52 protein-coding genes and 1 pseudogene (1 of these 53 running past the window's edge) are annotated in these 56,528 nt (G+C 65.5%); 19 read left to right on the top strand and 34 right to left on the bottom strand.

The window, feature by feature from the left end; all coding sequences use genetic code 11:
• The 3 genes from ASC83_RS02320 to ASC83_RS02310 form a co-directional block, all read left to right on the top strand.
• Positions 1-1,910, top strand: partial view of an ATP-dependent helicase gene (locus ASC83_RS02320; protein WP_056057334.1) — the 3' portion only. It extends 1,537 nt beyond the left edge of the window; only the last 1,910 of its 3,447 coding nucleotides appear in the window; its start codon lies beyond the left edge, outside the window; it ends in the stop codon at positions 1,908-1,910.
• A gap of 601 nt (positions 1,911-2,511) precedes the next feature.
• Positions 2,512-3,150 carry an MBL fold metallo-hydrolase gene (locus ASC83_RS02315; RefSeq protein WP_056057330.1) on the top strand — a complete coding sequence of 213 codons (639 nt, stop codon included), beginning with the start codon at positions 2,512-2,514 and terminating at the stop codon, positions 3,148-3,150.
• A 244-nt stretch (positions 3,151-3,394) separates the two neighbouring features.
• The gene (locus ASC83_RS02310) at positions 3,395-4,498 is read left to right on the top strand and encodes a GGDEF domain-containing protein (protein ID WP_056057327.1); all 1,104 of its coding nucleotides are present in this window, start codon (positions 3,395-3,397) and stop codon (positions 4,496-4,498) included.
• A 28-nt stretch (positions 4,499-4,526) separates the two neighbouring features.
• On the opposite strand, the gene ASC83_RS02305 is transcribed toward ASC83_RS02310, so the two are convergent.
• On the bottom strand, positions 4,527-5,378 hold the full coding sequence (locus ASC83_RS02305; protein WP_056057324.1) for a M48 family metallopeptidase: 852 nt from the start codon (positions 5,376-5,378) through the stop codon (positions 4,527-4,529).
• 130 nt (positions 5,379-5,508) lie between these two features.
• On the opposite strand from ASC83_RS02305, the gene ASC83_RS02300 reads away from it, so the two are divergent.
• The 3 genes from ASC83_RS02300 (at position 5,509) to ASC83_RS02290 (ending at position 9,074) form a co-directional block, all read left to right on the top strand.
• Positions 5,509-6,903, top strand: a complete 1,395-nt coding sequence (locus tag ASC83_RS02300) for an AmpG family muropeptide MFS transporter (protein WP_056057321.1) — start codon at positions 5,509-5,511, stop codon at positions 6,901-6,903.
• Positions 6,904-7,053: 150 nt separating this feature from the next.
• Positions 7,054-7,776, top strand: a complete 723-nt coding sequence (locus ASC83_RS02295; protein WP_056057318.1) for a response regulator — start codon at positions 7,054-7,056, stop codon at positions 7,774-7,776.
• A gap of 41 nt (positions 7,777-7,817) precedes the next feature.
• A complete protein-coding gene (locus ASC83_RS02290; RefSeq protein WP_056057315.1) occupies positions 7,818-9,074 on the top strand; it encodes an ATP-binding protein in 1,257 nt (418 codons plus the stop codon).
• Positions 9,075-9,097: 23 nt separating this feature from the next.
• On the opposite strand, the gene ASC83_RS02285 is transcribed toward ASC83_RS02290, so the two are convergent.
• On the bottom strand, positions 9,098-10,342 hold the full coding sequence (locus ASC83_RS02285; RefSeq protein WP_056057312.1) for a YbfB/YjiJ family MFS transporter: 1,245 nt from the start codon (positions 10,340-10,342) through the stop codon (positions 9,098-9,100).
• A gap of 72 nt (positions 10,343-10,414) precedes the next feature.
• On the opposite strand from ASC83_RS02285, the gene ASC83_RS02280 reads away from it, so the two are divergent.
• Together ASC83_RS02280 and ASC83_RS02275 are read left to right on the top strand one after the other, a co-directional pair.
• Positions 10,415-11,299, top strand: a complete 885-nt coding sequence (locus ASC83_RS02280) for a LysR substrate-binding domain-containing protein (protein WP_056057308.1) — start codon at positions 10,415-10,417, stop codon at positions 11,297-11,299.
• Positions 11,300-11,331: 32 nt separating this feature from the next.
• The gene (locus ASC83_RS02275; RefSeq protein ID WP_056057305.1) at positions 11,332-12,453 is read left to right on the top strand and encodes a nitronate monooxygenase family protein; all 1,122 of its coding nucleotides are present in this window, start codon (positions 11,332-11,334) and stop codon (positions 12,451-12,453) included.
• 150 nt (positions 12,454-12,603) lie between these two features.
• Here the strand turns inward: ASC83_RS02275 and ASC83_RS02270 are convergent, their stop codons facing one another.
• Genes ASC83_RS02270 through radA form a run of 7 tightly spaced genes read right to left on the bottom strand, consistent with a single transcriptional unit; the run spans position 12,604 to position 18,743 of the window.
• On the bottom strand, positions 12,604-13,578 hold the full coding sequence (locus ASC83_RS02270) for a glycosyltransferase (protein WP_056057302.1): 975 nt from the start codon (positions 13,576-13,578) through the stop codon (positions 12,604-12,606).
• A gap of 12 nt (positions 13,579-13,590) precedes the next feature.
• A complete protein-coding gene (locus ASC83_RS02265) occupies positions 13,591-14,874 on the bottom strand; it encodes an O-antigen ligase (RefSeq protein ID WP_082522299.1) in 1,284 nt (427 codons plus the stop codon).
• Positions 14,871-15,686 (bottom strand): glycosyltransferase family 2 protein, encoded by an 816-nt coding sequence (locus tag ASC83_RS02260; protein ID WP_056057743.1) that lies wholly within the window; start codon positions 15,684-15,686, stop codon positions 14,871-14,873. The genes ASC83_RS02265 and ASC83_RS02260 overlap by 4 nt, the downstream gene beginning before the upstream one ends.
• A 3-nt stretch (positions 15,687-15,689) precedes the next feature.
• On the bottom strand, positions 15,690-15,896 hold the full coding sequence (locus ASC83_RS02255; protein WP_056057299.1) for a zinc-finger domain-containing protein: 207 nt from the start codon (positions 15,894-15,896) through the stop codon (positions 15,690-15,692).
• 5 nt (positions 15,897-15,901) lie between these two features.
• Positions 15,902-16,840 carry a branched-chain amino acid transaminase gene (locus ASC83_RS02250; RefSeq protein ID WP_056057294.1) on the bottom strand — a complete coding sequence of 313 codons (939 nt, stop codon included), beginning with the start codon at positions 16,838-16,840 and terminating at the stop codon, positions 15,902-15,904.
• Positions 16,841-16,879: 39 nt separating this feature from the next.
• Entirely contained in the window at positions 16,880-17,314 is a 435-nt protein-coding gene (locus tag ASC83_RS02245) for a hypothetical protein (RefSeq protein WP_056057291.1), read from the bottom strand.
• A gap of 49 nt (positions 17,315-17,363) precedes the next feature.
• Positions 17,364-18,743 (bottom strand): DNA repair protein RadA, encoded by a 1,380-nt coding sequence (gene radA, locus ASC83_RS02240; protein ID WP_056057287.1) that lies wholly within the window; start codon positions 18,741-18,743, stop codon positions 17,364-17,366.
• Between the two features lie 113 nt (positions 18,744-18,856).
• Between radA and hpaI the strand changes: the two genes are divergently transcribed.
• From hpaI to ASC83_RS02225, 3 genes are all read left to right on the top strand, one after another.
• Complete coding sequence (gene hpaI, locus ASC83_RS02235; protein ID WP_056057284.1) at positions 18,857-19,687, top strand: 4-hydroxy-2-oxoheptanedioate aldolase; 831 nt, start codon at positions 18,857-18,859, stop codon at positions 19,685-19,687.
• 34 nt (positions 19,688-19,721) lie between these two features.
• The gene (locus tag ASC83_RS02230; RefSeq protein WP_056057281.1) at positions 19,722-20,699 is read left to right on the top strand and encodes a 2-dehydropantoate 2-reductase; all 978 of its coding nucleotides are present in this window, start codon (positions 19,722-19,724) and stop codon (positions 20,697-20,699) included.
• Positions 20,700-20,775: 76 nt separating this feature from the next.
• Positions 20,776-21,399 carry a glutathione S-transferase family protein gene (locus ASC83_RS02225; protein WP_056057279.1) on the top strand — a complete coding sequence of 208 codons (624 nt, stop codon included), beginning with the start codon at positions 20,776-20,778 and terminating at the stop codon, positions 21,397-21,399.
• A 75-nt stretch (positions 21,400-21,474) separates the two neighbouring features.
• Here ASC83_RS02225 and ASC83_RS02220 read toward each other — a convergent pair whose 3' ends face one another.
• A complete protein-coding gene (locus ASC83_RS02220; RefSeq protein WP_056057275.1) occupies positions 21,475-23,055 on the bottom strand; it encodes an ABC transporter substrate-binding protein in 1,581 nt (526 codons plus the stop codon).
• A gap of 88 nt (positions 23,056-23,143) precedes the next feature.
• A complete protein-coding gene (locus ASC83_RS02215; protein WP_056057272.1) occupies positions 23,144-23,752 on the bottom strand; it encodes a LysE/ArgO family amino acid transporter in 609 nt (202 codons plus the stop codon).
• Positions 23,753-23,829: 77 nt separating this feature from the next.
• Here ASC83_RS02215 and ASC83_RS02210 point away from each other — a divergent pair, with 77 nt between their 5' ends.
• On the top strand, positions 23,830-24,717 hold the full coding sequence (locus ASC83_RS02210; RefSeq protein WP_056057270.1) for a LysR family transcriptional regulator ArgP: 888 nt from the start codon (positions 23,830-23,832) through the stop codon (positions 24,715-24,717).
• A 37-nt stretch (positions 24,718-24,754) separates the two neighbouring features.
• Here ASC83_RS02210 and ASC83_RS02205 read toward each other — a convergent pair whose 3' ends face one another.
• On the bottom strand, positions 24,755-25,564 hold the full coding sequence (locus ASC83_RS02205) for a siderophore-interacting protein (protein WP_056057268.1): 810 nt from the start codon (positions 25,562-25,564) through the stop codon (positions 24,755-24,757).
• A gap of 71 nt (positions 25,565-25,635) precedes the next feature.
• Here ASC83_RS02205 and ASC83_RS24465 point away from each other — a divergent pair, with 71 nt between their 5' ends.
• Complete coding sequence (locus ASC83_RS24465; RefSeq protein ID WP_056057266.1) at positions 25,636-26,127, top strand: MarR family winged helix-turn-helix transcriptional regulator; 492 nt, start codon at positions 25,636-25,638, stop codon at positions 26,125-26,127.
• Between the two features lie 92 nt (positions 26,128-26,219).
• On the opposite strand, the gene ASC83_RS02195 is transcribed toward ASC83_RS24465, so the two are convergent.
• Positions 26,220-27,089: a hypothetical protein gene (locus tag ASC83_RS02195; protein ID WP_056057740.1), complete on the bottom strand. Its 870-nt coding sequence runs from the start codon at positions 27,087-27,089 to the stop codon at positions 26,220-26,222.
• A gap of 136 nt (positions 27,090-27,225) precedes the next feature.
• Positions 27,226-28,341, bottom strand: coding sequence for an alanine racemase (gene alr / locus ASC83_RS02190; RefSeq protein WP_056057263.1), 1,116 nt, complete (start codon positions 28,339-28,341; stop codon positions 27,226-27,228).
• 156 nt (positions 28,342-28,497) lie between these two features.
• On the opposite strand from alr, the gene lplT reads away from it, so the two are divergent.
• The 4 genes from lplT to ASC83_RS02165 all read left to right on the top strand — a co-directional run bounded on the left by lplT (position 28,498) and on the right by ASC83_RS02165 (position 32,958).
• On the top strand, positions 28,498-29,802 hold the full coding sequence (gene lplT / locus ASC83_RS02185; RefSeq protein WP_056057261.1) for a lysophospholipid transporter LplT: 1,305 nt from the start codon (positions 28,498-28,500) through the stop codon (positions 29,800-29,802).
• Positions 29,803-30,089: 287 nt separating this feature from the next.
• Positions 30,090-30,989 carry a DMT family transporter gene (locus ASC83_RS02180; RefSeq protein WP_056057260.1) on the top strand — a complete coding sequence of 300 codons (900 nt, stop codon included), beginning with the start codon at positions 30,090-30,092 and terminating at the stop codon, positions 30,987-30,989.
• A gap of 75 nt (positions 30,990-31,064) precedes the next feature.
• Positions 31,065-31,556, top strand: coding sequence for a glutathione peroxidase (locus tag ASC83_RS02175; RefSeq protein ID WP_056057259.1), 492 nt, complete (start codon positions 31,065-31,067; stop codon positions 31,554-31,556).
• 727 nt (positions 31,557-32,283) lie between these two features.
• Positions 32,284-32,958 carry an OmpA family protein gene (locus ASC83_RS02165; RefSeq protein WP_082522298.1) on the top strand — a complete coding sequence of 225 codons (675 nt, stop codon included), beginning with the start codon at positions 32,284-32,286 and terminating at the stop codon, positions 32,956-32,958.
• Between the two features lie 392 nt (positions 32,959-33,350).
• Here the strand turns inward: ASC83_RS02165 and ASC83_RS24240 are convergent, their stop codons facing one another.
• The 4 genes from ASC83_RS24240 to ASC83_RS23300 form a co-directional block, all read right to left on the bottom strand.
• Positions 33,351-33,545, bottom strand: a complete 195-nt coding sequence (locus tag ASC83_RS24240) for a hypothetical protein (RefSeq protein ID WP_235509289.1) — start codon at positions 33,543-33,545, stop codon at positions 33,351-33,353.
• 46 nt (positions 33,546-33,591) lie between these two features.
• A complete protein-coding gene (locus ASC83_RS23775) occupies positions 33,592-33,753 on the bottom strand; it encodes a hypothetical protein (protein ID WP_156379396.1) in 162 nt (53 codons plus the stop codon).
• Positions 33,754-33,827: 74 nt separating this feature from the next.
• Positions 33,828-34,139, bottom strand: a complete 312-nt coding sequence (locus ASC83_RS02160; RefSeq protein WP_156379395.1) for a hypothetical protein — start codon at positions 34,137-34,139, stop codon at positions 33,828-33,830.
• 12 nt (positions 34,140-34,151) lie between these two features.
• On the bottom strand, positions 34,152-34,862 hold the full coding sequence (locus ASC83_RS23300) for an RHS repeat-associated core domain-containing protein (RefSeq protein ID WP_082522296.1): 711 nt from the start codon (positions 34,860-34,862) through the stop codon (positions 34,152-34,154).
• 253 nt (positions 34,863-35,115) lie between these two features.
• Between ASC83_RS23300 and ASC83_RS24230 the strand changes: the two are divergent.
• A pseudogene (locus tag ASC83_RS24230) lies at positions 35,116-35,247 on the top strand (IS481 family transposase); the annotation flags it as partial.
• Between the two features lie 17 nt (positions 35,248-35,264).
• Here ASC83_RS24230 and ASC83_RS23770 read toward each other — a convergent pair.
• The 16 genes from ASC83_RS23770 to ASC83_RS02080 all read right to left on the bottom strand — a co-directional run bounded on the left by ASC83_RS23770 (position 35,265) and on the right by ASC83_RS02080 (position 54,648).
• Entirely contained in the window at positions 35,265-35,690 is a 426-nt protein-coding gene (locus tag ASC83_RS23770; protein WP_156379394.1) for a hypothetical protein, read from the bottom strand.
• Positions 35,671-35,877, bottom strand: a complete 207-nt coding sequence (locus ASC83_RS24495) for an HNH/endonuclease VII fold putative polymorphic toxin (RefSeq protein WP_369816930.1) — start codon at positions 35,875-35,877, stop codon at positions 35,671-35,673. The genes ASC83_RS23770 and ASC83_RS24495 overlap by 20 nt, the downstream gene beginning before the upstream one ends.
• A gap of 196 nt (positions 35,878-36,073) precedes the next feature.
• Positions 36,074-36,349, bottom strand: coding sequence for an RHS domain-containing protein (locus ASC83_RS24225; RefSeq protein WP_056057247.1), 276 nt, complete (start codon positions 36,347-36,349; stop codon positions 36,074-36,076).
• Positions 36,350-36,968: 619 nt separating this feature from the next.
• Positions 36,969-41,618, bottom strand: a complete 4,650-nt coding sequence (locus ASC83_RS02140; RefSeq protein ID WP_056057244.1) for a DUF6531 domain-containing protein — start codon at positions 41,616-41,618, stop codon at positions 36,969-36,971.
• Between the two features lie 143 nt (positions 41,619-41,761).
• Positions 41,762-42,193 (bottom strand): DcrB-related protein, encoded by a 432-nt coding sequence (locus tag ASC83_RS02135; RefSeq protein WP_056057242.1) that lies wholly within the window; start codon positions 42,191-42,193, stop codon positions 41,762-41,764.
• Positions 42,194-42,258: 65 nt separating this feature from the next.
• Positions 42,259-44,808: a type VI secretion system tip protein TssI/VgrG gene (gene tssI / locus ASC83_RS02130; RefSeq protein ID WP_056057241.1), complete on the bottom strand. Its 2,550-nt coding sequence runs from the start codon at positions 44,806-44,808 to the stop codon at positions 42,259-42,261.
• 328 nt (positions 44,809-45,136) lie between these two features.
• Positions 45,137-45,874, bottom strand: coding sequence for a YafY family protein (locus ASC83_RS02125; protein ID WP_056057237.1), 738 nt, complete (start codon positions 45,872-45,874; stop codon positions 45,137-45,139).
• A gap of 59 nt (positions 45,875-45,933) precedes the next feature.
• Positions 45,934-46,578 (bottom strand): glutathione S-transferase family protein, encoded by a 645-nt coding sequence (locus ASC83_RS02120; RefSeq protein ID WP_056057236.1) that lies wholly within the window; start codon positions 46,576-46,578, stop codon positions 45,934-45,936.
• A 22-nt stretch (positions 46,579-46,600) separates the two neighbouring features.
• Entirely contained in the window at positions 46,601-47,092 is a 492-nt protein-coding gene (locus ASC83_RS02115; RefSeq protein WP_056057233.1) for a GyrI-like domain-containing protein, read from the bottom strand.
• Between the two features lie 239 nt (positions 47,093-47,331).
• Positions 47,332-48,294, bottom strand: coding sequence for a ProQ/FINO family protein (locus ASC83_RS02110; RefSeq protein ID WP_056057231.1), 963 nt, complete (start codon positions 48,292-48,294; stop codon positions 47,332-47,334).
• A 129-nt stretch (positions 48,295-48,423) separates the two neighbouring features.
• On the bottom strand, positions 48,424-49,677 hold the full coding sequence (gene glcF, locus ASC83_RS02105; protein ID WP_056057230.1) for a glycolate oxidase subunit GlcF: 1,254 nt from the start codon (positions 49,675-49,677) through the stop codon (positions 48,424-48,426).
• 45 nt (positions 49,678-49,722) lie between these two features.
• Complete coding sequence (locus ASC83_RS02100) at positions 49,723-50,544, bottom strand: YoaK family protein (RefSeq protein ID WP_056057227.1); 822 nt, start codon at positions 50,542-50,544, stop codon at positions 49,723-49,725.
• A 42-nt stretch (positions 50,545-50,586) separates the two neighbouring features.
• Complete coding sequence (gene glcE, locus ASC83_RS02095) at positions 50,587-51,714, bottom strand: glycolate oxidase subunit GlcE (RefSeq protein WP_056057225.1); 1,128 nt, start codon at positions 51,712-51,714, stop codon at positions 50,587-50,589.
• 257 nt (positions 51,715-51,971) lie between these two features.
• A complete protein-coding gene (amt, locus tag ASC83_RS02090; protein ID WP_056057224.1) occupies positions 51,972-53,519 on the bottom strand; it encodes an ammonium transporter in 1,548 nt (515 codons plus the stop codon).
• Between the two features lie 36 nt (positions 53,520-53,555).
• Complete coding sequence (gene glnK, locus ASC83_RS02085; RefSeq protein WP_015012094.1) at positions 53,556-53,894, bottom strand: P-II family nitrogen regulator; 339 nt, start codon at positions 53,892-53,894, stop codon at positions 53,556-53,558.
• 43 nt (positions 53,895-53,937) lie between these two features.
• Complete coding sequence (locus ASC83_RS02080) at positions 53,938-54,648, bottom strand: TorF family putative porin (protein WP_056057222.1); 711 nt, start codon at positions 54,646-54,648, stop codon at positions 53,938-53,940.
• A 214-nt stretch (positions 54,649-54,862) separates the two neighbouring features.
• On the opposite strand from ASC83_RS02080, the gene ASC83_RS02075 reads away from it, so the two are divergent.
• Positions 54,863-56,407, top strand: coding sequence for a YifB family Mg chelatase-like AAA ATPase (locus tag ASC83_RS02075; protein ID WP_056057220.1), 1,545 nt, complete (start codon positions 54,863-54,865; stop codon positions 56,405-56,407).
• Positions 56,408-56,528 lie beyond the last annotated feature (121 nt).

Below are 56,528 nucleotides of genomic sequence, written 5' to 3'. Positions count from 1 at the left end.
CCGACAGTGCGCTGGAGCCTTTTCGAACCGATGGGGATGCCCATCCTGAACTCAGAATCGCGCCCGACGCTGATGCGCAAACGGTGGCGATTGCCGATGCGATCGAACAGCTGAAGAGCTCGGGGATCGCCTATCGCGACCAAGCCATCCTTTCCACGGGCAACGAAAAGCTGGCGAATCTGGGGCGTGAGCTTGAAAGCCTCGGCATCCCCGTGCTGTTCTTGGGGAGCCTCTTCGAAAGGCCCGAAGTCAAGGACCTATTGTCGCTGGCCTCTCTGCTGGTCGATCCTCGGGCGATGGGACTGGTGCGCGTCGCTTGCATGCCTGGACTTCAGATGTCACTCGAAGACGTGGCGTTGATCCAAAGCACGTTACGCACTGAGCGAATTCAGCCCCTGGGTTTCGTGCAGGCGCAGATTCCCGGGCTGTCGAGCAGCGCGCAGGCGGCGATGAAGACTCTTGGCGCGCTGTTCGCAGTGCTGCAGCCGACCGATTCGGCATGGCGTGTGCTAGTTGCCATCGTCTTAGATCGCACACGCATGGCTGCGGACATTGCAGCTGCACCTACTATTGCGGATCGCGCGCGCGGGATCGCTATTTGGCAGTTCCTGAATTTTGTCCGCGTCCAGCCCGCGGCCGCCGGACTGCCGGTGTCCCGCCTTCTTGAGCGCGTGCGACGGCTGCTGCGACTGGGCGACGATCGCGACCTTCGGCAGCTTCCGGCGGCAGCGCGGGGAATTGACGCGGTGCGGCTGATGACGATCCACGGTGCCAAGGGCCTGGAGTTTCGCGCGGTGCATGTCCCCGGTTTGAACCAGGACACGCTGCCGGGTAACCGCCAGCGCGCACCTACATGTCCGCCACCAGACGGGATGGTGGATGGCACGAGCAGCAGCTACGAGGAGTACCGCGAAAGCAGCCGCCTCGAAGAGCGGGAATGCTTGTTCTACGTGGCCCTTTCACGCGCGGAGGATCGACTTGTCCTCTATGCGGTCGCCGCGAAGAAAGGGGGGACCGCGAGAAAGCTCTCCGAGGAGTACCTTAACCGGCTGGGGCCAGGATTGGATCGCGTTACCGTGACGCCGGCGCGACAGCTACCACTCGCAGCCGAGGACGCGCCGCTTACGCTTCGCGTGCATGGACCGCTTCGATTCGAGGCTCATCAAGTTGAAATGTTCGCCCGCTGCCCGCGCAGATTCTTCTACACCCATGTGCTTCAGACCGGCGGTCGGCGGACGGTCACGCCCTTCATACAGATGCACGATGCGGTGCGCAAGTTGTACAAGGAGGTTGTCAAGGGCAATCTGAGTTCAACCGGAGCGCAACTGGTGGAGGACGTCGCCCTGTCGCTGAAGGAAGAAGGACTGGGCGAGCACGGCTACTTCGACCACTACCGCGACTTTGCGGTCGCAATGATCGAGTTCTTCGCATCCACCCGCAAGGGCTTGCAGCCGCAGGTGCCTCAGGCCCTTCATGTTAGCTATGGCGCAGAGGAGATTGTCGTGACGCCCGACGACGTGCTAATCACCGGTGACGGCCAGATGACCTTGCGCAAGGTTTCCACGGGGCATAGCCGCAGTGACGATGCCAAGTCCATCGGGGCGGCGGCGTTTCTCACGGCCGCCGCCGAAGCATTCCCCGGGGCAACGGTGGAGCTCGTATATTTGGCCGATCAGACCTCTACACCCCTGTTGCTGAAGTCCAGCGCGATTGAAACGCAGAGGCGTCACATGGAGACTCATCTGCAGTCCATCCGCGCCGGAGAATTTCCGGCCGAACCCTCGGCCTTCAGCTGCCCGAACTGCCCCGCGTTGTTCATTTGTGGCCCCGTCCCTAGAGGTGTCCTCGACGTTCGTCTCGAGGGCAGACCTGGACCACCAAAAGCGGCAGCACCAGTAGGGGCCGTATAACGAATGCGTGGCATGGTTCGTTGTCAGGCTTCGCGTGGAGCTTGGCCCATCCCGGCGGCGTCCGCTCCCGGCTGATCGCGGTCGATCAGCCGTACACGCGACCAATGTCTACTATCGGCGACCGCCGTCATTGGACTGCCCAACCCGACCGACCGCCCCCAGCCTGAAGCAGCCCATCGCACCCTCCACACCCCTCGATACATGAACCGCCTCAAATGAGGCGTCATTCATTTCTCAATGCGAAATTTCCCCGACGGACTTTATTCACGTCCGACGCACTTTATTTGTTGGAGTCAAAACCTGCGCTCAGCACCACGGTCACGCCTCTCCGCGACTCTCTTAGCGAAATTACGCATCTTGTCCACCCTTCAGTACTGCTTGGTCAAGAAAGACGGCTCAAAGCAGTTATATGCAGTCAGAGCGGCCCTATCTATTCCGTTCCTCGCGATCGGGCAGGCAAGGATCGCGAACGATTGATAAAGTCCAATCAAATCAACATGTTTCAAGACTTTGTTCGGGCCGCAAGATCAGCGATCAATCGAGCTTTGAAACTATGTTCAGTTTTTTGAAACTCTGTTCAGCACTCCCTTGCCTCCATCCCATGCTCCGCTACCTCACCGTCCCCGTCACTCCTTTCCAGCAGAACGCCTCCATCGTCTGGTGCGACGCCACCCGGCAGGCCGCCGTGATCGACCCAGGCGGAGACCTGGACACCTTGCTGGCCGCGGTGGAAGAGCACGGGCTGACGCTGTCCCAGATCTGGCTCACCCACGCGCACATTGACCACGCCGGCGGCACGGGCGAGCTCGCCCAGCGCCTGTCGCTGCCCATCGTGGGCCCCCACCCGGGCGACCAGTTCTGGATCGACGGGCTGCCGCAGCAAAGCGCCATGTTCGGCTTTCCGCCCGCGCAGCACTTCACCCCCACGCGCTGGCTGCACGACGGCGACACCGTGCAGATCGGCAACGAGACGCTGGCCGTGCGCCACTGCCCCGGCCACACGCCCGGCCATGTGGTGTTCCACGCGCCGCAGATCGACCGCGCGTTTGTCGGCGACGTGCTGTTTGCGGGCAGCATCGGCCGCACGGACTTTCCCCAGGGCAACCACCAGCAGCTCATCGACAGCATCACGCAGCGGCTGTGGCCCATGGGCAACCAGACGGTGTTCATTCCCGGCCACGGGCCCGAGAGCACCTTCGGGCGCGAGCGGCAAAGCAATCCCTACGTGGGCGGGACCTGAGCGCAGGCCATTAACGCTCCCTTATTCATAGCACGTTAGGCATATTCCACTAGCGCATCCAGCTGATTGGGCTTGAAATGGGTTGCCGGAGGCCGTCAAAGGCCCTTGTCGCGTGCTCCGCGCCGCCGGATGCCCAGCGGCGATCAGACCCCGGGATACCAGTCAGTTCGCCGCACCCCCGACACCGCCGGGGGCTACGATGGAGCGGTTTGCCACCTCTGCAGGCCGCCCGTGCCCCCGTGTCATGACCCCATCCAACGCGCCGCGCCCCCCGCTTGAACCCCAGCGCGGCTCCAGCCTCGCGGGCAAGGCCTACTGGGCCATGGTGCAGCGGGTTGCGCTGACGGCCGCTGCCATCGACGCGGGCTACATCCTGCTGTTTCTGTGGTTGGGCTCGATGCCGCTGGCGGCCGTGAATGTGCTGAGCATCGCCATGTACCTGGGCGCCTACCGGCTCATCCAGAAGCGCTACAACACCGCTGCACTGGCCCTGATCTGGCTGGAGGTGATCGGGCACTCGGCCCTGGGCTCGCTGCTCATCGGCTGGGAGAGCGGCTTTCACTACTACCTGCTGATGTTCATCCCCGCCATCGTGATCGCCAACACGCGCGGCTATGCCGCGCCCATGGTGCTGGCCCTGCTGGCCTACTACCTGGGCCTGCACATGCTGAGCGACGCCGTGGGGCCGCTGGACCCGCTGCCCGCGCACAGCGTGAAGATCGTGAACTGGGTGCACATCTGCGTGGTGTTTGCCATGTCGGCAGCGCTGTCGGCGTTCTACCGCCGCACCATCCTCATTGCCGAGGCGCGCCTGCGCAAGCAGGCCACGCGCGACCCGCTGACCGGCCTGGCCAACCGCAGCCACTTTGACGCACAAGCCACCGAGGCGCTGGAGCGCAGCCGGCGCAGCGGTGTGCCGGTGACGCTGCTGCTGTGCGATGTGGACCACTTCAAGCGAGTGAACGACCAGTACGGCCACGCCGTGGGCGACCAGGTGCTGGTGGCCATGGGCCAGGTGCTGGCCGACAACCTGCGCGAGGGCGATGTGCTGGCGCGCTGGGGTGGCGAAGAGTTTCTGGCACTGATGCCCGCCAGCCCGCTGGACGCCGCCAGCGCCACGGCCGAGCGCATCCGTGCCGCTGTCGCCCGGGCACCGCTGCCCGTCGGCCCCGAGCCCTTGGCCCTGACGCTGTCGTTTGGCGTGGCCCTGGTGCACGGGCCCGACGACCTGCAGGCCGCCATTGCCCGCGCAGACCAGGCGCTGTATGCCGCCAAACACGCGGGGCGCAACCGGGTGCAGCTCGCGGGGGAAGACGCCGCCAGCAGCACCCTGGCGGCTCAGTCTTAGAGGCTGAGGGCCTGCGGAATCTCGCAGGTCAACCGTTGCGGCGCGCGGCCTCGTACAGGCCTTGCACCTTGGGCACGTTCTGCTCCAGCTCGCGAATGCGCGCGGGGCCCGATGGGTGGGTGGACAAAAACGCCAGCCCGCCTTGTTTGCTGCCGCTGGCATTGCCCATCTTCTGCCACAGGCTCACGGCGGCCGACGGCTGGTAGCCCGCGCGCGCGGCCAGCTCCAGCCCCACCAGGTCGGCTTCGCTTTCGTCCGAGCGGCTGAACTGCAGCGTGAGCAATTGCCCGCCCAGGCCCGCAGCCGCCTGCCCCAGGTCGCCCAGCCCCAGCAGCTGCGAGCCCAGTCGCAGCGCCAGGTTAGTGCCCTGCGTCTTGGCAATGCGCTCGCGTGCGTGCTCACGCAGCGCATGGGCCATCTCGTGGCCCATGATCATCGCGGCCTCGTCGTCGGTGAGCTTGAGCTGGTCGAGGATGCCGGTGTAGAACGCAATCTTGCCGCCGGGCATGCAAAACGCATTGATCTGCGAGCTGCCGATCAGGTTGACCTCCCACCGCCACTGGCGGGCGCGGTCGTTCCAGGGCGTGGCGTACGGGATCAGCCGCTTGGCGATGGCGTGCAGGCGCTGCAGCTGGGGGTGGTTGTCGGGCGCCAGCGCGCGCTTGGCGCGGGCCTGCTCCAGCATCTGGCGGTACTGCTGGGCGGCAGACTGCTCCAGCGTCTCGGCGGGCACGAGCTTGCGCAGGCTGGATGCCGAACCCACGTCCACCTGCGCCAGCACCGGCGTGGCCACAGCGGCGCCCGCTGCCAGCAGGAACGCGCGGCGTGCGGACCAGGGGGACGACGGCGCGACGGAAGGAGCGGGGCAGAAAAGACACATACAAGGCAATCCCAGAAGGAATAATGAGCAGCGCTGGCACACAACACACCAGAGCCTGCCGCGCAGATGGAGGCTGACAGGATGGCTACAAGGGTGCGTCGGCGATGATAGACAAAACCCCCGCTCGCCCATGTCAGACACCTCCACATCTTCCACCCCCAGCCTCGCTCCCGCTACCGCCCCGGACAAGCCCCCGCGCACCCCCTGGCTGCAAACCTTGCGCGTGTACCTGGAGCCCGCCAGCCTGCGCATGCTGACGCTGGGCTTTTCGGCCGGGCTGCCGCTGCTGCTGGTGCTGGGCACGCTGAGCTTTCGCCTGCGCGAGGCGGGCATCGACCGCAGCACCATCGGCTACCTGAGCTGGGTGGGCCTGGCCTACGGCTTCAAGTGGGTGTGGGCGCCGCTGGTGGACCGCATGCCCATCCCGGTGCTCACGCGGCTGCTCGGGCGGCGGCGCAGCTGGCTGCTGCTGGCACAGCTGGTGGTGGTGGCGGGACTCATCGGCATGGCGCTGGCCGACCCGCGCCTTACACTGGGCCCCATCGTGTGGTGCGCGCTGGCCGTGGCGTTTGGCTCGGCCACGCAGGACATTGCGCTCGATGCCTTCCGCATCGAATCGGCCGACGCTAACCACCAGGCCGCGCTGGCGGCGTCGTACCAGACGGGTTACCGCCTCGCGATGATCTGGGCCGGAGCCGGTGTGCTGTGGATTGCCGCGCGCTCCGAGGTCGCGCCCGCGGCCGGCCAGGCCGTGGCCCTGGGTGCCGCCGCGTACCAGAACGGCGCCTGGCAGGCGGCCTATCTGGCCATGGCGGCGTCGATGGCCGTGGGCGTGGTCACCGTGTTGTTTTCGCGTGAGCCTGCACCCGTGGCGCTGCCCCCCGCCAAGAACGCTGCCGAGTGGATCCAGGGCGCACTGGTGGCCCCGTTTGCCGACTTCCTGCGCCGCTACGGCTGGCATGCGGCGCTCATCCTGGCGCTGATTGCCGTGTACCGCATCAGCGATGTGGTGATGGGCATCATGGCCAACCCGTTCTACGTGGACATGGGCTACACCAAGGACGAAGTGGCCGCCGTGACCAAGATCTACGGTGTGATCATGACGCTCGCTGGCGCATTCGTGGGCGGCGTGTTGTCCATGCGCTTTGGCGTGATGCGCATCCTGATGCTGGGCGCCATCCTGAGCGCCGCCAGCAACCTGCTGTTTGCCTGGCTGGCGGGCCACGGGCACGACGTGACGGCGCTGATTGCAGTGGTGTCGGCCGACAACCTGGCCAGCGGCATTGCATCGGCCGCGTTCATCGCCTACTTGTCGAGCCTGACCAACGTGAGCTACTCGGCCACGCAGTACGCGCTGTTCAGCTCGATGATGCTGCTGCTGCCGAAGTTCGTGGCGGGCTTCTCGGGCGACTATGTGGATGCGTTTGGCTACGCCCAGTTCTTCACCTCCACGGCGCTGCTGGGGCTGCCGGTGCTGGTGCTGGTGTGGCTGGCATCGCGCATCCAGAAGGTCGGTGGCGCCTGATTCATATGTCCAGACAGCTACTAAATCAATAGCAGCTTCTGAAGCCTCTCGCCACCCGGTTTACCGGAACTTTACGGGGGCTTCAACACGGGGAGACGGCTGGGCCGGACCATGAAGACAGTTTCAAAGCCTCGCTACTACACTGCCCCCATGAGCTCCCAACTGCTGATGATCGAAGACGACGCCCGCCTCGCGCAGATGGTGGGCGAGTATCTGGGCCAGTCGGGCCTGCAGGTCACGCACCGTGCCGATGGCAAGAGTGGCTTGGCGCAGTTGCAGGGCCCTGATGCCGGGCCGCTGCCCGACCTGGTGATCCTGGACCTGATGCTGCCCGACATGGATGGACTGGAGGTGTGCCGCCGCATTCGCTCGCTGCAGGGCAACGCGGCGCAGGTGCCGGTGCTCATGCTCACCGCCAAGGGCGACCCCATGGACCGCATCATTGGGCTGGAGCTGGGTGCTGACGATTACCTGCCCAAGCCCTTTGAGCCCCGCGAGCTGCTGGCCCGCATCCGCGCCATCCTGCGCCGGCGCACGGATGGTGGCGGCGCGGCCGCCGCCACCCAGGTGCTGCGCTTTGGCACCCTGGAGATCGACCGCGACGCGCGCACCGTGACCGTGGCGGGGCAGCTGGCGGACCTCACTTCGTACCAGTTCGACCTGCTGGTGGCATTGGCCGAGCGCGCGGGCCGGGTGCTCACGCGCGACCAGATCATGGAGGCCGTGCGCGGCCGCGAGCTGGAGGCGTTTGACCGCTCCATCGACGTGCACATGGGCCGCATCCGCGCGGCCATCGAGGCCGACGCCAAGAACCCGCGCCGCATCCTCACGGTGCGCGGTGTCGGTTATGTGTTTGCCAAGCAGCAAGATTGACCGCTGACGCAGGCCCCGCTGCCTGCGCTGTCGCCCCACGCATGTCCCTGTCCAACCCTTTTTCCCGCCGCCTTTATCTGCGCATCTGGCTCGCCGTGGTCGGCGGCATGGCAGTGCTGACGCTCACCGTGGGCTGGGCCTGGCGCATTGCCGAGGAACAAAAGGCCCAGAACAACCAGCCGTTTGTGCCGCCTTCGCGCGAAATGGCGGTGCGCGACCCGGCGGGCAACCTGGTGCTGCGCGGCATGGCCACGCGCCAGCCGTCCGAGCCGGGCGAGGTGGTGGAATTCCACATCGAGGCTGAAAACGGCCAGATCTTCACCCTGCAGATGGCGCCCCGCCAGCCCCGCATGGGCCGCAACGGAGGCCGGCCCGGGGGGCCCGGCCAGGACGAGGCGGCTTTCTGGACCCGTCCGCCCTTCGGCTTCTTGTGGCTGCTGGGCATCGTGGGTCTGGCGGTAGCGGTGGGCGTGTACCCCATCATCCGCCGCCTCACGCAGCGGCTGGAGGCCTTGCAGCGGAGCGTGAAGAAGTTTGGCGAAGGCGACCTGTCGGTGCGGGTGCCCGAGCAGGGCCAGGACGAGGTGGCCGATCTGGCGCGCCAGTTCAACGCAGCGGCAGAGCGTGTGGAAACCCTGGTCAAGTCGCACAAGTCGCTGCTGGCCAATGCCTCGCACGAGCTGCGCTCGCCCCTGACCCGCATCCGCATGGGGCTGGAGCTGATGGGTGGCCAGCAGCCTTCCCCCGCCTTCCGCGAAGAAATCCTGCGCAACATCGCCGAGCTGGACCAGCTGGTGGACGAGATCCTCCTGGCCAGCCGGCTCGACGCGCGCGAGGCCGACGTGGGCACCGTGGAACTGGTGGACCTGATTGGCCTGGCCGCCGAGGAATGTGCGCGCGTGGACGCCGACCTGGACGTGAGCGCGAGCCCCGATTCGCTGGAGGTGCGCGGCGTGGCCAAACTGCTGCGCCGGGCGATCCGCAACCTGCTGGAAAACGCACGCCGCTACAGCACCGGCGAGATCACCGTGGTGGTGCACCGCCGCCAGGGCCGCGCCGAGGTGCATGTGTGTGACCACGGCCCGGGTGTACCACCCGGCCAGCGCGAGCGCATCTTCGAGCCCTTCTACCGACTGCCGGGCGCCAGCGAGCGCGCGGGCGGCGTGGGCCTGGGGCTGGCGCTGGTGCGGTCGATTGCCGGCCGCCACAACGGCACCGTGCACTGCCAGGACCGTGCTGACGGCGACAGCGGCGCGTGCTTTGTGCTGGCGCTGCCGCTGGCACCATCCACGCACTGATTGGCGCCTGCATTCGCGTGCGCTCAGCGCGCTGCCGGGCGGGGCGCCAGGGGCCAGCGCCAGGCCATGGCGGCATATAGCACCGCACCCACACCGAGTGCTGCGGCGGCCACAGCCAGCCCGTAGACAAAGCCCTGCCCCTGCGTGGCCGCATGGTGCAGCATCCATGCCACCATGGGCGGGCCCACGATCTGACCGATGCCGTAGGCCGCCGTGAGCAGCCCCGGAAACCTGTCGCCCGCCGCAGGCCACACGCGCCGCGCCTCCTGCAGGGCATAAAAGGTGATGGCAGTGAACGGCAAGCCCAGCAGCAGGCTGCCCAGCGCAAAGCCCGCAGGCCCCGGCCACACCAGGCTGAGCGCGATGGCCCCGGCCTGCACCACGTAGGCTGCCATCAGCAGCCAGCGCCGGTCCCACGCGGCCGGGGTGCGGGTGGACAACGCCGCGCCCAGCGCCACGCCGGCACCAAACAGCGGCCAGAACAGGTCGGGCCAAGGCGACCCCGCAGGCAAGGCAGCGCGCGCAATCACGGGCAAAAAGGTGGCGGTGACGATGTAGCCCAGCCCTGCGAGCCCATAGGCCAGCGTGAGCCCCGTGCGCGCCCAGACCCCGTGGCCGGGGGTGGAGCCGTCCACCACCGGGCCGGAGGCTGCGGCCGACCCGGGCATCGCCACACCCCGCAGCACGGGCCAGATGGCAGCGCACAGCCCCACACTCAGCAGTCCGAACACCGCCCAGCCCGCCGCAGCGGGCCACTGCAGCGCCACCATGGCACTGGCCGACAGGCCGGTGAGCACGATGCCCAGCCCCGGGCCACAAAAGATCAACCCCCCCAGCGCGGGCTGGCCCAGCGCCACCAGCCGCAGCATGCACCACACCGAGACGTTCAAGAACACCAGCGCACTGGCAACCCCGGCCGCAAACCGCAGCGCGGGCCAGGTGCCCGGCAGCGGCAGCGCCATGCCCAAGGTGAGCAGCACCGTGGCCGCGAGCCCCCAGCGCGCCAGCCGCGCCGCATGCCACCGCTGCCGCGCACGCGGCGCCACCCAGGGCAGCGCCATGCAGGCCAACGCCCCGATCAGGTACCCAAGGTAATTGGCCGTGGCCAGCCAGCTGCCGCCGGCCAGCGTGACCACGCCGTCGTGCAGCATCATGGGCAGCAGCGGGGTGAAGGCAAACCGGCCCACGCCCATCGCCACCGCCAGTGCGGCCATGCCCGCCAGTGCTACAGCCAGGGGACGGTCTTGGGGGGCGATGCGCGGTTCCATGCAGGCGGTTTCCAGTCTATGATTCTGTTTTGAGATTTATTTTCTATTAATCATCTCATAACAAGAATATTTATGGATCTGGCAGCGCTCGAAATATTCCGCGCCGTTGCGCTGGAAGGCAGCGTGACCCGCGCGGCCGAACAGCTGGGCCGCGTGCAGTCCAACGTGACCACGCGCGTGCAGCAGCTGGAGGAGCAACTGGGCGCCACGCTGTTCCTGCGCGAGGGCAAACGCATGGTGCTGACGCCTGCCGGGGAGGCGCTGCGCGGCTATGCCGACCGCCTGCTGGCGCTGGCCGAAGAGGCTCGCCAGTCGGTGCACCCCGGCCAGCCCGGCGGTCGGTTGCGCCTGGGCGCCATGGAAAGCACGGCCGCCGCACGCCTGCCGCAGCCGCTGGCCCGGCTGCATGCGCAGTGGCCCGGGCTGGTGCTGGAGCTGTCCACCGCGCCCTCGCGCCAGCTGGTGGAGCAGGTGCTGGCCCACACCATCGACTGCGCACTGGTGGCCTGGCCGCCGCCGGGCATCGACGCCGACGCGCCGGTGGAGCGCACCGCCGTGTTTGCCGAGGCCCTGCTGTTGGCCCTGCCCGCCGACCACCCGCCCGTGCACACGCCCCAGGACCTGCAGCTGGACACCCTGGCCGCCTTCAGCCCAGGCTGCACCTACCGCCGCATGGGCGAGGCCTTCATGCAACAGAAGGACGGCAGCCCGCCGCGCGTGCTGGAGCTGGCCTCGTACCACGCCATCCTGGCCTGTGTGGCCACCGGTCGCTGCGCGGGCGTGGTGCCCCAGGCCGTGATCGACCTGATGCGCGAGCCGCCTGCGCTCCGCCTGGTGCGCCTGGCCACCTGCGACACGGTGCTGGTGCACCGGCGCAGCTACCACTCGCCGGCGCTGGACGCGCTGCGGACCGTACTGACCTCCGGCGAAGCACACCGCCTCGCCGCATCGACCTGACCCCTCCCCCACAGATCGCACAAGGAGCCCCCATGCCCGCCGCCTTCACCACCCACCTGGGCCTTGCGCTGCCCATCATCCAGGGCCCGATGACCGGGTCGGACACGCCCGCACTGGCCGCCGCCGTGTCCGAGGCCGGCGGCCTGGGCATGCTGGGCTGCGGCATGCGCTCGCCCGCCGCCATGGCCGAGGCGGCCGCTGAGGTGCGCCGCCGCACCGACCGGCCCTTTGGCATGAACCTGTTTGTGCAGGCCACCCCAACGCCGGACGACGCCACGGTGCAAGCCGCACTGCAGCGCCTGGCGCCGTTCTACGCGGAGTTCGGCCTGGTGCCCGAGCGGCCCGCACAGTGGTGTGAGGACTTCGCGGCCCAGTTCGACGCCCTGGTGGCCGCACGCCCGGCCGTGGCCAGTTTTACCTTCGGCATCCTCACGGCGGCGCAGGTAGCACGGCTGAAAGCGGTGGGCAGCACGGTGGTGGGCACCGCCACCACGCTGGCCGAGGCGCAGGCCTGGGCCGCCATGGGCGCGGATGCCGTCTGCGCCTCCGGCATGGAAGCCGGGGGGCACCGGGGCACCTTCCTCACGCCCACACAGCCCGGTGCCACCGGCGCGGCGCCGTCATTGGCCGACTTTGCGGCCAGCATGGTGGGCACGCTGCCGCTGGTGGCGCAGTGCGTGCAGGCCCTGTCCATCCCGGTGATCGCTGCGGGCGGCATCATGGACGGGCGCGGCATTGCGGGTGCGCTGGCGCTGGGCGCCCAGGCGGTGCAGATGGGCACGGCCTTCCTGACCTGCCCCGAGTCGGCGATTGGCCCGGCGTACCGTGAGGCCCTGGCATACGCCCAGGCCACCGACACGCGCACCACCCGCATCTTCTCGGGCCGGCCGGCACGCGGCATCGTCAACCGCATGATGCAAGCCCTGCAGGCCGACGAGGCCACCGTGCCGCCCTACCCCGTGCAGAACGCACTAACGGGCGCGCTGCGCCGCGCGGCCGCCCAGGCGGGCCAGGCCGACTGCCTGTCGCTGTGGGCGGGCCAGGGGGTGGCCCAGGTGCGGCCCATGCCAGCGGCGCAGCTGGTGGCATTGTTGGCCCAGGAGTGGCAGCAGGCCACCGCGCCGCGTGGAAACTCCACTGTCGGCCACCAATAGCTATTATTTTTATAGCATCAGAGGCATTTTGAACTAGCGCTTGGGGCCAAAACCGCCCCAAAACCCGTGCCACCGTGGAGCTGGCTTTGCCAGGCCACGGGTGGCGTCCCCGTTGGGGGGAAGGCGCCGAAGGCGACTCAGGGGGGCGTCTCAGCCTCTCCAGGGCAGTTCGCGCGCAGGGCCCTGGATCACGGGCGGCTGGGCATTGAGGGTTTCGCCCGCCAGCACCCGCTCGTACATGCGCAGGTAGTTGCGCGCCATGCGCTCGGCGCCAAAGTGCTCCACCACATGCTGGTGGCAGGCGCGCGGGTCAAAGCGGTTGCCCCGCACCGCCTCGGCCAGCACCGAGGCCTGGTCGGACAGCACACCGCAGTGCACGGGCACCAGCTCGGGCAAGGCGCCGTAGGGGGTGGAAAACACGGGGCAGCCAAAGTACAGGCTCTCGATCACGGCCAACCCGAACGGCTCGTGCCAGCGCACCGGAAAGATCAGCCCGCGCGAGGCGTTGAGCAGGCCCGTCTTCTGCGTGCCGCCCACCATACCGTGAAAGTGGATCTTGCGCGACAGCGTCCAGCGGAAGCCTCGCTTGAAGTTGATGCGGTTGCCGCCCAGCACGTCCAGTTCCACCCCGGCCATCTTGGCCACCTTGATGGCACCGCGCACGTTCTTCACGCCCCAGGCCGCCTTGCCCAGAAAGTGGTAGTGCGAGCGCGGGCGGTCAAAGTCCACCGGGCCATAACCCGCCCAGTCCAGCCCGTTGTAGACGAATTCGCTGGAGCCGTAGCGCGCCGCATGGTCGCGCGACAGGAACACCGTGTTGCGGGGCAGCGGCTTGGGCTTGCGGGCGTTGCCGTGCTCGGTCACCAGGTAGGGCTTGGACAGCTCGGAGCGTGGGTTGAACTGGAAATGCGTGATGTCCACGTCGGCCGGGATCTGCCCCTCCCAGGGCTCGTCAGGCCGGATGGGCAGCACCTGGCCGAAGTCGCAGGTCGAGCCCTCGGGCACCAGGTAGCTCACGCGGTGGCCCTGCTGCACCAGCGTCTTGCCCAGGTCCCAGATCACGCGCTCGGTGCCGCCGTAGCCATACACCGGGATGGGGGAGTTGTTGACCAGCAGGATGTGCATGGCAGAGGTCCTTCAGGAAAGAGCGGCGGCCTGCCCCGGCGCCTGCAGCCACTGGCGCTCGCGGCCTTGCAGGATGGCCAGCACCAGCATGCCCATGAACAGGTAGAACATGGTGCCGCTGTTGTGCCCCAAAAACACCTGGGTCGTGCCAAAGCCCATGTAGGACACGGGCAGCAGCACCCCGATCATGCGCAGGCACAGGCCCTCGGTATCCAGCACGCCCGCACTCCCCGGGAACACGCGGCGTCGCGTGGGCCAGAACAGCACCAGGGGCACACCATAGAAAAACAGCAAGATCACCACGCCGGGGATGCCGCGCTTGGCAAAGATGTCCAGCACCTCGTTGTGGGCGTGGCTGAACTGCAAAACAATCGGGTGGGCCTCGCCGGCAGCCACCCGCCGCTGCTTCTCGGCCTCGTAGCCGTAGCGGCCCCAGCCGGTCCAGGGGCGGTCCAGGCCCATGCGCCAGGCCAGGCCCCAGTGCGCCAGGCGCTGGCCCACAGAGCTGGCCGCGTCGCCCCGCGACTCGTACTGCGTGATCTCCTGCCGCGCCTCATCCACGCGCAGGCGCACCTCGTTGGCCTTGAAGGCCATCAGCCCGGCCGCACCCGCCACGACCAACACGCTGCCCACAATGGCCAGCTTGCGCTGGCCACAGCGGGCTTGCAGCCAGGCGCACAGCAGCAACGCCAGCGGCAGCACCACCCAGCCCCCGCGCGACTCGGACAGCAGCGATCCCTCCAGACCCAGCAGAATGCCCACCGCCCAGCCCGCACGCTGCCAGGGCTTCCAGCGGTCCCACAGCACCAGCAGCGCGACCGAACACATCAGCCCCAGCAACAGGCTGAGCCCGCCGTACTGGATGGCGTTGGTGAAACCATTGGCGCGCGGCAGGTGCAGCACCAGGGCCTGGTACAAACCGATCAGCCCCGCGCCGCAAGCGCCGACGGCGATACCGGCCCAGAGCCAGCGCACCCGCGGGGGATAGGCCAGCACATACAGCAGGCACGGCAGCGCCAGCAGGTACTTGGCAGGCCGGTCCAGGTTGGACCAGCTGCCCTGGGCCGGGTCAAAGTCGAGGGCCCAGACCGTGCCCATCGCCACGATGGAGGCCAAGAGCAGCCAGGCATCGCGCCCCGGCCGGCGCCGCAGCCACACCCCGGCGGTGGCCAGGCTGCACAACAGCAGCACCACCGCCCCCCAGGAATAGCCCGAGCGCACCCACAGCGCCATACCCGGCACCATGAAGGCCGCCGCGCCCGACAGGCGCACAAAAAGATCGTCAGCTTTGGTCAACGGCGCACGCTCTCGCTCAGTTGCTGGTGGTCGTACTCCAGGGCGGCGTACCGGAAGAACGCCTCCAGTGCCACAAACAGACAATACAGAAAACCCGCCCCGCCACACAAAAAGCCCAGCCGAAACACATACAGGCGCAGGAACATGCTGGTGCCCGAGGCCAGGCCCCGCACCACCCCGCCCTTCTTGCCAGTTGCCGCGCGCTTGGCGGCACCGAGCATCGCGTACTGGGTGAGCTTTTCCAGGCTGCCGCGCACCGTGTTGCGCGAGTAGTGCAGCAGCCGCGCTTCGATCAGGCGGCGCGGCACGGTGCCACCGCCCGGTGGTGGCAACAGTTCGGCCTGCTCGTGCACCACACCCGTGAACTCGCGGACCATGGCGCGCACGAACAGGCGCTCGATCTGCGATTGCGAGCGAAAGTACTTGAGTTCGTGCCCGTAGGCCACCATGCGCCAGCGGATGCTCCACACGGCCTGCGCGCCAGAGCGCACGATGGCCTGCAGCTCCTGGGCGAACGCCGGCGTCATCACCTCGTCGGCGTCCAGAAAGAAGATGTAGTCGCCCCGCGCATGGGCCAGCAGCCGGTTGCGCTGCACGGCAAAGCCCTGCCAGTCGGGGTAGTTGTGGACTTCGGCGCCCAGGCGCTGGGCGATGGCCACGGTGTCGTCCGTGCTGCCGCTGTCCACCACCAGCAACTGGTCGGCAAACGCAGCGCTTTGCAGGCAGGCTTCAATGCGGTGCGCCTCGTTGAGGGTCAGCACCGCCACGGTCAACGTGGGCGGCGGCGTAGCACCGCCGACTGCAACCGGCATCAATCAGTGACCAGCGTGTACGTGCTCACCGGCCTTCAGGCGGTACACCGTGCCACAGTAAGGGCACTTGGCTTCACCCGTGCGGGCCACGTCCAGGTACACCTTGGGGTGGCTGTTCCACAGCTTCATGTCGGCCTTGGGGCTGGGACAGAAAACGCCGCCTTGGGCGTTCAGGTCTTTGGCCAGGAGTTCAACGGTTGCTTGCGACATGTTCTTCAGACCTTGCTCAGCCAGTGGGCGTATTTCGGATTGCGGCCACCGACGATGTCGAAGAAGGCGCTTTGGATTTTTTCGGTGATCGGGCCGCGCGATCCGCTGCCCAGCTCGATGCGGTCGAGTTCGCGGATGGGCGTGACTTCAGCGGCCGTGCCGGTGAAGAAGGCCTCATCGGCGATGTACACCTCGTCGCGCGTGATGCGCTTTTGCACGATCTCCAGGCCCAGGTCCTTGGCGATGTGGAACACGGTGTTGCGGGTGATGCCGTTCAGGGCACCGGCCGACAGGTCGGGCGTGTAGATCACGCCGTTCTTGATCACAAAGATGTTTTCGCCCGCACCTTCGGACACAAAACCCGAGCTGTCCAGCAGCAGGGCTTCATCGTAGCCGTCGTCCGTGGCTTCCATGTTGGCGAGGATGGAGTTGGTGTAGTTGCTCACCGCCTTCGCCTGCGTCATGGTGATGTTGACGTGGTGGCGGGTGTAGCTGCTGGTCTTGACGCGGATGCCGCGCTTGAGGCCTTCCTCGCCCAGATAGGCGCCCCAGGCCCAGGCAGCGACCATCAGGTGAATCTGGTTGCCCTTGGGCGAAACACCCAGCTTTTGCGAGCCGATCCAGGTCAATGGACGCAGATAGCAGGATTCGAGCTTGTTTTCGCGCACCACGGCTTTCTGGGCCTCATTCACCTCTTCCTTGGTGAACGGGATCTTCATGCGCAGGATCTTGGCGCTGTTGAAGAGGCGGTCGGTGTGCTCTTCCAGGCGGAAGATCGCCGTGCCATTGGCGGTGTTGTAGGCGCGCACGCCTTCGAAGGCGCCGCAGCCGTAATGCAGGGTGTGGGTCAGCACGTGGATCTTGGCGTCGCGCCAATCGACCATCTGGCCGTCCATCCAGATCTTGCCGTCACGGTCGGCCATCGAGGGAACTACGGGGCTCATGGGTGTCCTTTGGTTGCTGTGGGTCGCAAAACCAGGATTTTACGGGGCGGCGGGCGGCGCGCCTTCTCCATCAGCGGCAGGGTTGTCCTGGGGGCGGACCAGGGTCCACACCACCAGCTTGCCCTGCTGGAACTCGCAGGTGACGTGCGAGCGGGTGCCGTCGGTCCAGCGGTAGACCTCGGGCTGCACGTTTTCGGCCGAAACGCGCTCTCCCAGCGCCTGGGTCATGGCCACCACGTGCATGAGGTTCACGCCCTTCGTCAACCGGGCGTTGAGCATCACGGCGCTGCCCACATACCCGATGGGGCGCTTGGCGGCCTTTTGCATCACGCTCATCAGCCGCGTGAAGTGCAGCAGGCCCCACATGAGCAGCCCACCGGCCACGGCAGCCACCCCGGCCCAGCCGTAGGCATAAAAACCAAACCCGATCAGGGCCACCGCCCCCAGGGGCACCAGGATATTGCGCAAGTTCATAGGTCGAGATTGTCTTATGGCGCCATGGACATGGCGCTGTGGGCATTGCTTACAGACCGCGCACCACGTTCATGGCCTCTTCCACCCGCTCGACGGCGTGGATGGTCAGCCCCTCGATGGGCTTTTTGGGCGCATTGGCCTTGGGCACCACGGCCACGCTGAAACCCAGCTTGGCGGCTTCCTTCAGGCGCTCCTGCCCCCGGGGCGCGGGTCGCACCTCACCGGCCAGCCCCACTTCACCAAACGCCAGAAAGCCGCGCGGCAGCGCCTTGCCCCGCAGGCTGGAGGTGATGGACAGCATCACCGCCAGGTCGGCTGCGGGCTCGCTGATGCGCACGCCCCCCACCGCATTCACAAACACGTCCTGGTCCATGCAGGCCACCCCCGCATGGCGGTGCAGCACGGCCAGCAGCATGGCCAGGCGGTCCTTGTCCAGGCCCACCGACAGGCGCCGGGGGCTGGGGCCGCCACTGTCCACCAGGGCCTGGATCTCCACCAGCAGCGGGCGTGTGCCCTCCAGCGTCACCATCACGCAGCTGCCGGGCACGGGCTCGGAATGCTGGCTCAAGAAGATGGCGCTCGGGTTGCTCACGCCCTTGAGGCCCTTTTCGGTCATGGCAAACACGCCAATTTCGTTGACCGCGCCGAAGCGGTTCTTGATGGCGCGCACCAGGCGGAACTGGCTGTGCGTGTCGCCTTCAAAGTACAGCACCGTGTCCACCATGTGCTCCAGCACGCGCGGCCCCGCCAGCGCACCTTCCTTGGTCACATGGCCCACCAGAATGACAGCAATGCCCGTGCCCTTGGCCATGCGCGTGAGGTGCGCTGCGCATTCCCGCACCTGGGCGACGGAGCCCGGCGCGCTGGTGAGCTGGTCGGAATAGGTGGTCTGGATGGAGTCGATGACCACCACGGCGGGCTGCGTGGCCTCCACGGTCGCCAGAATCTTTTCGAGCTGGATCTCGGCCAGCAGCTGCACCTGGCTGCCGTCGATGCCCAGGCGCCGCGAACGCAGCGCCACCTGCGCTCCGCTCTCCTCACCCGTCACATACAGCGTGGGCAGGCCCGCGCGCTGCAGCGCGTCCATAGCCTGCAGCAGCAGGGTCGATTTGCCAATGCCCGGATCGCCCCCGATGAGCACCACGCCCCCTTCCACAATGCCGCCGCCCAGCACACGGTCCAGCTCGTCGATGCCGCTGGGGGTGCGGGCCACGTCCTGGGCCTCGATGGCCGCCAGCGGCAGGACGGGCTGCGCGTTGGCCAGGCCCGCGTAGCCTTGCGGCGTGCTCAGGCGGTTCTTGCCCGGCCCGGCCTCGGCCACCTGCTCGATGAGCGTGTTCCAGGCGCCGCAGGACGGGCATTTGCCCAGCCAGCGCGGGCTGGTGCCGCCGCACTCGGTGCAGGTGAACGTGGTTTTTTCTTTGGCCATGGCAGGTGTCGGTGAGGCGCCCCGATGCAGGGGCAGCCGACTATAGCGGCCATGCCCACATCGATCCGCCGCAGCCCGTACGATGGCGGGCTTGGCACCGTACGGAGTTGACATTGCAGACACCCACCAACCGCTTCAAACAGGCCATGGCCCAAGGCCAGGCGCAAATCGGCCTCTGGCTCGGGCTGGCCAACGCCTACAGCGCCGAAATCCTCGCAGGCACCGGCTACGACTGGCTGCTGGTCGATGGCGAACATGCGCCCAACGACCTGCGCTCCATCCTGCACCAGCTGCAGGCCATCGCCAGCGCCACCAGCGCCCTGCCACCAGGCGTGCAGGCGCCCCACCCCATCGCCCGGGTGCCGGTGGGTGACACGGCCCTCATCAAACAGTACCTGGACATCGGCGCCCAGACCCTGCTGGTGCCCATGGTCGATACGCCCGAGCAGGCCCAGCAGCTGGTGCGCGCCACGCGCTATGCGCCCGAGGGCGTGCGCGGCATGGGCAGCGCGCTGGCCCGTTCGTCGCGCTGGCAGGCGTACCCGCAGTATGTGCACGAGGCCAACCAGCAGATCTGCCTGCTGGTGCAGGCAGAAACGGTGGAAGCCATGGCCCACCTCGACGCCATCGCCGCCACGCCAGGGGTGGACGGCGTGTTCATCGGCCCGGCCGATCTGTCGGCCTCCATGGGCCATCCGGGCAACCCGGGGCACCCCGACGTGCAGGCCGCCATCCACGACGGCATTGCGCGCATCCTGCGCGCAGGCAAGGCGCCGGGCATCCTGGCCACCACCGAATCACAGGCGCGCCAGTGGCTGGCAGCGGGCGCGCTGTTTGTGGCCGTAGGCGTGGACACCATGCTGCTGGTGAGTGCTGCGCAGGAGCTGCTGGCACGCTACCGCAGCGCGACCGACGCCACCCTCACCCGGCCCGCAGGCTACTGAACTTTTCTTCTTTCAGACTCAAGGACAGACATCCATGAAAGCATGTATCTACGGCGCCGGCGCCATCGGCGGCTGGCTGGGCGTGGCCCTGGCGCAAGCGGGCCACACCGTCAGCATGGTGGCGCGGGGCGACACGCTGCGCGCCCTGCAAGCCGATGGGCTGCGCATGCGGCGCGCCGACGGCTCGCTGGCGCAGGTGCCCGTCACAGCCCACAGCGACCCGGCCGCACTCGGCGTTCAAGACCTGGTGGTGGTCGCCGTCAAGGCCCCGGGCCTGCCCGACGTGGCGCGCGCCATGGCGCCGCTGATCGGGCCCGACACCATCGTGCTCACCGCCATGAACGGCGTGCCGTGGTGGTTCCTCGACGGCTTTGGCGGTGCGGCGCAGGGGCATGCCCTTGAATCCGTGGACGCGGGGGGCGTGATTGCCCAGGCCGTCCCGGCGCGCAACGTGGTGGGCAGTGTGGTGCACACCAGCTGCTCGCTGGAGGCTCCGGGTTTCGTCCGCCAGCACTTTGGCAACCGCCTCATCGTGGGCGAGCCGGACGGCAGCCGCAGCCCGCGCCTGCAAGCGTTGGCCGACACGCTGCAGCGCGGTGGCATCGATGTGGAGGTGAGCGACTGCATCCAGAAGGACATCTGGTTCAAGCTGTGGGGCAACCTCACGATGAACCCCATCAGCGCGCTCACCGGCGCCACCACCGACCGTATCCTCGATGACGACCTGGTGCGCAGCTTTGTGAGCGCCGTGATGCTGGAAGCCAAGGCCATCGGCGACCAGTTGGGCCTGCCGATTGACCAGCAGCCCGAGGACCGCCATGCCGTCACACGCAAGCTGGGCGCGTTCAAGACCTCGATGCTGCAGGACGTGGAAGCGAACAAGCCGATGGAGATCGACGCCCTGGTGGGCGCGGTGCGCGAGCTGGGCCAGATCACCGGCACGCCCACGCCGCACACCAACGCCCTGCTGGGCCTCACGCGGCTGATGGCGCGCACGCGTGGCCTGTACTGATTCATTTCAAGCAAAATCGGCTGCAGGCGCTAGTGGAATATGCGTCAACAGCTATTTAATTCATAGCAAACCAACCATGACCCAACTCACGCTGTACTACACCCCCGGCACCTGCGCGCAGGCCGTTCGCATCGCTTTGGAAGAAGCGGGCGCCCCCTACGACCTGGTGCGCGTGGACTTCGCCGCTGGCCAGCAACGCACGCCCGAATACCTGGCGGTGAACCCCAAGGGCCGCGTGCCCGCGCTGGCCACGCCGCACGGCACCCTGACCGAAACCCCGGCGCTGCTGGCCTATGTGGCGCAGAGCTTTCCAGAGGCGCGCCTGGCGCCCGCCGACGCGCATGGCTTTGCGCGCCTGCAAGAGTTCCACAGCTACCTCGCGTCCACGGTGCACATCGCCCACGCCCACCGCCCCCGCGCCAGCCGCTGGGCGGACGAGCCCGAAGCCCACGCCGCCATGCAGCGCAAGGTGCCACAGAACATGACCGAGTGCTTTCACCTCATCGAAACCCACTACCTGCCGCAAGCGGACCAGGGGCCCTGGGTGATGGGCGAGCAATACACCGTGGCCGACGGCTACCTGTTCACCATCGGCACCTGGCTGCACAGCGACGGCGTGGACATCGCCCAGTTCCCGAAGGTGTTTGCACACACGCAGCGCATGCTGCAGCGCCCGGCCGTACAGCGCGCAATGGCCTGATACGCCACCTGCGGACGCAAAAAAGCCCCGGTGCTTCTGGCTCGAAGCACCGGGGCTTTTTGCTGGCAACCGGGATCAGTTCACCTTCAGATACCGCCAGTCGATGCGGTTGTCGGCGCGGTGAATGATCTCCACCTTCTTCGTCCCCGCCCACGGGATCACCTGGTTGTACAGCGGGATGTGCGACACCAGCTCATGCTCCTTGATCAGCGCCTGCTCGATCAGGCCGTTGCGCGTGGCGGTGTCCGTTTCCTTCTTCACACGCTCGATCAGCGCGTCCATCTGCGGGTCGGAGAACCGGCCCAGGTTGAAGTTGCCGTCCCCACCCGCACCCGTCGTGCGCACCAGCGACTGCAGGCTGTAGAACGCGTCGAATGTGGGCACGCCCCAGCCCAGCAGGTAGATGCTGGCTTCGTTGCGCTGGATCATCGGAAAGTAGGTGGCAAACGGCAGCGAGCGCAACTTGGCCTTCACGCCCACCTTGGCCCAGTGTGAGGTGATGGCTTGGCACAGCTGCTCGTCGTTGATGTAGCGGCCCGCGCTGCAGGCAAAGTCCACCTCAAACCCGTTGGGGTAGCCCGCATCGGCCAGCAGCTTTTGCGCGGCCTTGGGGTCGTAGGGGTAGCGCACGTCGGCCTTCTTGGTCCAGCCGTTGACCTGGTTGGCGATGAGTGTGCCCGTGGGCTGGGCCAGGCCACGCAGCACCACGCGCTGGATGGACTGGATGTCGATGGCCTGGTACAGCGCCTTGCGCACGCGCAGGTCCTTCAGCGGGTTCTTGCCCTTCACGTCCGAGCCGGGCAGCTCGTCGCGGAACTGGTCCAGCCCCAGGAAGATGGTGCGGTACTCCGGCCCTTCGAGCACCTGCAGGTTGGGCGTCTGCTTGATGCGCGCCAGGTCCTGCAGGCTGGGGTCGATCACAAAATCCACCTCACCCGACAGCAGCGCCGCTGTGCGCGTGGCGTCGGCCTTGATGGGGGTGTAGACGATCTCGGTCAGGTTGGTGGGGTACTTGCCCTTGCCCCACCAGTGGGGGTTGGGCTCCAGCACCACGCGCTGGTCAGGCGTCCACTGCTTGAGCTGGTAGGGGCCGGTGCCCAGCGCATTGCGGTGGGCAAAGTTTTCGTCCTTGGTCTTGATGTCCTTGGGCTCGACCGATTTGTTCTTCTCGGCCCAGGCCTTGCTCATGATGCGCAGCTCGGTCAGCTGGTTCACCAGCACCGGGTTGGGCAGGTCGGAGTGGATGTCGATGGTGTAGGCATCGACTTTTTCCACACGGTCAATGCCCTGGGTGTAGACAGCGAAGTTGGAGCTTTTGGCCTTGGCGCGCTCCAGCGAGAACTTGGCGTCGTCGGCCGTGAACTCGCTGCCGTCGCTGAACTTCACACCCTTGCGCAAGGTCAGGCGCAGCTGCGTGGGCTTGATGAGCTTCCACTCGGTGGCTAGCGACGGCTCGGGCTTGAAGGTCTTGCTGTTGTATTCGACCAGCGTGTCGTACACCGCGCCGTGCATGGTGTTGTTCACACCCACGTTCTGGGTGTGGATGTCCCAGGTGGAAATGTCCACCGAGCGGGACCAGCGGAAGGTGGCGGACTGTGCGGCCAAGGGCAGGGCCGCAACAACGGCGGCGGCCAGGAGAAGGTGTTTGAAGCGCATGGACGGGAGGATAGGCAAAAACGCCAAAAAATGCTGAATGGCCAGACTATCCCCCAAGCGGCGCTTTTAGAAAACGAACTTATTCTTCTTAGCTTAGAGCCATCACCCCTGCCAGCACCAGCATGGTGGTGGCCGTCACCCCATCCAGCACCCGCCAGGCACCGGGTGTGGCAAACAACGGGGCCAGCCAGCGGGCGCCCAGGCCGATCAGCAGGAACCACAGCGCGCTGGCCAGCGAGCCACCCGCCGCAAACAGCGCACGGCCCCAGGCCGGGTACGGTGTGGCCATGGTGCCCAGCAGCACCACGGTGTCCAGGTAGACATGCGGGTTGAGCCAGGTGAGCGCCACCACCGTGGCCAGCGTGGTGCGCAGGCTGGTGCCGGGGCCGCTGGTGGCCACCAGCAACTGGCCGGGGCGCAAGGCGCGCGCGGCGGTCTGTGCGGCGTAGACCAGCAAGAACAACGCGCCCGCCCAGCGCATGAGCTGCGCCCATTCGGGCCGGGCCAGCAGCACGCCGCCCATGCCCCACACGCCCACCTGCAGCAGCACCGCGTCCGACAGCGCACACACCAGCACCACGGGCATCACATGCTCGCGCCGCAGGCCCTGGCGCAGCACAAATGCGTTTTGCGCGCCAATAGCCATGATGAGCATGGCGGTGGAAGTGAAACCGTGAACGAAGGCAGTGGAGACCATGGGCACGGATTCTGGCCAAGGGCCTACGTTGACGCCAGCTATACTTTTTAACGATCCGTCAGAATGGCTAACCATCCATGCAACTCGACTCCGCCCAGCTCAACGCGTTTGCCACGGTGATCGATGAGGGCAGCTTCGAGCGGGCAGCGGCCGTGCTGCATGTCACGCGCTCGGCGGTGTCACAGCGCATCAAGCTGCTGGAAGAGCGCGTGGGCCAGGTGCTGGTGCGCCGCGCCACGCCCTGCACCCCCACCGAGGCCGGGCAGGCCCTGTACCGCCATGCGCGCGAGGTGGCGCTGAGCGAGGCCGACGCGCTCGCCACGATTGGCGGCGGGCAGCACAGCACCACGCGGCTCGCGATTGGTGTGAATGCCGACTCGCTGGCCACCTGGTTCCCCCACGCCATGGCGCAGGCGGCCGAGGGGCAGGCCATCACCTTCGACATCCATGTGGAGGACCAGGACCATTCGGCCAACCTGCTGCGCGAAGGCCGCGTGATGGCCGCCGTGACGGCCGACCCGCAGCCCGTGCAGGGCTGCCAGGTGCTGCCGCTGGGCACGCTGCGCTACCGCGCGCTGGCCAGCCCGGCCTTCATGCAGCGCCACTTTGCGCAGGGGGTGAACGCGACCACGCTGGCCCAGGCGCCCATGCTGGTGTTCAACCGCAAAGATGCGCTGCAGGCGCGTTTTGTGGGCCGCATCACGCGCCGCAAGCTCGCACCGCCCGTGCACTGGCTGCCCGAGGCGCATGCCTTCGTCAAAGCCACCCGCGCCAGCCTGGGCTGGGGCATGACGCCCGACCCGCTGGTGGAGGATGACCTGAAGACTGGTGCGCTGGTCGAGCTGATTGCGAACAAGCCGGTGGATGTGCCGCTGTACTGGCAGTGCTGGCGCCTGAACGTGCAGGCCCTGCAGCACGTAACGCAGGCAGTGCAGAAGGCGGCTGCGCTGACGCTGCTGCGCTGAGAAGAAAGTCGAGAGGGATGTAGCAAGCAAGGGCCGACTACGCAGCGCTCGCCAGGTCCTCGTGGTGGTCCGCCGCGCCGCGCTTCCAGTAGGCGGAGATGCGCATGCGTTTCGGGTCCACGCCCGGCTTGGCCAGCACGACGCGGCGCACGGCGGCCATGTCGCTGTGTTCGCCCGCAGCCCAGACAAAGCCCGCGCCGGGCGGGAGCGACAGAGCTTCCACAGCGGCAGGCAGCGCGCTCACCCACTGCAGATCCACCTGCGCCGCGCTCGCCAGCGTGCGCTGGTCGGCCGGGTTGCTCAGCTGGATGCGCACGGTGGCCACCGCGCTGGCGGGCAGCTCGGCCAGGCGGCGGGCGATGGCGGGCAGCGCGGTTTCGTCGCCCAGCAGCCAGTGCCAGTCGAAGCCCGTGGGCACCACCATGCTGCCGCGCGGCCCGGCAATGCCCGCCCACTGGCCCACGGTGGCGCTGGCGGCCCAGTCGGTGGCGGGGCCCGCGTCGTGCAGTGCGACCTCGATGTCCAGCTCGCCCGCTGCGGCGTCAAAGCGCGCGGGGGTGTAGTCGCGCAGCACGGGGCGCGGGCCGTCAAACACGGGGCGGCCGTCCTGCATCATGGGCAAGGTGGGGCGGTCCTGCCCGGGCGAGGGAAGGATGAGCTTGAGGTGGTCGTCGAACCCGGCGCTCACAAAGCCCGCCAGCTCGGGGCCGGCCAGGGTCAGCCGCACAAAGCCGGGGCTGACCTGGGTGCGGCGCACCACCTGGAGATGGCGGCCCTGCAGGGGATGGCGAATGCGCTCGATGGCGAGGGAGGGGGCCGTGGCGGCCAGGGGCAAGGAAGCGTTCATGGCGTAAAATGTTGATTTAATCAACCAAATCATCCGCCATTCAGTTGACTTTGTCAACCGATAGCCACGCCATGCCCCCACGCGCCCGCCCCGATGTGTTTGAAGCCCTGCACGACCTGATGCACGCCTACCGGGCGCGCATGGTGCGCGCGATGACCTCCGTGCATCCGGACCTGACCTTCAATGAAGTGCGCGCGCTGAACTTCATCGGCCGCCACCCCGGCGCCACGCAGAAAGAGCTGGTGCGCCACAGCGGCGCCGACAAGGCCCAGGTGGCACGCATGCTGGGCCTATTGCAGGACAAGGGTTGGCTGGAGCGCCACCCCCACGCCGAGGACCGGCGCAGCCTGTGTCTCACACTCAGCGCTGAGGGCCAGGCGCTTTACCAGGCGCTGCAGGCCGCGCGGCAGACCCTGTCGGCCCAGGTGCTGGCGGGCTGCGACGACGACACCCAGGCTCAGTTGCTGGCCCTGCTGGCGCAGGTGCGGGCCAACCTGGATGCGCTGCCGCCCCTGGAGACTGGCGAGGACTGTGGCCATGGCAAGGGCCGGTCCTCCCGTTAAGGGCCCCACAGGGGGTTTCCAACGCTTTTGAAGGGATTTTTGCCCCAAGCGCTAGTGCAATATACCCTGGCAGCTATCAAATAAAGAGCAAATCAGCGCCCCTGGATCACGCGCAGCGCCTCGGGCAACGACTGCACATGGGGCAGGAAGTGGTCGATGGTGGCGCCCAGCAGCACGGCGCAGACCAGCGCGCCCAGCAGGGGCTTCCAGGTCAGCCGCACGGCAGCGCTGAGCCAGCCCTCGCGCTCCACCCCCACGGCGGCGCGGGCCGTGGCCACTGAAAAGGCAATCTCCACCGCCACTGTGAGCAGCACATCCCAGCCAAAGAACAGCATGGCGAGCGAGCCCGCACCCAGGATCAGCGCTGCGCCGATGAGAAAGATGGCCACCACGGGCACGACCACCACGGCGCCCTCGTCGGCGCTGCCCAGCGCATCGGCCGCGCCCCCGGCAATGTCGCCCAGCACGCTGGAGTCGCTGCCGGAGCCCCCGCTGGACAGGCCCTGCGTCCACCCGCCCCCAAAGTCCTCCGATGCGCCACCGCCGCCAAAGTTGCCACCGCCCGTGCGCGGCAAGGGCACCTGGCCGCCCCCGGAGGGGCCATTGCCACTGGGCCAGGAGATGTCGGGCAATTCCACACTGCTGCCGTCGCCCGACGACCCGTCCCGACGCACCAGCCGCGCTGCCCAGGCGCGCAGCACCAGCAGATAGCCGACGTAGCCCACAGACAGGGTAATCAAGTACCGCAGTGCCAGTGACTCCACGCCCAGCACCATCTGCAGGTGCGAGGTGGCCCACATCAGCAGCAGCGTGAAGCTGCCGATCAGCAACCCGTGCGAGCGCAGGCTGTAGCGCTGCTGCAGGGTGCGCGCCACCGCGCCGTGGTGCGGCATGCGCACCGAGCGCCAGGTGGAGCTGCCTTTTTTCTTGGAACTGGAGGAGTTGCTGCGGGGTGTGGCCATGGAAGGAGCGCGCTGCGCGCGGCGGCAAACAGACGGCGCCATTTCACATCAGTTTCAGGCCGCGCCCCACGCCGGCGGGCCCTGCGGCGTGAACTTGTGCGCGAACCGCGCCCTGCCGCACGCCAATGAGGGGGCTTCAGGCCCCGCCGTCCACCACCACCGGCACGCGCTGCGCCAGGGCGCACATCAGCTCGTAGCCCACGGTGCCTGCTGCCTGCGCCACCTCGTCGATGGACAACACCACGCCATTGCTGGCGCGGCCCCAGAGCGTGACCTCGCTGCCAAAGCCCACCTCCACACCCGCCTGCTGCAGGGGCGTAAGGTCCACAGTCACCATGTCCATGCTCACCCGCCCCACCAGGCGCGTGCGCACGCCGTTCACCAGCACCGGCGTGCCGGTGTCGCAGTGGCGGGGGTAGCCGTCGGCGTAGCCACAGGCGGCGATGCCGATGGTGAGCGGGCCATCGGCCGTGAAGCGCGAGCCATAGCCCACGGTGTCGCCCGCCTGCAGTTGCTGGGTGGCGATGAGGCGCGTGGACAGCGTCATGGTGGGTTGCAACCCCCAGTGGCCGGCATGGTGCTCGGGGAAGTCCGGCGCGCTGCCATAGACCACGATGCCCGCGCGCACCCAGTCGGCGCGCACACCCGCATCCTGCGCGTGGCGCAGCGTGGCAGCACTGTTGCTCAGGCTGCGCTCGCCGGGCAGGTCCTGCGCGGCGGCGTTGAAGGCCGCCATCTGGTGCGCAATGCCACGGGGGCCGTCGGCGTCGCTGAAGTGGGTCATGAACGAAATCTCGTCCACCTGCGGCAGCGCATTGAGCCGGGCCCACGCGGCGCGGTAGCGCTCGGGCGTGAAGCCCAGGCGGTTCATGCCCGAATTCATCTTGAGGAACACCCGGTGCGGCACCTGGGTCTTGTGCGCGGCCAGCATGTCGATCTGCTCGTCGCAGTGCACTGCGTGCCACAGGCCCAGGCGCGAGCACAGCTCCAGGTCGCGCGGCTCGAACACGCCTTCGAGCAGCAGGATGGGCCCGCGCCAGCCCAGGTGGCGCACGCGCTCGGCCTCGGCCAGGTCCAGCAGCGCAAAACCGTCGGCGCCGCGCAGGCCCTCGTACACCCGCTCTATGCCATGGCCATAGGCATTGGCCTTGACCACCGCCCACACCTTGGCGTCAGGCACCGACTGGCGCACGCGCGCGAGGTTGTGGTGCAGGGCCATGGTGTGGATGGTGGCAGCAATGGGACGGGGCATGGGACAGACCTGATGGAGCGAGGGATTTACCGGGGGACCAGCGCCGGATTCTGGCACTGTGGCCGTTTATCCGCGTGATATAACCGCCTGTCCCTCGCTACGATTCTTCACATTTACCAGGGCATCAGCCCAACTGATGCTCTCACCAGCCATTCGATGAAGCGCGGTTTTTACACCATCATGTCGGCGCAGTTTTTCAGCTCGCTGGCCGACAACGCACTCTTCGTAGCCGCTGTGGAACTCCTGCGCACCGGAGGCGCCCCCGAGTGGCAGCGTGCGGCCCTGGTGCCCATGTTCGCATTGTTCTATGTGGTGCTGGCGCCCTTCGTCGGCGCCTTTGCCGATGCGCTGCCCAAGGGCAAGGTCATGTTTGTCAGCAACGCCATCAAGGTGGCGGGCTGCCTGATGATGCTGTTTGGCTCGCACCCGCTCATGGCCTACGCCGTGGTGGGGCTGGGTGCTGCGGCCTACTCTCCCGCCAAGTACGGCATCCTGACCGAACTGCTGCCCGCGTCCCAGCTCGTCAAGGCCAACGGCTGGATCGAGGGCCTGACCATTGCATCGATCATCCTGGGCGTGCTGCTGGGCGGCCAGCTGGTGGGGCAGCAGCTGTCGGGCATGCTGCTGGGCTTTGACTTTCCCGTGATCGACACCGGCGTGGACACCCCCGCCGAGGCCGCCATCGCAGCGCTGATCGCTGTCTATGCACTGGCTGCCTGGTTCAACACCCGCATCCCGCACACCGGGGTGGAGATGCGCCCCCTGCGCGCCGACCCGTCACGCAGCGTGGTGGCCAACGCGCTCAACCTGCTGCCCGACTTCTGGGCCTGCAACAGCCGCCTGTGGCGCGACAAGCTGGGCCAGATCTCGCTGGCCACCACCACCCTGTTCTGGGGCGCCGGTGGCAACCTCAAGTTCATCGTGCTGGCCTGGGCCGCCGTGGCCCTGGGCTACAACACCACCCAGGCCTCGGCCCTGACGGGCGTAGTGGCCATCGGCACCGCCGTGGGTGCCGTGGTGGCATCGATGCGCATGCGCCTGGACATGGCCACCCGCGTGATCCCGCTGGGCATTGCGATGGGCTTGCTGCTGATCCTGATGGTGTTCATCAGCAACATCTGGCTGGCCATTCCGTTCCTCATCGTGCTGGGTGGCCTGGGCGGCTACCTGGTGGTGCCCATGAACGCCCTGCTGCAGCACCGGGGCCACAACCTCATGGGAGCAGGCCGGTCGATTGCCGTGCAGAACTTCAACGAGCAGGCCTGCATCCTGGGCCTGGGGGCGTTCTACAGCCTGTCGCTCAAGCTGGGCCTGTCGGTGTTTGGTGCCATCACCACCTTCGGGCTGGTGGTGGCGGGCATCATGTGGGTCATCCGCCGCTGGCACCAGCGCAACTGCGTGAACCACCGCGACGAAGTGAACCACCTGCTGGACATCGCGCGGCACGATACGCACCATTGACTCCTGATTGCGAAGCCCCCCCTGTGCGGCTTCGCCGCTTCCCCCGAGGGGGACGCACCCAGTGGCCTGGAGCTATTGAAGGCTCCCCCTGAGCCGCTGCGCGTCTTCCCCCTCTCTCGCTGCGCGGGAGGGGGACGCACCCAGTGGCCTGGCAAAGCCAGTTCCACGGGTGCACTGGCCTTGAAGCGTGCCAGTTTTAGCTGGCTGTGCAGCATGGAACCACCTGCTACATAATTTATAGCTTTCAGCGCATATTCCACTAGCGCTACCGCCTGTTTTTCCCTTCAATGCACTCTCCCCTCCCCTTCGCCGCACTCTTATTCAACGCCTTTGTCTGGGGCCTGGCGTGGTGGCCGTTCCAGCACATGCACCAGGCGGGGCTGCACCCCTTGTGGGCCACGGCCTGCATGTATGCGGTGGTGCTGCTGGCGCTGCTGGCCTGGCGCCCCGGCATCTTGCAGCAGGTGCGCGCGCATCCGCAGCTGTGGCTGCTGGCGCTGGCCTCGGGCCTGAACAACGTGGCCTTCAACTGGGCCGTGACCATTGGCGACGTGGTGCGCGTGATCCTGCTGTTCTACCTAATGCCCGCCTGGGCCGTGCTGCTGGCCTGGAAGGTGCTGGGCGAGCGCCCTACCCCTGCGGCGCTGCTGCGCCTGGCGCTGGCTTTCTGCGGCGTGGTGCTGGTGCTGCTGCCCGAGGGCGCGCCTGCTTCGCGCCTGCTGCAGAACCTGTCGCTGGCCGACGCTCTGGCGCTGCTGGGCGGTTTCATGTTCGCGCTCACCAACGTCACACTGCGCCGCCTGCACACCGTGCCGGGGCCCGCGCGCATGTTCTCGATGTTTGGCGGCTGCATGCTCATGGCGCTGGCCGTGGCCAGCATTGGCCTGCAAGTGGGCGTGGTGGAACCCTTCCCTGCCGTCAATGCCATCTGGGTCGTCACCGGCCTGCTGCTGGCCGGGGTGCTGATGCTGGGCAACTGGGCGCTGCAATTTGGCGCCGCCCGCCTGGCGGCGGGCACCACGGCGCTGGTGATGCTGTCGGAGGTGATGTTTGCCAGCGTGTCGTCGGCCCTGCTGGGCGCGGCCACGCTGAACACGCGCACCCTGCTGGGCGGGGCGCTGATCCTGCTGGCTTCGCTGCTGGCGGCGCTGCAGTTCCGCCGACCGGGTGCTGCGGGCCCTCATTGATGGATTGACCCGCCTGCGCACAGGCCTCTGCAGCTGGGGCTACGATGGCCCGTCATCCCCACCCGGAGAACCCGCATGTCCACCAGCATCTACGACTTTGAAGCCCTGCAGATGAACGGCCAGGCCGTGCCCCTGTCGCAATACCGCGGCAAGGTATTGCTCATCGTGAACACCGCCAGCGCCTGCGGCTTCACGCCCCAGTTCGGCGGGCTGGAAGAACTGCACAAGGAATACGCAGACCAAGGCCTCGTCGTGCTGGGCTTCCCCTGCAACCAGTTCGGCGCCCAGGACCCCGGCAGCAACGACGAGATCGCCAGCTTCTGCCAGCTCAACTACGGCGTGAGCTTTCCCATGATGGCCAAGATCGACGTGAACGGCGCCAACGCCTCGCCCCTGTACCAGTGGCTCACCGCCGAAGCCCCAGGCCTGCTGGGCAGCAAGGCCATCAAGTGGAACTTCACCAAGTTCCTCGTCGGCAAGGACGGCCGCGTGATCCGCCGCTATGCGCCGCAGGACGCGCCGAAGAAGCTGGCGGGGGATATTGCGGCGGCACTGGCCGCGGGCTGATCGCCCTCGTCGGCACACATCAGCAATATTTGCGGCGCCCCGGCCCCCCTTCGCTTTTGACGCTCTTACCCCTGTTGGGGGCGAATGTTGGTATTTGTGAAACCTGAATCAAGCGGTTGCCAAACGCCCCGCTGCGGCGTCAATCGGCCTTTTCTGCAGCGACACTCTGGCCCGTTCGCGGAGAAGCAGCGCCCATCGCGCTGACCCCGAGTGAGCCAGGGTGGCATCAGACCGCCCACTCCAACGAACGCACACGCCATCTGTTCGCTACTGGAGGGAGCCCCTTTGCCTGCTTTCGCTGCCGCATGGCAGCGCGCCGCCATGGCCGCTGCATCGCTGACCTGCAAGTTCCGATTCCTGGAAATCGCAGGCGACAGCAGCACCTTGCTCAGTGCGAAGGCTGCACCCAGTGATCCGCCGGGCCTGGGCTCAAGCGGCCTTCGTGCCAGCTACTGCGACGACGCTGATAGCCAATCCGGCACTCGCCCAAGGCCGTCGGGCTGCCCGCCCCCTTTGAAGGCTTACTCAATTCACCACAGCACGGCATGCAACAAGCCCCAGGCGGAGCGTGAGTACCCGATCACCGCTGCCCTGGCAAGGGCCGCCCCCAAAAGAGCACACACGCTCGGCAGCTCATGGCCGCGTGCTGCCTTCCAGTACCGCAAGTACCGCACCCGAACCATCGCCACCAGGCCACACACATCGTTATCTTGAAGGAGCTTTTCTGATGTCATTCATTTGCCAGGCCACGGGAGCCCATATCGCACTCGATCGCCCTATCGCCTCGGTGCCCGGACCAGCCAGAGTCATGGCTTGCGCAGCACTGGCGCTAGCGCTGGCATCGGGTTTGGCGGGTTGCGCTGACACCCCTCAAGCGCCAACAGAGCCAGTCGCCACCACCGCGCCCGCGACCGAGACTGTCGCCGCCCCTGTCGAGCAGCCAGCGCCTGAGTCCATCGCCCAACCCGCACGCCTGCCAGAGGACGGTATCGTCGCCGAGTTCAAAGCCACGCAGGTCAAACTCTCGCCAGAAACCCTGGCGCTGCTGGCCAAGTTCGCAGAGAGCCGCCACCCCAACGAACGCCTGGAAATCACCGGCTACTGCAACAAACGCGAGGCCCCCATCGATGCGCGCGACATCGCCACGATGCGCGCCAATGCGGTACGCCGCGAACTCATCAAGCTGGGCGTGCCCGCTAAATCCATCCGCGTGAAGTACAACACCACGCAGCCCATGCACGCAGTCAAGATGGAGGTCAAGGAGGGCACTGCTACGGCCTCCACACCGCAAACGGGCCGCGTTGAACTCGCGGAAAAAGCAAGCCCTGCAGGCCCCATGAGCACCGCAGCCAGCACCCAAGCCGGTTGCGCATGCGCTGCACCCGGCGCAGCCACTCGGTGAACTGGTTTTGCTGGCCCTGCCTTCGGGGCCAGCTCTTCCTTGCCGTTGCTTCCACGTAGCACTGCGGCAGGACGCCTGCTTGGCAGCCCGTGCGGGAGGCGTGCTCGGCTGGTTACTTTACGGCCAGCGCGGGCGCGCGGCGCTGCATCAGGGCGTCAATGATTAGGATATTTAGAGCACCGCGTCTCGCCCGCTTGCTTCGTCTTAGATCGCAGTAGTAGCGGCGGCCCCGCCAAAACTCTCTGCCGGATGATCTGGCTGCGAGCGCTGCTGAGCTCTTCGTGCAGGCCGACCTGGTCGGCGTGGAAGTAGTACACCTCGCACAGCTTGGCATTCCCGCTGAGACCATCTGTGCCGGTGTTTTGCACTGTGCCCTTGAAGTTGAGTGCTTGTCAGTAGCGGGCTTCCAGTGTGTCGTTGGCTGGTTGCTGGGAATAGTCTTGGTGTTTTTGGCCGCTTGCGCTTAACTGGCCTTGGCTAACAGCTATGGTTTTTTGATGTTTTTGGCTGCTGCGCGTCTCGGGTGGTGCCCAGCCCGCACTGCTCGGATCTTTCGCCATCTGCGTCCAGGCGCGCCAGCGGTACATAGCTGCACGGCTCGTAAACGTAGATGCTCGCGTGCCCGCCACGGCTTTACTGCAGCAGCCGCATTCCGTCCCAGGCGAAGTGCGTGGTGCCAAAGCTGTCGCTCTTGGCGATGCGCCTGCCCAGTGCGTCGTACTGGTAGCTGAAGACCTGGCTTTGTGGCTGGCCGTCTTTGCCCGCCAGATCATAGTGGAAGTATTCGCTGCGCACGGGCTAAGTCGCATGGGTGTGGACGATCCGTCTAATGCCGACTAATTCGTGTCTAAGATTTTTATCAAACTTTCTCAATCAAAGCCTGGGCGAGAGAAAGTAAAAATCATATTATCCATATTAATACCCATCTCAGGCTCCAGCAAATTAATATCTTGCAATAAATTCACAAACTGTCGAAAAATCATCCAATCCGTATTTTTATATTCAAAAACACCGTTATGCTGATGACTCTCTTCGATTTTTGAAAGAATAAAAATCAGTCCCTCTTTATTCTTCACCAAAGTTATCGCACCAACAGCAATCAAATCTTTAATTGCAGCCGTTTCATCTTCGTAGTCCATGATAGTTGGCAAGGCCGCATATTTTTTCACTAGATCACTCACGACTGCCTCCAATTAAAACGGGGAGCCATCCAAAGGAGTATGTGCGCCATTTTTGTCGGCGCCAAATGGACCCCACGTTCCATCAGTTCTATAGTTATTGCCAGCGGGGCCTTTAATGCTAGCGGTTGGGCCAGCGCCAGCGTTCGACCCCGGAAAGTTCGCAGCAGCAACAGGGTTTGCGCCATGACCATGAATACTATAAGGCGCACTTTCGTGCTTGAAACCACCGGAGGGGAATTTCGCTGGATTTGGATGAAATACGTTAGGCAGTCCACCTTGTCGCGCCCAAACCTGGATATCAGGATAATTCATCCGTCCATTTCTCACCAAATCAGCAGGACTACTCGGACGTTGAGAAAAACGACCCGTTTCATTATTTCTCCACCGGTTAGCTTTTGAATCAAAAGAACAGCTCCACCCCCACGGATCAATCCAGCTAATCGGGTTAGGCGCATACTGATGCAGGTTCCATCCGCCCGACAGCCCAATCGGATCCGGCGTCGTAAACGCCCCCAGATCCACGTCGTAATACCGGAACATGTTGTAGTGCAGCCCCGTTTCCCTGTCCAGGTACTGCCCCTGCATCCGCAGGTTCTGCTGAAGCTGAACTGTCTGGTTCACCGTACTGCCCCATGTGCTGTACTGCGCTGTCCACACCAGGTGGCCGCTGTTGTCGCTCAGCTCTTCCGGCAGGCCGTTGGGCTGGGTGTGGAAGTAGCACACCTCGCAAAACGAGGTCTAGGCTCAAGTCCCTTGTGTGCCAGTTCAAGGGATGGCTTGTCGTTACGACTGGGTTTCCAGTGTGGCCCAGTATTGCGCTTTCGCCGTTGATGATTTGGAGAGTTTTTGGTTTCCAGCGCACTTGGGTAGAGCACTGGCCGCTATCGTTTTGATTCCTGGATCTGCTGCGTCGGCTCTTCGGTGGCTCCAGCCCCCCTTGCTCCGTGCCGGCCCCGCTAGCATGACGGCGCGCCAGCGGTGGATAACCTTGTACAACCACCAGTTGCCACAGTCAGCACTGGACGGCAAGACACCTATCCTGGCTATCAAGCAGTGGTATCAAGAGGGGCCGGATGTGTATCCCAACCGACCATATGATCGTCCGTGATACGACAGTTAGCCACTCTAGTCCGTAGGCGTATCGATATATACATCGCAAGCTTGAAAAATCAAATATTCAAGCGAAAGATTTATCTCGAAATTTCTATCGGCTTGGCAAATTTCAAGAATTTTATCTTTCATTTTCACAAAACAAGGTGCATAGCTTAAAAAATGATGATTTTTCACAATGACGTCACCTGCCGTTTTTCCAAGAAGACTTATGACCACGACATTATAATCATCACCCCACAATCCCCATTTTTCAACTTCAATGACTGGCTTTGTTTTTATATGAACCCCCAACAAAATTCCGCCATTTACATCTAGGGAAATTTTACCGAAAAAAATCTCATCACCGAATCCATTTGGAAATATTTTTCTTAAAAATTGATTTTTTTGAATAAATTCAATTAAATCAATATTCGAATTTTTAGAAGTTGTAATGTACATGAGTTCCTTTGACATCTCCAGTTCTAGTGTTCGCTATCGGCCGCACATTAAAATGTGGCTCCGCACCATGACCCTTTGTGGTTTTTGTATGCCCAAGGCCGTGCTCTTGAATAACAACTGATTTTCCGTCTTTAGTGGTGTAGTGATACTCTCGCGCTGTAACAGGTTGTCCCTTCGAATTAAAAATTGTGTTTCCTCTACCGTCATCAAGTTGATCTCTAGTAATTTTGATCGGCTGCTGACTATTAGGGATGCCAGCATCTCTCTTTGCTTGGCGTAGTGCATCTCTTCGACTAACGCCGTCATAACTCGTCTTCTTATTTGGTGTGGTTCCAGCCCCGCATTCCCTTGACCATCCCCAAGGATCAATCCAGCTAATCGGGTTAGTCCGCGTCGTAGTACCGGAACGTGTTGTAGTGCAGCCCCGTTTCCCTGTCCAGGTACTGCCCCTGCATCCGCAGGTTCTGCTGAAGCTGCACTGTCTGGTTCGCTGACTGCTGTTGCAGTCGCTGAACAGGTCTTCCCGCTTCGTCGTAGCTTTGCCGTTCCTCCCGGACCGTACTGCCCCATGTGCTGTACTGCGCTGTCCACACCAAATGGCCGCTGTTGTCGCTCAGCTCTTCCGGCAGGCCGTTGAGCTGGGTGTGGAAGTAATACACCTTGCAAAACGAGGTCTAGGCTGTGGCCCCTTGCGTGCCAGTTCCAGGGATGGCTTGTCGTTGCGACTGGGTTTCCAGCATCGCTCAGTATTGCGCTTTCGCCGTTGATGATTTGGAGAGTTTTTGGCTTTCAGCGTCTGTGGGTAGAGCGCTAGCCGCTATCGTTTTTGATTTCTGGATCTGCTGCGTCGGCTCTTGGATGGCTCCAGCCCCCTTGCTCCGTGGCGGCCCCGCTGGCATGAAGGCGCGCCAGCGGTGCATAGCTGACAAACATCGGGACGAAATCAGCCCGCCGGAAATTTCAATACTTCGCCAATCGGCTATATTGGCTTCAGCCCTTTGAACGCAGAAAAATTCTCGAAACACCCCCCGTTTGATCGAATGAAATCAAGAGCATCATCAAAAGAATTAAACTCAGAGATTTTTTCGTAGTCGTGAATATCTTCTACGATGTCCATTTCAGATACGGGAATCTTAAAAAAATAGCAGATGAACTTTGAGCCTTCCCTCTTCATCGCGAACTGAAGAAAGAAAACAACATTACCATCGCACTCTTCACAAGAATAACCCCGCGTCTTTCCCGAATTTATTGCCTCAATAATTTTCTGCACACTCAAAATCATTCCCCTATATCGATTCGAACCATTTTACCGTCCGATTTTTTAATGTTGATATGGGGCTTGGATCCGTGCCCAGTGCCTTTTGGATCATTATGTCCATAAACACGCCCAGTCTTTGAGTCCATCGCGTAGTCTTTACGGTATCGAACTTGACCATCGTTTTTCTTGAACTGCTCCATTTTTCTCTGCTTACGGATACCTTGAGCATCTTGCGACCCAATGCCTCTTACCTTTTGGGCTCCAGGAAATGCTGCTTTTAGCAATTCATCTGCTTCTTTTTTAGTTTTGACGTTAACTGCTGTCCCATTGCCTCCGTTACGCAATGCAGCAATTTTTTTATCGCACGGCGACCACCCCCAAGGATCAATCCAGCTAATGGGGTTGGGCGCATACTGGTGCAGGTTCAATCCGCCCGACAGCCCAATCGGATCCGGCGTCGTAAACGCCCCCAAGTCCGCGTCGTAGTACCGGAACGTGTTGTAGACCGTACTGCCCCATGTGCTGTACTGCGCTGTCCACACCAGGTGGCCGCTGTTGTCGCTCAGCTCTTCCGGCAGGCCGTTGGGCTGGGTGTGGAAGTAATACACCTGCGCTGCCTGCGCCGCTGGAGTTGCGGCTGCGGCTGCGGCTGCGGCTGCGGCTGTGGTCTTTGCGTCCGCTCTGGCCAAGCCATCGGTGGGCCCGTCGTTCGCCGCCGCCCCCACGTTGAACCGGTCGCTCCAGCCCGGGTTGGTCGTGGGCACGCTGGCTGGCTTGCCTTGTGCACTGTCTGATCCTCCGCCCAGCGCATGCGCAGCCGCAGCGTGTGGCTCTATGCCGCCACTTCCGTCGATGCGCGCCAGGGGCACGTAGCTGCCCGGCTCGTAGACGTAGGTGCTCGTGTGCCCGCCCCGGCTTTCCTGCAGCAGCCGCATTCCGTCCCAGGTGAAGTGCGTGGTGCCAAAGCTGTCAGTCTTGGCGATGCGCCTGCCCAGTGCGTCGTACTGGTAGCTGAAGACTTGGCTTTGCGGCTGACCGTCTTTGCCCGCCCGCACCACCGCCACCTGGGTCAGCCTGTGCTGGTGGTCGTAGCGGTAGTGCTGCTCCGTGTGGCTGCCTATGCGTTTTCTGATCAGCCTACCGAAGCCGTCGTATTCGTAGCGCTTGTCCTGCAGCACCTTGACGCGGTTGTTTTGCACCCAGCCTCGTCCCTGGTTGCTGAGGCTGCTTTCCTCCAGCGCGCTGATGCGGTTACCCGCCAGGTCGTAGTGGAAGTGTTCGCTGCGCTCGGGCTGGTTCGACAGCGTCTGCGTGATGCGCCCGCCCTGGTCGTAGCGGTGCAGGGTATGCCCCTGCTGGCTGTGCTCCACGCTGGTGAGTTCTCCGTTCCCGTCGTAGCTGTAGCGTTTGAGCAGCACGTCTTCGGCGTTGTGCCGCTGCTGCAAGCGCTGGCTCCAGTCTGCGCTGTAGGGGCTCCACAGGCCATCGACACCTGGGTCGGTGCCGATGCCGCGCCCTACCCGCAGCATGGCTGGCCGCACCCAGGCCGCCGCTTTGCGACCAACCGGGTCGTAGGCAAAACGGCTGGCCAGGCGGCCTTGCGTGCGCAGCACCTCGCGGTGCAGGTCGTCGCGCTCGATGTCGGCCAGGACGGCACCGTCCAAATTGATCTGGTGCAGGTGGCCGCTGCCGTAGTACAGGTGGTTCAGCGCGCGTCCGTCCGGCAGCCTGGTGCCGATGCGGTTGCCCAATGCGTCGTATTGGTGGTGCAGCGCGCTGCTGCGCTGCTGACCTTGCACGGCGTGCCCTGCGGTTTCCTGCAGTACCTGGCCCAAAGCGTCGTATTGCCAGGTGTGCTGTGCAACAACTTCGCCCAGCGGCGTGCTGTGTTGCGCCGTCAACAAGTCGCCGGTGGGGCTGTATGCATAGTCGATCCGGGCTTGCAGCTCGGGCGGCGCCTGCGTTGCGGCTGCGCCCGCCTGCGCGGCCGCACCGGGTGTGTAGACGTTCTTCTGAACCAGCTGGCCCGCAGCATCGCGCACCAACTGGGTGTGGATGGGCTGCACCTCGGCGTGGCCCGGCACGGCGTCGCCCTGGCCCTGGGGCATGGGGTGTTCGGTCACGCCGACGACCTGGTAGGCTGCATCGTAGTGCAGCACTTGCCGGGTGCCGTCGATGCGGGTCTCGGCCACCAGGCGGTCCACCGCGTCGTAAGCGAACCGGTACGCCTGGCGGTTTTCATTGACCAGCGCCGACAAGCGCCGTGCCGCGTCATACCCCAGCTGGATGTTGCTGGTGAGTGCGCCAACCGCTTTGGAGCGCCCAGTCAGCTGGCCGCGCTGGTTGTAGCTGTAGCTGGTGGTATGGCCCAGCGCATCGGTGGCGATCACGCACTGGCCCGCCGCGTCGTAGCGGTACTGGTGCTGCGCGCCGTCCGGCAGGGTCAGCTGCAACAGCCTGCCCAGCGGGTCGCGCTCGAAAACGGTGGACTGGCCCAGGGCGTCGATTTCCTGGTGAAGGTGGCCCTGCGCGTCGTACGTGTAACGGGTGGTCTTGCCGCTGCAATCGGTGTAGGCGGTCAGCAGGCCCCTGGCATCCCAGCGCAGCTGCTTGCGCCCGCCGTGGGCATCGGTCACCAGAACGGGCAGGCCTCGGTCGTCGTTCGCGTAGCGGGTCACGTGGCCCAGAGGGTCGGTCTCCGCCACCAGATTGCCGTGGTCGTCGTACTGGTAGCGCCAGGTTCCGCCGCCAGGGTCTTCCGTCGCGACCAGCAGGCTGGCCGGGCCGGGGCTCCAGCGCTGGCGGTGCGTGCGTCCGAGGGCGTCCGTTTCTGCGGTGAGGTTGCCAGCGTCGTCGTAGGTGTACGTGGTGGATCGCCCCAGCGGATCCGTATGGCCCAGCAGCTGTTTGGTGGTGCCCCACACCTGCGTGGTGGTGTGGCCCAGAGCGTCCGTGTGGCGGGTGATTTCGTGGTCGGTATTCCAGTGCCACTGCTGACAGCGGCCCAGGCCGTCGGTGACCTGGGTGCTGCCGCTGCCGTCGCCATGCAGGCCGTATTCAAAGGCATACGCTTCGCCGTCGTCCGTCCAGTGCCGCACCACGCGCGCATGGGGGCCAGGGCGATTGCCGATGCCTTGGGCAAACTCCTGCCATTCGTAGCTGCACAGCAAGCCACCGGGCAGCTGGTGGCTCGCCATGCGGCCATTTGCATAGGTAAACCTGCGCGTCGTCTGCCCTGCGCGGTCTCTCACTTCGGCCAGTTGGCCTGCGGCGTCGTAGCAGTAGTTCACCAGCGCCTGCGCAGCCTCGCCATCGGCGCCTACGCGCAGATGAATCTGCTGAAGCCGGTCAGTGCCCGGAACATACAGAAACTCCAGGAGCCGGCCTGCGCTGTCCGCCACATGGGTGAGCACACCGTGGTCACCGTAGCGCAGCGCGTGGTAATTGCCGTTGCGGTCCTCGATGCGCTGCAGGTGCAATACGCCCACCGCCGCAGCATCACCCACGCTCCCGGCGGGCGCCTGGCCGAACCATTGGTACATGCCTTCGGCTGTGACGACGACGTAGTCACCGCCTTCACTGCACAGCACGCCGATCCCCTCAGCGACGCTGAACAGGCCTTGCCCCGGCGCCGGGCGGGTGAACTGTATGTCGCGCCCATCTGCGTCGTAGTAGGTGACGGCGGGCCGGCCCTGCGGATCGTGGTCCAGGTGCAGCTGCACCGTGTAAGGTGTGCTCCAGCCGCGGCCCAGCGGGCCGTCGCTGCGCTCGTCCAGGCTGTTGTAGATGCGCTGCCACGCCACGGGCAGCACGCCTGGCAGCACGAAATCCAGATCGCTCCCATCGGCCAGGAGCTTGGCGCCCGTGGCGATGTGCACAGGGTTGCCCAGGATGGCCGGCACGGTCATGGCCGCTGAGCCTGCGGCTTGCGCAGCCTTCAACATGCATTCCGCGTTTTTGACGAGCGCCTTCGGATCCTTGACCAGCTTCCAGAGACATTTGATGTTCTTCAGGAGATTTCGGGCCTCCGCAATGAATAGTGCCGCCCGCAGCAGTGAATTGACCTCGTCGTCGTAGTCACGCACCGCCTCAGGAGCCCCGCCAATAAAGACGTTGGGCGAGCCTGCATGAATGGTGGCCCCGCACACGACCTTGTCGCCCTTGCGGGCAGCCAGGGCTTCATTGATGACGGTCTGCTTGGGTCCGACCGCAGCGCCCTGCGCGATCAGGTTGACGGGCGTGATGGTGTGCTTGCCGCAAACCACTTCGTCCAGCGGTACCGCGTTGGTGGCCCGCGCAGCGGGAATGCTGTTGACGAACACATCGGGTGAGCCGGTCTTGATGGCCCCGGTCACATCCCAGGTTTCAGGGACCAGCCAATCGGCAATTTTTTCTCCGATAGCGCCCCCCGCCATGCTGACAGCGAGGGTGGCCAGCGCTCCGGTCAGCACGACGGCTCCCGCGAGGATCGGCGCCGCCAGCCCGCCCGTGACCACGGTGCCGACGGCTGCAACACCCGCAGTCACCCCGGCCGCGATGGTTCCAGCGCACAGCGCACCAAGCGCGGCAGCGCCTGCGGCTATGCCAACCACCTTGGCCAGCAGGCGTGCGTTGGCATTGCTGTGGGCAATGGGGTCGCCCAGTCGGGCCGCGGGTGGAAACTGACTCATGGGCGAAGGGGGTCGTGGAACGAGGGGTGAGGCGGCTGCCGGGTTGCGCTACGGGGAACTGCGGCGCCAACGAGTGCCGAGGTCCGTCGATGCGCGTCGGAGCGACTGCCGGGACGCGGGCTCGCAACCCGGCGCTGCCTGGTTCAGTGGCGCGGCTGGAAGCTTGCGCAGATGGCCAGCCAGGCATTCTTCTGCGCGTCGGTGATGGGCGCGGCAGACGCCGCCGTGAGCACCAGCACGCTGGCGGCGTCGGGCAGCAGCCACGTGCGTTGCCGCTGGTGAATGACCTGGCCGTTCTGCGTGAACTGCTGGGCAAGTTCCACGGCAATGGTGTCGTCCCTGTCGGGAGCCTTCTGCGCGTGTTTTTCCTGGATGGAAAACTTGCTGACCTGCAGTGTCACCGCCTTGATCTGGCGGTCGACGAAGGCCTCGAAGGATTCGCCAGGCTCAAGCCTGTCCCGGGTGATGATCAGGCTCAGATCGAGGCCACTGTGGCCCGTCAGCAGCATGTTCATGCTGTTGTCCCGAAGGCCGTCGGGCAGCGTGAAGCTGCCTTCGTTGAGGTGGAATTGCATGCGAAGGTTCTTTGGTGGAGATGGCTGTCGTGCTGGCGAAAAGGTACGCTGCGTAGGGGGGTGATTCAGCAGTTGAGCTGGATGGGCGCCCCGTGAACGTCCAGCAACTCGCTCAGTTTGATCAGACCGTTCTTGCCCTTGATGACGACTTCGCCTTTGTCGGTGAGCTTGAGCGAAGCGACGCCCTCTCCCTCACCGATGGTCAGCGTAATGCTCTCGCCCGCCTGCAACCTGATGTGCTTGGCCGCCTTCACCAGCACGGAATCCTTCGTGGCCTGGATGTTCACGTTCTGGTCACCGACGACGGTGGCGGTGTCCTGCTTGGAAGCCAGGGTGATGTTCTGCTGGGCGGTGAGGTTCATGTTGCCCGTCTGGGCTTCCGAAGCGATGTCGCCCTTGGACACGGTGTTGCGCTGACCACCTTCGGACACGTGGGTCAGCATGCCGCTCTTGGCCAGTTGGGTGAGCTGCGCGCCGCTGGACAGCGTGATGTGCTGCTTGGCATGCATGGAGGCGCTCTGCCCCGAACTGATCACGATGGGCTTGGGGCTGATCATCGAATGCCCTTCGGGGCTCACGATGGAAACCACCGGCTTGCTGATGTCCTTGGACAGCTCTCGCAGCGCCTGCGACTGTGGCATCGCCGGGTCGGTATTCGTGGGCATGAGCGTTTCCGCCCCTGCACCACCCCCTCCTCCGTCGCCGGCGAGCGCAGCAATGGCAGCTGCCGCTTTCGACAAGGTGGCCATGGCAGCCTTGCCGCCGGTCATCGCGGCGATTCCCGAACTCAGCTCCATCATGTGCGATGTCTTGAGGCCATTGATGGCCTCGATGGCACCGTTCATGGCCGCGACGGCCTCGCCTGCTTCCTCCATCAGTGAAGCCGTGTTGGCCAGCCCTTCACCCAGGCCATCGAAGCCATCTGGATTGTCATGCGCCACCTTCTGCTTGAAGTCCTGTGTATAGGTCGTGATCAGCAAGCCCTTGTCAGCCCGAATCGCCCCCCATTCATTCGTGCGCAGTTCGAAGCCATAGCTGCGCTTGGCCTCGGTGCTCTGGTTCATGAGGTAGCCCATGTGCAGGTGGGTATTGCCATGGTCGGTGGAGAGCTCGATGTGCTCGATGCCCTTTTGGTCCTCAAACCGCAGCATGTGCTTGCCGCCGCCGCCTTTGCTCCAGTTCGTCTGGAAGCCGGACTGCGTCTTGTGCTTGGGCAGCTCCCACGGTGGCATCTGGTCTGCGTTGTAGACGCGGCCAGTGATGATGGGATAGTCGGGGTCGCCGTTGAGGAAGTCCACGATGACTTCCTGGCCGATGCGCGGCGTGAAGATACCGCCGTACTTCATGCCCGCCCACGGGTGCGACACTCGGATCCAACAGCTGGAGTTCTCGTCCATGGAGCCAATGCGGTCCCAGTGGAACTGCACCTTCACACGTCCGTATTTGTCGGTCCAGATTTCCTCACTAGGCGGGCCCACCACCACAGCCGTCTGGGGGCCCTGGCTACGGGGCTTGGGCGTGACCCGGGGTGGGGTGAACGGCAAACTGGTGGGTTGCGCCTTCAGCACAAACCGTTGAATGGACCCCACCTCATCCTTGGTGGTTTTAGGCGTGGGCTTGGCTACGCTGCTGACCTCAGGGTTCTCCTGAAAATGGTATTGCACCGAGGTGATGAGGTACTGCTGGTTCTGGTCTTCGCGCGGGTAGTTTTCCAGGTTGAAGGTGTAGCCGGGGGTGAGCGCGCGGCAGCTGGATTTACCTTGTACGACGCTTTGGCGAGTCAGGTTCTCCTGGAGGCGCACCTTCACATACGCCTCGCCATCTCCATATTCGGTATAGCCACCGGGCCACTCGTAGATCTCGTGGCTGTCATGCGCGTGACCCGGGGGATCTTTGCGCATGTTCGACAAATCTGCCTTGGGCTTCTTGAAGTCGTAGTCGTCGTTGTAATGCCGACCCGGTTTGATTTCCTCCGCCAACTCCCACGCATAGATGCTTTCGCGATCAGCGATGGCAGCTTTTTCAGGGGGATAAAAGGGGATTGAGGCTGCGTCTGGCAAAGGGCTGTGCGACGCCACAATGTCGTCCGCCAGCGTGAGCGTGTGTTGTCCTGCTGAATGCTGGTGGTAATAATAAATACCCTCATGCTCCATGAGGCGAGAAACAAACTGGCAATCAGTTTCGTTGTATTGAACGCAATAATCCCAGGTACGATAACTACGCGTCAGCTTTTTATCGAGGGGATAACCATATTTACCCAGAACTTCTTCAATGATTTCTGGAACAGTTTTGTTCTGAAATATCTTGAAATCGCTTTTACGGGTTGCCAGCCAGAGCCAGGGGCTGAGCCGCGCCCGGTAGGAGTACATGCGGTGGTCTTGCCCCTGCATGCCAAACCGGGTGACGATGCCGTCGATATGGCGGGTGCCACCGCCCTCCGTTTCTACAACGATGGTGGCGTTTTTGCCTAACAACGCCTTGGGATCCACACTTTTGCTCTCACTCAGCAAGTCCACGTCCAGGGTGAAGAGTTGGCTGATCTCTTCGATACCCTGGAGTTGCCTGAATTTGAGCTGGTCGCCCAGAGGCGTTTGAATGGTGACGCGACGTTTCATGTGCTGCAGACTGTCCGGCCGATGAGTGCAAAGTGCGGCGGATGATAGCTGCAGGCAGGTATTTTCTTTTGACAGAAGGCGTCGTTAATACGGCGAAATTAACGCAAAAAGTAACTTCGGTTACCAATCAGGAATCTTCAAGACATCTTGCAACAGAAAGAAAATCGACAAAGGCACCTGTGGTAATGAACAACTCCTGTCCAACTCTTTTTGAAACAAGGCTCATGTCATTTGCAGCAGGCCGCCCATCAGGATCATCGCGAGGCGCTTTGCCACGACATTTCTGCCAAGGCTGAGCTCGGCATCGAAAACGATTGGAGGCACGGCATCAGGCCATTGCCGACGGCGCCGCTTGAGGATCACCCCCCTCCACCGCTCGCCCTTCCATCTCCCCCTCCACCTTGCGCAGCAAGTCCGCCAGGGTCTTGCCTGGCTCCTGCCGGAACTGCTCGTCCAGCACGGTGATGGAAGAAATGCGGTCGATGCGAAAGCCCCGAAAGTCATTGCGCAGCTCGCACCAGGCCGACAGCGTCCAGACCTTGCCCCAGTAAAAGCAGCCGAGCGGGCGCAGGCGGCGCAGGCTGGGGCGGCCGTTGACGTCGGCATAGTCCACCTGCACCACGTGGCGGCTGTGCACTGCCTCGCGCAGGGCTTGCAGGGTGGCCTGGGCGCGCGGGTCCAGGCCGACGGGCGGGGCATACAGGGCCTGGGCCTCGGCCGCCACGCGCGCGGCGGGGGGCAGCACGGACAGGATCTTGCCCAGGGCGCCTTCCACCTCTCGGGCCAGCCCGGCATCCAGCCAGGTCTGGGCCAGACGGGCGGCAGCTACCAGCGCATTGGCTTCACCCTGGCTGAACATCAGCGGCGGCAGATCGAAGCCCGCGCCCAGGCGGTAGCCCACACCGGCTTCGCCCTCAATGGGCACGCCCTGGTGCTGGAGGTCCGCCACGTCGCGGTAGATGGTGCGGGCCGAGACTTCAAGCCGCTCGGCCAGGAAGGCGGCGGTGGACAGGCGCCGCCCCCGGATGAGCTGGACGATCTGGAACAGGCGGTCAGCGCGGCGCATGAACGTGCCCCCCGGGGCGAGCTGCAGCCGACCAGATGGGCAGTGTCAGGACGCAGAACTCAGCCATGGCCTTTGCTCTGCTGCGCCAGCGCGTCGTCGATCTGGGAGGCGCGCACAAACGCGGAGCGCTGCCTGAACGGCTGCACAAACTGCTCGAACGCGGGGCGGCGTTCGATGGTGCCGAACTGCATGCCCCAGATCAGGTGCGCGCCCACATACAGGTCCAAGGCCGTGAAGTGGTCGCCGCACAGATGCGGGCCCTGGCGCACGGCTTGCTCCAGGGTGTTCATCACATCGGCGTAGCTGCCGTAGCCCACCATGGCCGCCCGTTCGGCGGGTGCCAGCAGGTTCAGCGCCTTGGCAGTGGCGGCGCTCTCCAGCGGGCCGGCGCAAAAGAACAGCCAGCGGTAATACGCAGCGCGTGCAGGCGTGCCCACAGGGGGCGCCAACGATTTGTCGGGGAACAGGTCGGCCAGGTAGGCACAGATGGCCGCCACCTCGGTGACCACCACCTGTCCGTGCCGCAGTGCAGGCACCTTGCCCATGGGGTTGATGGCCAGGTAGTCGGGAGCCTTCATGGTGGTGCCGTATTCAAGCAGCACGGTGTCGTAGGGCACACCACACTCTTCCAGCATCCAGCGCGCGGTACGGCCTCGGGACATGGGATGGGTGTAGAACGTCAGGGCGGCAGAAGATGTGTTCATGGAGGCTCCTGGTTCGTTCAGGTCATGCGCGGGGCGCACTGGGGGCGATGCCGATATGGATGGCCACGCGGTCCGGGCCTTCATACAGCTCGAAATCGGTGCCAAAGCGCCGTGGCACTTGCGGGTGGGCCGCAAAGTAGCGCCAGACCTCGCCCCAGGCATCGATCACCATCTGCGGCATTGTGCCGTGGCCGTGGAACACCAGATAGTCGCCCGCCTGCACCGCGATCTGCACAGCCCCTGGCACCGAGGTGACGGGCGGTGGCACAGCCACGCCAGCAGTGACATCAAAGGCGCCGTGTTCGTCGGATTCGTAGTCGCTGTAGACGCCGAAGATGCGGCCATCCTCACCACGGCCGGGCAGGTTGCGCTCCCAGCTCTGGCTGAAAAAGCGGTCCCACAGACCTCCAATGCGGGCGGTGGCGGGGTCCATCTCGTCGCGATTGCGGGTGCGTACCGTCAGTCCAGTGACATGAAACGCGGCAACCGGGGTCATGGTGGGGGTTGTTGTCATGGTCAAGCTCCTCTCTGTGTCAGGCCCGGCATGGTGCAGCCCGGCTGCTGACAACATGGTGTCAGTAGCCTGTCTGCAGCGTTGCAACAAGCCGTGACACGCGCCGACGCAGACGGAGCCACACCGCAGGGCCCTCTCTCGGCCGACGAGAAGATGACGGAAGCCGCTGCCAGCACGCCATGACAAGCGAGGGCAGAGGGAGCGTTGTGCCGCCCCCCGCTCAGCTCAGCACGGGCCGGTCAGGCTGCGGCGGCGGAGTCGCCAGGCTCTGCGGCGGGAGCAGCAGATACCGCAGCCGCTGCAGAAGCCGCTGCAGCCGCCCGCCGGCGGGCGCGCTCCAGCTGCTGCCCCACCGTGCGGGGCACCATGCCGTACATATCGGCAAAGGCGTCCAGGGTCTGGCCGCTGGCCTCAAAGGCGCGCAGCAAGGCTTCATCCTTGGCGTTGCGGGCCGACCATTCGGCAAAGGCTTCTTCGAGGATGGCGTTGGCGGCTTCGTCGCGGCTCAACACCAGTTGGGTATATGCCTCGCGCGTGAGGCCCGAGGCCTCGAACGCAGCCATCATGCGGTTGCGCAGCTTGGGCAGCAGGTCTTCGGTGGCGCGCGCCTTCTTGCGGCGGTAGACCTCCAGCAGCGCATGGTGCACATGCTCGGGGGCCATGTCTTCCACAGGCTGGCCCTGCAGGTCGTGGCGCTTATCGCCTGCCGCCACGCTTTGCAGATAGCGCGTGGAGCGGGTGTGCAGGCCCAGCGCCACCTTGAGCGCCTCGCGCTCGAACAGCTCGGGGTGGGCCGCCAGGATGTCCTGGAAGATGCCGCGCTTGAGCGGACGGAACACGGCGCCAAACAGGTGGGGGTAGAGCCCTGCCAGCTGCTCCAGCGCGGGGTGCACGCGCTGCGGCGCGCGCGTGCCTGCGCCCGGGCCACCTGCGGGCGCTGCAGCGTCTGCCGCACCGTCGGCGCTTGCACGGCCCTGCGGCGCCTGGCGCCCTTCGGGTTTGCGGCGGTTGCGGCCACCCCGGCGCGAGCCGTCCTGGCGCCGCTGGGGCGCGCCGGCTTCGGCCAACGCAGCAGGTTCAGAGGCCGCCACAGCGACCGCAGCAGCCTCGGTCGGCACAGGCGCTGCCTGGGGAGCGGCAGGCGCTACGGGCGCGACGGGTGCGGTTTGGGGTTGTTCTTGTGCGGACACGGAGTCGGTCATGGCGGTGCAGTTCGGGGGCAAATGAGAGGCGACAAAACCCTCGATCATGCCAGCCTCGGGGCTACAGGCACCAAATGGGCCGGATTCCGGCGCACGCCGTGAGCGCCCCGCGTCTCGCCCAACGCGCCGTCAACCCGTGCACAGGGCCTCGTCCAGCACCTCCACCCAGTGCCGCACAGGCGTCCCCGTGCCGCTTTGCAGATGGGTGATGCAGCCGATGTTGGCCGACAGGATCATGTCGGGCGGCTGGTTGCCGAAGGCCTCGCCGAGCACGCCGAGCTTGCGGTCGCGCAGCTGGTAGGACAGGTCGGGGTTGAGCACCGAATAGGTGCCTGCCGAGCCACAGCACAGGTGGGCATCGTTGCGCGCGGTGCGCAGCTTGAAGCCCAGCTGGTTCAGGTGCGCCTCCACCCCGCCGCGCAGCTTCTGGCCGTGCTGGAGCGTGCAAGGGGGGTGGTAGGCGTACAGGGTGTCCGGCTGGTTCACACGGCCCTGCAGCTTGGCGGCCAGCTCGGGCAGCAGGGCGGGCAGCAGCTCCGACAGGTCGCGCGTGAGGCTGCTGATGCGCTCAGCCTTGCCCGCGTATGCCGCATCGTCCTTCAGGATGTGGCCGTATTCCTTGACGGTGACGCCGCAGCCCGAGGCGTTCATGACGATGGCCTCAACCCCACCCGCGTCCACCAGCGGCCACCAGGCGTCGATGTTGGCGCGCATCTCTGCCATGCCGCCAGCCGGGTCGTTGAGGTGGAATTTGACGGCGCCGCAGCAGCCCGCCTTGGATGCGATCACGGTCTGGATGCCCACCGCGTCGAGCACGCGCGCCGTGGCGGTGTTGATGTTGGGCATCATGGCCGGTTGCACGCAGCCCGCCAGCATGAGCACCTTGCGCGCATGTTCACGCGTGGGCCAGGCGCCGGCGTCCTGCGGTGCGGGCACCTTGGCCTTGAGCGCTTCGGGCAGCAGGCCGCGCACCATTTGTCCTGCCTTCATGGCAGGAGCGAACAGCGGCGAAGGCAGGCCCTCCTTCAGCGCCCAGCGCAGGGCTTTTTCGCCCACGGGGCGGGGCACTTTTTCATCGACGATCTTGCGACCGATGTCCACCAGATGGCCGTATTGCACGCCGCTCGGGCAGGTGCTTTCGCAGTTGCGGCAGGTGAGGCACCGGTCCAGGTGCATCTGGGTCTTGCGCGTGGGCTCGGCGCCTTCGAGCACCTGCTTGATGAGGTAGATGCGGCCGCGCGGGCCGTCCAGCTCGTCGCCCAGCAGCTGGTAGGTGGGGCAGGTGGCGGTGCAAAAGCCGCAGTGCACACATTTGCGCAGGATGGATTCGGCCTCCAGGCCATCGGCGCGGGCGCGGTATTCGGGGGAGAGCTGGGTTTGCATGGGGTGCAGCCTGGGCGAAGAGACAAAAATTTCGGCGGAGGTTGGTCAGCGCGCGGCCGGTGGGTCCGCTGGCGGCGCCAGGCTGGGGTCGCCCGGCGCGGCGGGCGCCGAGGGCTTGCGCAAGGGGTGGCGCAGCCTGGCGCGGTCAGCCCACAGCGGGGGCAGCGACAGGGCCAGCAGCACCAGCGCCAGCGGCACCACAAACACAAAGCCCACGTGCTTGAAGCCCGCAGCCCCCGCAATGCCGCCCACCAGAAACATGCCCACCAGCCCGGCAAACAGCCGCAGCCGGGCCTGGTTGGCACGCACCTGCGATTCGGGCGCAGTGCCTGTGCGGTTCCAGTAGAGCATCTTGCCCATCTCGATTCCCAGGTCGGTCACCACGCCCGTCATGTGGGTGGTGCGGATCTGGGACGAGGACATCTTGGTCACGGTGGCGTTCTGCAGTCCCATGATGAAGGACAGCAGCAGCACCGTGAGTGGCACCGCAAAAGGCGTGGGCCAGCTGAGGGTGATGGCGCCCACCAGGCCAAACAGCAGCATGAGCACGGACTCCAGCAGCAGCGGCAGCGCGTAGGTGCTGCGCAGCCTGCGCTGGCGCGCCCAGTTGACCATGATGGCCGTGGTACCCGCCCCCGACATGAAGGCCCAGAGCGCGCCCACGGCGCCCAGCACCAGCTTCATCTGCCCCAGCACCAGGTTGTCGGCCAGCGACGACAGGAAACCCGTCATGTGCGAGGTGTAGAGGTGCACCACCAGAAACCCCCCGGCGTTCACCGCCCCGGCGTTGAACGCCAGCAGCAGGCCCAGCACCTGGTTGCTCGCAACCGTGCGGTGGTGTCCGGTGAGGTGAAAAAGGCGTCGCATGGCCAGGGTGGCGGTGGTGGCTGTGAGGGGGGGTTGGCTTGCCTACCAGGCCCGCGCCATGCGGCCGGGGTTGAAGATGCCGGCAGGGTCAAAGCTGTGCTTGAGGCGGGCGTGGATTTGCTCCAGCGCCTTGGATTGCAAGTCAAAAGCACCGCTGGCGCCGGATTTATTTGCCTCAGCAGCTACAAAAAGAGAAGCATTCCCGCCCACCGCCCGGGCGGCTTCGCGCAGCGCGTCGCCGGTGGACTCGGGGGCCTGCACCCAGCGCAACGCCCCATGCCATTCCACCAGGGGCTGCACGCCGCCGGGCAAAGCCAGCACCGGCGCGGTGGCGGGCACCGACAGGCGCCACAGGGCGTGGTCGGGGCGCGTGGCCCGCTCGGTGAACCACGGCAGGGTCTGCTCGCGGCAGGCGGTCCAGTCAGCGGCCACGGTGGCGTTGTCCATGCGCGTGCCACCCATGGTTTTGCACGCGGCCTCCACCGCCGCCACGGCGCCGCGCAGGCGCACATACAGGGTGCCTGCGCCTTCGTCCTGCACCCAGCAGCTGGCGTTGAGGGGTAGCGGCTGGCCGCCCCAGGCGTGCAGCTTGCGCAACGCATCGGCCTGGTTGATGCCCTCGAACCGGAGCGTGGCCTCGCCGGGGGCCACGGGCAGCACCTTGAGGCTCACTTCGGTCAGCAGGCCCAGCGTGCCCCAGGCACCGGCCATGAGGCGCGCCACGTCATAGCCCGCCACGTTCTTCATGACCTGGCCGCCGAAGGTGAGCAGCTCGGCCTTGCCGTTGAGCAGGGTCACGCCCAACAGATAGTCACGCACCGCCCCCACGCTGGCGCGTGCCGGGCCGGACAGGCCGGCCGCCACCATGCCACCCACGGTAGCGGCGTCTGCAGGAGTCTTGGCGAAATGCGGGGGTTCAAAGGGCAGGCACTGGCCTTGTTCGGCCAGCGCGGCCTCCAGCTCGGCCAGCGGGGTGCCGGCCCGCACGGTGACGACCAGCTCGCTGGGCTCGTAACTCACGATGCCACGCAGCACCCGGGTGTCCAGCACCTCGCCGTGCAGCGCCAGGCCATGGAAGTCCTTGGTGCCCCCGCCACGGATGCGCAACGGGGTCTGGTCGGCGGCGGCAGCGCGCACGCGCTCAGTGATCGGGGCGAGGGAAAAGTCCATCCGTGCATCGTAGCGGCAGCGGTCCGCCGCACGGCATGCAGGGGGCGTGAATTTTTTGAACAGCGGACGTGCAAAGGACTGGCGGATGCCATGGGGCCTTTGGCCCCCTGGCGCGCCAGTCCCACACGCGTCACCCAACGGTACGAAAAAAGCCCGCCGGTGGTCGGCGGGCTGAAGTAACCAGAGGAGTAACTCGCTTGTTCTTATTGCGACGCCACGGTGCCACCAGACACCGCAGCGCGTAGGGCGCAGAGCGATCAGCGGTTGTACGCCGTTTCGCCGTGCGAGGTGATGTCCAGACCTTCGCGTTCGTCTTCTTCCGAGACACGCAGGCCCACCGTCAGGTCAACCACCTTGTAGGCCACGAAGGACACCACGCCCGACCACACGATGGTCAGCAGCACGGCCTTGGCCTGTGTCCACACCTGGGCAGCGATGGAGTAGTCGGCAGAGGTCACCATGGTGGCGGTCACCCAGTCGGCCACGTAGCCAGGGCCACCCAGACCAGGGGCGTTGAAAACGCCGGTCAGCAGGGCACCCACGATACCGCCGATGCCGTGCACGCCGAACACGTCGAGCGAGTCGTCCGCACCCAGCAGCTTCTTGAGGCCGTTGACACCCCACAGGCAGGCAAAACCACCCACCAGACCGATGACCAGCGCACCGCCGATACCGACGTTGCCTGCAGCCGGCGTGATGGCCACCAGGCCCGCCACGGCACCCGACGCTGCACCCAGCATCGAAGCCTTGCCGCGCATCAGCGCTTCACCCATGCACCATGCCAGCACGGCAGCAGCGGTAGCCACCAGCGTGTTGATGAAGGCCAGGGCTGCAAAACCGTTGGCTTCCAGGGCAGAGCCGGCGTTGAAACCGAACCAGCCCACCCACAGCAGCGAGGCACCGACCATGGTCAGCGTCAGGCTGTGAGGCGCCATGGCTTCCTTGCCGTAACCAATGCGCTTGCCCACCATGAACGCACCCACCAGGCCCGCCACAGCGGCGTTGATGTGCACCACGGTACCGCCAGCGAAGTCCAGAGCACCCCACTGCCAGATCTGGCCGGCCTTGCTGGTCATGGCGTCGGCCACTTCCTTGGAGGCGTAGGCATCAGGACCCATCCAGAACCACACCATGTGGGCGATCGGCAGGTAGCTGAACGTGAACCACAGGACCATGAACAGCATGACGGCGCTGAACTTGATGCGCTCTGCGAACGCACCGACGATCAGGGCGCAGGTGATGCCGGCGAACGTGGCCTGGAAGGCGGCAAACACCACTTCCGGAATCACGACACCCTTGCTGAACGTGGCCGCGTTGGCAAACGTGCCTGCGGCGTTGTCCCAGATGCCCTTCATGAACAGCCGGTCGAAACCACCGATGAAGGCACCGCCTTCGGTGAAGGCCAGGCTGTAGCCGTAGATGAACCACAGCACCACGATCAGCGAGAACGTGACCATCACCTGCATCAGCACGGACAGCATGTTCTTGCTGCGCACCAGGCCGCCGTAGAACAGCGCCAGGCCGGGCAGGACCATCAGGATCACGAGGATGGTGGAGGTCATCATCCACGCGGTGTCACCCTTGTTGGGGACAGGAGCAGGCGCTTCTGCGGCGGGCGCTGCAGGCGCAGCGGCGGCAGCAGCAGCCGGTGCAGCCGCTGCGGCAGGGGCAGCAGGGGCTTCAGCCGCTGGTGCAGCCGCAGCGGGTGCCGAGGCCTCTGCCGTGGCGGGCGCCTGGGCGAGGACAGCCGATCCGCCGGATAGCAGACTCAGCCCCAGAATGAAGGAAGCAAGCAGTTTTTTCATGGCGTTTCTCTTCTTGTATGGGATGCGGCCTCGCCCTTACAGGGCTTCCTTGCCGGTTTCGCCAGTGCGGATGCGCACCACCTGCTCCAGGTGGGTCACGAAAATCTTGCCGTCACCGATCTTGCCGGTGCGCGCTGCGGTCTCGATGGACTCGATCACGCGGTCCACCAGGTCGTCGGCCACGGCGGCCTCGATCTTGACCTTGGGAAGAAAGTCCACCACATACTCTGCACCGCGGTACAGCTCGGTGTGGCCCTTCTGGCGGCCAAAGCCCTTGACTTCGGTCACCGTGATGCCTTGCACGCCGATGTCGGAGAGCGCTTCGCGCACTTCGTCGAGCTTGAAGGGCTTGATGATGGCTGTCACCATTTTCATTTTCAGTTCCTCCGGAATGGGCGCCACCGGCGCCCATTGAGACTTACAGGGTTTTGGTGAGCGTGACGATCACGCGCGACTTGTTGACCGGGCCGTAGAAGGCCTTCTTGGTGGCGCCAACCACGGCAGCGCCGAGGGACACGCCGCCGCCGAAGTCGTACGAACCGCCCAGGCTGTAGTCCATGAAGTTGGGGGCCGTGATGTCACCACCAAAGCGGGTGAAGCCGACCGACGCCTTCAGCGTGGTGCTGGGGGCCACTTCCTGGGCAAACGCCAGGTTCAGGTAGCCGGTGTTGCGGCCCTTCATGCCAGGACCTGCGTAGGCAAAGTAGTCCTTGGACAGGGTGTGCGAGTACTTGGCCGTCACGGGGCCGAAGGTGGCAGCGCCATAGACTTCGGTGGTGTTGCCCGCGCTGTTGCCGGGGTAGATGTAGGTCAGCAGGCCCACGTCCAGGTCCACGTCACCGGCCTTGAACTTGTAGCCGCCGTAGATGTCGGATTCGAGCGAGTTGCCGGACAGCCAGTTGACGCTGGAGTTCCAGTTGCCCACGTAGAAGCCGGTTTCGCCGAAGGTGTAGTCAAAGCCGCCTTGCAGTGCGGGCTTGACGGCCTTGACCTTGGACGTGTCCTGGTCCTGGCCACGGAACTTGTAGTTCGTGGTCAGGCTGACGTTGGCGGTGAGCTGGGCGCTGGCCAGCATGGGAAGGGTTGCAACAAGGGCAACGCCCAGGGTCTTGATGATGGCGCGGGTCATGTTTCCTCCGGTTGGACAAAGTAGGGACAAGCGCTTTAAGCACGGACCGTGCCACACCAAGGTGCACGGCGCGCTGCACGGTTGCGTTGCGTTACAACAATCCCCAGTACAGTGGCGGTGACCGCGTCCGGCATGTTGCACCCAACTGGTGCAGACACCCAACAGGCCGCGCTAAAAAACCACAAAACGCACCCATCTGGGGAGAAATCGCTTCATGAGTCTTGCTTTGGTGCAAAGCCGCGCCCTTCTGGGGCTGCAGGCGCCTGCAGTCACCGTCGAAGTGCATCTGGCCAACGGTTTGCCCAGCTTCACGCTGGTCGGGCTGGCCGAGGTGGAGGTGAAAGAAGCCCGCGAGCGCGTGCGCTCCGCGCTGCAGAACGCGGGGCTGGAGTTCCCGTCGAACAAACGCATCACCGTCAACCTTGCCCCCGCCGACCTGCCCAAGGATTCGGGCCGCTTCGATCTGCCGATTGCGCTGGGCATCCTCGCCGCCAGCGGTCAGGTGGATGCCAGCCGCCTGGCAGGCTACGAGTTTGCGGGCGAGCTGTCGCTGTCCGGCGAGCTGCGCCCCGTGCGCGGCGCGCTGGCCACCAGCCTGGCCCTGCAGACCCAGCAGATTGACGCACAGCTGGTGCTGCCGCCCGGCAGCGCCGAAGAGGCCGCCCTGGTGCCCGCCGCGCGCGTGGTGCGTGCGCGGCACCTGCTGGATGTGGTGCGGGCGTTCCTGCCACCGGGCAGCACGGCCGGTGGCGATGCCGACGTGGCCAACGACGGCTGGACCCGCCTGCAGGCCACCGCGCTCACCGCCAGCACCACCGGGCCCGACATGGCCGACGTGAAGGGCCAGGCGAGCGCCAAGCGCGCGCTGGAGATTGCAGCGGCTGGCGGCCACAGCCTGCTGATGGCCGGGCCACCTGGCTCGGGCAAGTCGATGCTGGCGCAGCGTTTTGCCGGGCTGCTGCCCGCGATGACGGTGGACGAAGCGCTGGAGAGCGCCGCCATTGCCAGCCTGGCGGGGCGCTTTCGGCCCGAGGCTTTTGGCGTGCGCCCCACCGGCCAGCCCCACCACACGGCCAGCGCGGTGGCGCTGGTGGGCGGTGGCTCGCCACCCCGGCCGGGCGAGATCTCGCTGGCCCACCAGGGCGTGCTCTTCCTTGATGAACTCCCGGAATTCCCCCGCGCTGCGCTAGAGGCTCTGCGCGAGCCGCTAGAGACCGGCCACATCACCATCGCCCGGGCAGCGCAACGCGCGGAGTTTCCGGCCCGGTTCCAGATGATCGCGGCGATGAATCCGTGCCCCTGCGGCTTTCTGGGCTCCACGCAGCGCGCCTGCCGCTGCACGCCCGACCAGGTGCACCGTTACCAGGCCAAGCTCAGCGGCCCGCTGCTGGACCGCATCGACCTGCATGTGGAGGTGCCCGCCCTGCCCGCCGAGCAGCTGGTGCAGGCGGCTGCGGGCGAGTCCACCGCCAGCATCCGCGCCCGGGTGGAGCAGGCCCGCGCCAAGGCGCTGGCGCGCCAGGGCAGCACCAACCAGGCGCTGCAGGGGCAGGCCATCGACGCCCACCTGCACCTGGACGATGCGGCCGCCAAGTTCCTCAACACCGCTGCCGCGCGCCTGGGCTGGTCGGCACGCAGCACGCACCGGGCGCTGAAGGTGGCGCGCACCATCGCCGACCTGGCCGGCGCGCCCACCACCGAGGTCAGCCATGTCGCCGAGGCCGTGCAATACCGCCGCGTACTGCGCAGCCCGGTGTGAGTAGCGCTGGCGGCCCTTGAGGCACATCAGCACCTTGACGGAGACAGATATCAAATTGATAGCGCCTGGCGCATGTATCACTAGCGCCTGCGGCTGATTTTGATCAAAAAGAGGGTGCGCA

It is taken from the genome of Acidovorax sp. Root402, from assembly GCF_001425125.1.
Classification (GTDB): domain Bacteria; phylum Pseudomonadota; class Gammaproteobacteria; order Burkholderiales; family Burkholderiaceae_C; genus Acidovorax; species Acidovorax delafieldii.
The sequence above is the reverse complement of the archived record's forward strand: the minus strand, read 5'-3'. Positions and strand labels throughout refer to the sequence as shown.

Bases quoted from the DNA above. Each gene is read 5' to 3' on its own strand.
- ASC83_RS02315 (WP_056057330.1), top strand. From the start codon at position 2,512: ATGCTCCGCTACCTCACCGTCCCCGTCACTCCTTTCCAGCAGAACGCC.
- ASC83_RS02310 (WP_056057327.1), top strand. From the start codon at position 3,395: ATGACCCCATCCAACGCGCCGCGCCCCCCGCTTGAACCCCAGCGCGGC.
- ASC83_RS02305 (WP_056057324.1), bottom strand. From the start codon at position 5,378: ATGTGTCTTTTCTGCCCCGCTCCTTCCGTCGCGCCGTCGTCCCCCTGG.
- ASC83_RS02300 (WP_056057321.1), top strand. From the start codon at position 5,509: ATGTCAGACACCTCCACATCTTCCACCCCCAGCCTCGCTCCCGCTACC.
- ASC83_RS02295 (WP_056057318.1), top strand. From the start codon at position 7,054: ATGAGCTCCCAACTGCTGATGATCGAAGACGACGCCCGCCTCGCGCAG.
- ASC83_RS02290 (WP_056057315.1), top strand. From the start codon at position 7,818: ATGTCCCTGTCCAACCCTTTTTCCCGCCGCCTTTATCTGCGCATCTGG.
- ASC83_RS02285 (WP_056057312.1), bottom strand. From the start codon at position 10,342: ATGGAACCGCGCATCGCCCCCCAAGACCGTCCCCTGGCTGTAGCACTG.
- ASC83_RS02280 (WP_056057308.1), top strand. From the start codon at position 10,415: ATGGATCTGGCAGCGCTCGAAATATTCCGCGCCGTTGCGCTGGAAGGC.
- ASC83_RS02275 (WP_056057305.1), top strand. From the start codon at position 11,332: ATGCCCGCCGCCTTCACCACCCACCTGGGCCTTGCGCTGCCCATCATC.
- ASC83_RS02270 (WP_056057302.1), bottom strand. From the start codon at position 13,578: ATGCACATCCTGCTGGTCAACAACTCCCCCATCCCGGTGTATGGCTAC.
- ASC83_RS02260 (WP_056057743.1), bottom strand. From the start codon at position 15,686: ATGCCGGTTGCAGTCGGCGGTGCTACGCCGCCGCCCACGTTGACCGTG.
- ASC83_RS02255 (WP_056057299.1), bottom strand. From the start codon at position 15,896: ATGTCGCAAGCAACCGTTGAACTCCTGGCCAAAGACCTGAACGCCCAA.
- ASC83_RS02250 (WP_056057294.1), bottom strand. From the start codon at position 16,840: ATGAGCCCCGTAGTTCCCTCGATGGCCGACCGTGACGGCAAGATCTGG.
- ASC83_RS02245 (WP_056057291.1), bottom strand. From the start codon at position 17,314: ATGAACTTGCGCAATATCCTGGTGCCCCTGGGGGCGGTGGCCCTGATC.
- radA (WP_056057287.1), bottom strand. From the start codon at position 18,743: ATGGCCAAAGAAAAAACCACGTTCACCTGCACCGAGTGCGGCGGCACC.
- ASC83_RS02230 (WP_056057281.1), top strand. From the start codon at position 19,722: ATGAAAGCATGTATCTACGGCGCCGGCGCCATCGGCGGCTGGCTGGGC.
- ASC83_RS02225 (WP_056057279.1), top strand. From the start codon at position 20,776: ATGACCCAACTCACGCTGTACTACACCCCCGGCACCTGCGCGCAGGCC.
- ASC83_RS02220 (WP_056057275.1), bottom strand. From the start codon at position 23,055: ATGCGCTTCAAACACCTTCTCCTGGCCGCCGCCGTTGTTGCGGCCCTG.
- ASC83_RS02215 (WP_056057272.1), bottom strand. From the start codon at position 23,752: ATGGTCTCCACTGCCTTCGTTCACGGTTTCACTTCCACCGCCATGCTC.
- ASC83_RS02210 (WP_056057270.1), top strand. From the start codon at position 23,830: ATGCAACTCGACTCCGCCCAGCTCAACGCGTTTGCCACGGTGATCGAT.
- ASC83_RS02205 (WP_056057268.1), bottom strand. From the start codon at position 25,564: ATGAACGCTTCCTTGCCCCTGGCCGCCACGGCCCCCTCCCTCGCCATC.
- ASC83_RS24465 (WP_056057266.1), top strand. From the start codon at position 25,636: ATGCCCCCACGCGCCCGCCCCGATGTGTTTGAAGCCCTGCACGACCTG.
- ASC83_RS02195 (WP_056057740.1), bottom strand. From the start codon at position 27,089: ATGGCCACACCCCGCAGCAACTCCTCCAGTTCCAAGAAAAAAGGCAGC.
- alr (WP_056057263.1), bottom strand. From the start codon at position 28,341: ATGCCCCGTCCCATTGCTGCCACCATCCACACCATGGCCCTGCACCAC.
- lplT (WP_056057261.1), top strand. From the start codon at position 28,498: ATGAAGCGCGGTTTTTACACCATCATGTCGGCGCAGTTTTTCAGCTCG.
- ASC83_RS02180 (WP_056057260.1), top strand. From the start codon at position 30,090: ATGCACTCTCCCCTCCCCTTCGCCGCACTCTTATTCAACGCCTTTGTC.
- ASC83_RS02175 (WP_056057259.1), top strand. From the start codon at position 31,065: ATGTCCACCAGCATCTACGACTTTGAAGCCCTGCAGATGAACGGCCAG.
- ASC83_RS02165 (WP_082522298.1), top strand. From the start codon at position 32,284: ATGTCATTCATTTGCCAGGCCACGGGAGCCCATATCGCACTCGATCGC.
- ASC83_RS24240 (WP_235509289.1), bottom strand. From the start codon at position 33,545: ATGTACCGCTGGCGCGCCTGGACGCAGATGGCGAAAGATCCGAGCAGT.
- ASC83_RS23770 (WP_156379394.1), bottom strand. From the start codon at position 35,690: ATGTACATTACAACTTCTAAAAATTCGAATATTGATTTAATTGAATTT.
- ASC83_RS02140 (WP_056057244.1), bottom strand. From the start codon at position 41,618: ATGAGTCAGTTTCCACCCGCGGCCCGACTGGGCGACCCCATTGCCCAC.
- ASC83_RS02135 (WP_056057242.1), bottom strand. From the start codon at position 42,193: ATGCAATTCCACCTCAACGAAGGCAGCTTCACGCTGCCCGACGGCCTT.
- tssI (WP_056057241.1), bottom strand. From the start codon at position 44,808: ATGAAACGTCGCGTCACCATTCAAACGCCTCTGGGCGACCAGCTCAAA.
- ASC83_RS02125 (WP_056057237.1), bottom strand. From the start codon at position 45,874: ATGCGCCGCGCTGACCGCCTGTTCCAGATCGTCCAGCTCATCCGGGGG.
- ASC83_RS02120 (WP_056057236.1), bottom strand. From the start codon at position 46,578: ATGAACACATCTTCTGCCGCCCTGACGTTCTACACCCATCCCATGTCC.
- ASC83_RS02115 (WP_056057233.1), bottom strand. From the start codon at position 47,092: ATGACAACAACCCCCACCATGACCCCGGTTGCCGCGTTTCATGTCACT.
- ASC83_RS02110 (WP_056057231.1), bottom strand. From the start codon at position 48,294: ATGACCGACTCCGTGTCCGCACAAGAACAACCCCAAACCGCACCCGTC.
- glcF (WP_056057230.1), bottom strand. From the start codon at position 49,677: ATGCAAACCCAGCTCTCCCCCGAATACCGCGCCCGCGCCGATGGCCTG.
- ASC83_RS02100 (WP_056057227.1), bottom strand. From the start codon at position 50,544: ATGCGACGCCTTTTTCACCTCACCGGACACCACCGCACGGTTGCGAGC.
- glcE (WP_056057225.1), bottom strand. From the start codon at position 51,714: ATGGACTTTTCCCTCGCCCCGATCACTGAGCGCGTGCGCGCTGCCGCC.
- amt (WP_056057224.1), bottom strand. From the start codon at position 53,519: ATGAAAAAACTGCTTGCTTCCTTCATTCTGGGGCTGAGTCTGCTATCC.
- glnK (WP_015012094.1), bottom strand. From the start codon at position 53,894: ATGAAAATGGTGACAGCCATCATCAAGCCCTTCAAGCTCGACGAAGTG.
- ASC83_RS02080 (WP_056057222.1), bottom strand. From the start codon at position 54,648: ATGACCCGCGCCATCATCAAGACCCTGGGCGTTGCCCTTGTTGCAACC.
- ASC83_RS02075 (WP_056057220.1), top strand. From the start codon at position 54,863: ATGAGTCTTGCTTTGGTGCAAAGCCGCGCCCTTCTGGGGCTGCAGGCG.